Source organism: Citrobacter sp. MGH100, assembly GCF_001034465.1.
Lineage (GTDB): Bacteria > Pseudomonadota > Gammaproteobacteria > Enterobacterales > Enterobacteriaceae > Citrobacter > Citrobacter youngae.
The window spans coordinates 1,430,458-1,486,881 of the sequence record NZ_KQ089800.1 but is presented as its reverse complement, the minus strand read 5'-3'; the positions used below and the strand labels follow the sequence as shown (position 1 = coordinate 1,486,881).

Genomic DNA, 56,424 nt, shown 5'->3' with positions numbered 1-56,424 from the left:
ACTGAAGTTGTTAGATGAGGCATATCCGGCGCCAAAAGGTAAAACGGCGCTGGATATGGCCTGATTTGCCTGATGGCGCTGCGCTTATCAGGCCTACGGCTACGAGCGGTTTGTAGGCCGGATAAGGCGTTAGCCGCATCCGGCATGATGCGCAGAGTTGTCTTAGCGTTTAGCCACACGAATAGTCTGCGCGAGGCGAGATGGTTTTTCTTCGGTGGTTTTCTGCGAAGCGGTCGCGTAAGCCGTTTCTACACAAACAAACGTTTTGTAACCGTCATCCGGCATGTCGCCCATGCTAATGGACAGCGCCGGACCCGGGTTCCAGCCGACAACGTTCAGATGGTGGTGGTGCACGACATCGATATTGCGATTCAACGCATCATCATGAATCACGCTGCACGCTTCCGGATTCAGATAGACACGATCGGTGCGGTCCGGGAAGGTCTGAATGCCGTCAGCCAGCACATCTTCTTTCGCATCGTTCACTTTATCGATCAGGCGATCGCCAAGACCACTGACTTTCACTGCGGCAATATCACCCACGTTGAAGTAGGTATGCAGTGCGGAGGTGGTTTCAAACTCACCGTGGGCTTCCAGTTCGATTTCACAGGTAGCACCGACCTTAAAGCGGGCAAGCAGAGTAAAGTCGTGTGGCCATAGCTGACGCGTTTCAGCGTTGCTCTGCAGTTCAAACGTCAACACCACGCCATTGTCGTCTTCGTTATGCGCTTTCAGCGTCCAGGACAAGTTACGAGCAAAACCATGAGAAGGCAAACCCTGTTGAGCCGCCGGGCCAAACCACGGCCAGCAAATGGGGACGCCGCCACGCAGCGCTACGCCTGTTTTGAACGGGGTATTGTTACTGAGCCACAGGACTTCCTCTTCGCCGTTTGGTTTCCAGGAAAGAAGATGTGCGCCCTGCAGCGCGAAAGAAGCTTTAACCTGTGGGTGATCGACAACAAGAACCTCAAGTTCATCAAGCTGACGGCGGGAGAGGACAGGGGTAAGCTGTTCAATGACCGGGAGAGCGAAAATTTTGTTAATCATGATGCAATCCTTGGTATATAAATATTTTGGTCATAAAAAAAGGCGACCGAAGTCGCCTTTTTGGATCAGATACTCATCTCAACTTATTTGGAGATGTGAGCAATCAGGTCCAGAACTTTGTTAGAGTAGCCGGTTTCGTTGTCGTACCAGGATACCAGTTTCACGAAGTTGTCGTTCAGTGCGATACCAGCTTTAGCATCGAACACGGAAGTGCAAACTTCACCGTTGAAATCGGTAGATACGACGTCGTCTTCGGTGTAACCCAGAACGCCTTTCATCGGGCCTTCGGAAGCAGCTTTGATTGCTTTCTTAATTTCTTCATAAGAAGCAGCTTTTTCCAGACGAACGGTCAGGTCAACAACGGATACGTTCGGGGTAGGAACGCGGAACGCCATACCGGTCAGTTTGCCGTTCAGTTCTGGCAGTACTTTACCTACAGCTTTAGCAGCACCGGTAGAGGACGGGATGATGTTCTGGGATGCGCCGCGGCCGCCGCGCCAGTCTTTGTGAGACGGGCCATCAACGGTTTTCTGAGTAGCGGTGGTCGCGTGAACAGTCGTCATCAGACCTTCGATGATGCCGAAGTTGTCGTTGATAACTTTAGCCAGCGGAGCCAGGCAGTTAGTGGTGCAGGAAGCGTTAGAAACGATGTCCTGACCTTCATATTTGTCAAAGTTTGCGCCTTTAACAAACATCGGAGTGTTATCTTTGGACGGACCAGTCAGAACCACTTTTTTCGCGCCAGCAGTGATGTGCTTACGAGCAGTTTCGTCTGTCAGGAACAGGCCAGTAGCTTCAGCAACTACGTCAACACCAACTTCGTCCCATTTCAGGTTAGCCGGATCACGTTCAGCGGTAACACGGATTTTTTTACCGTTTACGATCAGATGACCGTCTTTCACTTCAACGGTACCGTTGAAACGGCCGTGAGTGGAGTCATATTTCAGCATGTAAGCCATGTAGTCAGCGTCTAACAGGTCGTTGATTGCAACGATCTCGATGTCAGAGCGTTCTTGAGCAGCACGAAAAACAATGCGACCGATACGGCCAAAACCGTTGATACCTACTTTGATAGTCATATATTCCACCAGCTATTTGTTAGTGAATAAAAGGTTGCCTGTAAAATTACAAAAACCTTACGCAGCGTCAAGCGGAATCGTGTCAATCATTGCGACAAATCAATCTGCTGCCTAAGCTTTGCGCAACTGACTCGCCTCACTCTTCCTTTGGGCTTGAAACCACATGGGGTCGGCGGCCCGAATTTTAAAGGGCAATTAAGATAAAAACGTGATTCTTATCACGAATTGCAGGCTGCCATTTCGCAAGGATCAAGTTTAGAACAAAAGTTCGCACTCCGGTGTTAATGTTTTGTTAGAATCTGTCTCGCAATGTGAGTTTAGATAAAGTGAGATGTGAGCAAATGGCTAATCAACCTTCTCCAGAAGAACTGAAAAAAAATTTAACCGAAATGCAGTTCTACGTGACGCAGAATCACGGGACAGAACCGCCATTTACCGGGCGTTTGCTGCATAACAAGCGTGACGGCATCTACCACTGTCTGATCTGCGACAAACCGCTATTTCGTTCCGAGACAAAATATGACTCTGGCTGCGGCTGGCCCAGCTTTTACGAGCCCGTCAGTGAAGAGGCTATCCGTTACATGAAAGATACTTCACATGGCATGCAGCGCATTGAAATTCGCTGTGGTAACTGTGATGCGCACCTCGGACACGTTTTTCCGGATGGTCCGAAACCTACCGGTGAACGTTACTGCGTTAACTCAGCGTCTTTGAACTTCACCGATGGTGAAAACGGCGAGCAAACCAAGGGCTAAAGAAACGATTCAGCAAATTATTCTACGGAGAGTGGATTTAACATGAATCTTGATGAGATGATCAACAGCATGACGCCGGAAGTTTATCAGCGCTTATCGACTGCCGTTGAACTCGGAAAATGGCCGGATGGCGTGGCGCTAACGGCAGAACAAAAAGAGAACAGCTTACAGCTGGTGATGTTATGGCAAGCGCGAAACAATATTGACGCACAGCATATGACGATCGATACCAACGGTGAGATGGTGATGAAGAGTAAGCAGCAGCTTAAAATGGAATTTGGGATTACGCCCGAACCGATTGCGACGTTTAAATCCTGATTAACCTGGCCCGGCAAACATCGGTGTCGGGCCCGCAGTTGATGTTATTTCTTGTTCATCATCGCCTTCAGATCGGCAAACGGATTGTATTTCGCCTCGCCGACGTCTTTCTGCGCATCTTCCCCCGCCACTACAGTGGAACCATACTGATCCACCTCAGTGTATTTCGAATGCTCATGATCGTGACAGTACAGGCACAACATCTCCCAGTTGCTGCCATCTTCTGGGTTATTGGAGTGATCGTGATCGATGTGATGTACCGTCAGCTCGCGCAAATTTGAATACACGAACTCACGGGAACAACGTCCACAAACCCAGGGGAAGAGCTTTAGCGCCTTTTCCCGGTATCCGACTTCCAGACGGGCGTAATTTTTAGGGATAAAAGCCATAAAAGCGCATGCCTCCAGTAGAAAATGAAGAGCTGCGCCAAAGGCTGGCGCAGCAGAATGGGCTAATCATAACCTATTGTGTCAGGCGTTGGGATCAGTGTTTGATGCCTAGCGAATCGGCTAACTGCTTCGCCAACTGGTTTTGGTCATCTGCACCGTATTCCCAGAACATGGCGCCTCCCAGTCCCTTGCTCTTGATGTAGTCAGCCTTGATCGCTACCGAGCGCGGGTTTTCATAAGAGAGGGCAAAAAGTGCTTTTCCATCTGCAGACTGCACCGATATCCACGGCACTTTTGCTTCATCATCCCAATGCTGGCTAAAGCGCTTCTGCGGATCGTTGATCAACTTCGCCACAATATCGTTGTACTTCACATAGGTATCTTTACTCAGATCGACGCCCAGTGATTTGAACAACTCAATTTGCGCAGGCTCGAAATAGGGCTGGGTAACAGGATTTTTCTGCGCGTCAGGTTTGCTCCAGTCAATACCTGGCTCAACGGCGCGTTTTGGTACGCGTCCATAAAAACCGATGCCCAGGTTCATCTGACTCGCTTTTAGACCGGCGGCAAGGTAGTTGTCGACGACAAAATTGGCGCTGTACCTATCCGCAGCGGCGACCGTTGGCCATTGTGTCGAATCGTACAGATTCGAGTTGAAATACTGAGTACCGTAGGCCATGTCATAGGTCATCAGGTTGATGTAATCGAGCGATGGCGCAATGGCTTTCACATCCACCCAGCTTTTCGGACTTTCCGCATTCGCACCCACGGCGATGGTTAGCAGTTTTTTATGACCCAACGCGGCACGCAGCTCTGTTAACAGCGCGGTAAAGTTCGCGCGGTCGGCTGGCTGGCTTTCAACCAGTCCCCAGGCGCCGTTGACCGGATATTCCCAGTCAAGGTCGATGCCATCCAGTCCATATTTCGCAATTATCTCCTGCGCAGACTGAATAAACACCGCGCGCGATTCTTTCGTTGCTGCAGCCCCAGAGAATCCGCGTGCGCCCCAGCCGCCGACGGAAAGCAGAACTTTCAGGTTCGGATTCTGTTTACGCAGCTGTGGAATTTTCAGCAAATCATCCTGCACTTTCTGTGAAAGCCAAATTTGATGGAGCTTGCTGGCATCTTTTAAGGCGTCATTGGTCTCGTCTTTTTCATTGTTATAGACAAGGCCAAACGAATAGTTGAGATGGGTTATCTGGCGAACATCCAGTTTATTGATATCGCCACCAGGACCCGCGGTGACGTCACCACCGCCATTGAAGTAGCCAACAGACATCAGCGAACTGGCGGAAACAACGCTCGCGCAGAGCAGGGGTAATGCTGCCAACAAAGGCAAAAGTTTCATCGGTGTTCCTCTTTGACATTTAAACAAGCAAACACGCCACGGAAATGGCGTGGCGAAAAAAACAGCACTTGCAGGTTAACAGTTTCATAACAGAAAAAATGCGAAGGGGTTCACGGCATTTTAGCCAAGCGGCTGCAATGTGCCGTTGGCTTTCGATTCAATCTGGCACTTATTTGTGATCTAAGTTGTGAAATGCAGATCATAATCTGTGTTTTAAAGATTTTGTGTTGACCTCAAAAATTATATGGATAAGTATGATGCCAGGTGATGCAAAACTAAACACAAAGGAAAATTCAATGAAAGCACTGGCAAGATTTGGCAAGGCCTTTGGCGGCTACAAAATGATTGATGTCCCGGAACCGGTATGCGGCCCGGATGACGTAGTGATTGAAATCAAAGCGGCGGCTATCTGCGGCGCGGACATGAAACACTACAATGTCGACAGTGGATCCGACCAGTTCAATTCGATTCGTGGTCACGAATTTGCCGGCCAAATTGTGCAGGTTGGCGATAAGGTTAAGGACTGGAAAATCGGTCAGCGAGTGGTTTCTGACAACAGCGGGCATGTCTGCGGTGTTTGTCCGGCTTGCGAACAAGGTGATTTTCTTTGTTGTACAGAAAAAGTGAATTTAGGTCTGGATAACAATACCTGGGGAGGTGGGTTTTCGAAATATTGTCTGGTTCCTGGGGAGATCCTCAAAATTCACCGTCATGCGCTGTGGGAAATCCCAACAGGCGTTGATTATGAAGAGGCGGCTGTACTCGACCCCATCTGCAATGCCTACAAATCTATCGCTCAGCAATCCAAATTTCTTCCGGGTCAGGATGTGGTGGTTTTTGGTACCGGCCCGCTGGGACTTTTTTCGGTACAAATGGCGCGCATTATGGGGGCCGTTAATATCGTGATGGTCGGGCTGGAAGACGATGCCGCAGTGCGTTTCCCGATAGCCAAAGAAATGGGGGCCACGGCTGTCGTCAACGGTTCGACCGAAGATGTGGTTGCACGTTGTCAGGAGATCTGCGGGAAAGATAATCTGGGACTGGTCATCGAATGTTCCGGTGCCAATATTGCCCTGAAACAATCTATCGAAATGCTGCGTCCTAACGGTGAAGTTGTCCGCGTGGGGATGGGCTTCAAACCTCTCGATTTTTCTATTAACGACATCACTGCGTGGAATAAAAGCATCATTGGTCATATGGCCTACGATTCCACTTCCTGGCGCAATGCTATTCGCCTGCTCGCTAGCGGTGCGATAAAAGTCAAACCGATGATCACTCACCGTATCGGCTTATCGCAATGGCGAGAAGGTTTTGACGCGATGGTCGATAAGACTGCGATTAAGGTCATCATGACCTACGACTTTGATGAATAACTCCATTTATTAAAGGAAGGTTCCCGGATGGAACAAATAGCAAAACCGCACTGCGGCGCGAGGTTGGACAGGCTGCCTGACTGTCGCTGGCATACGTCAATGTTTGCCATGGTTGCCTTCGGATTACTGGTTTGCTGGAGTAATGCCGTCGGCGGATTAATTCTCGCGCAGTTAAAAGAACTTGGCTGGACTGATAATTCCACCACCGCCACGTTCTCTGCCATTACGACGGCTGGAATGTTTCTCGGTGCGCTCGGCGGGGGAATTATTGGCGATAAAATCGGGCGTAAAAACGCATTTATTTTGTACGAAGCGATTCATATTATTTCTATGATCGTGGGCGCGTTTTCACCCAATATGACCTTCCTGATCGCCTGTCGTTTTGTGATGGGCGTTGGATTAGGCGCGCTGCTGGTCACCTTATTTGCTGGGTTTACCGAATATATGCCTGGCAGAAATCGTGGTACCTGGTCGAGTCGGGTCTCGTTTATCGGCAACTGGTCTTACCCGCTTTGTTCACTGATCGCGATGGGGCTGACGCCACTTATCAGCGCAGAATGGAACTGGCGCGTACAGCTGTTGATTCCAGCGGTGCTGTCGCTCATAGCTACTGTTATTGCCTGGCGCAGTTTCCCCGAGTCGCCTCGCTGGCTGGAGTCTCGCGGGCGCTACCAGGAAGCCGAAAAGGTGATGCAGGCAATTGAAGAAGGTGTCATTCGACAGACCGGTAAGCCACTGCCGCCAGTCGTGATAAAGGATGATGGCAAACAACCGCGTTCTGTACCGTACTCCGCCTTATTAACAGGTGTATTGCTGAAGCGGGTTATTTTGGGTTCTTTTGTTCTGATTGCCATGAACGTCGTTCAGTACACCTTAATTAACTGGCTACCGACAATATTTATGACTCAGGGTATTAATCTGAAAGACTCCATTGTCTTAAATACCATGAGCATGTTCGGTGCGCCGTTTGGGATTTTTATCGCCATGCTGGTCATGGATAAAATTCCGAGAAAAACAATGGGTGTGGGGTTATTAGTGTTAATTGCTGTACTGGGTTATATCTATTCGCTGCAAACCAGTATGCTGTTAATTACATTAATCGGTTTTTTCCTGATTACCTTTGTTTATATGTATGTTTGTTATGCCTCCGCTGTCTATGTTCCGGAAATATGGCCAACCGAAGCGAAACTTCGCGGTTCGGGACTGGCCAACGCGGTCGGGCGTGTCAGTGGTATCGCCGCACCTTATGCAGTCGCAGTATTACTTAATGGTTACGGCGTGACAGGGGTGTTTGTACTGCTAGGTGCGGTCTCCATTATTGTCGCCATTGCTATTGCTACCATCGGAATTGAAACCAAAGGCGTCTCTGTCGAAAGTCTCGGGATTGATGCAGTCACCAGCAAATAATATTGACGGGAAATAAAATGAAAAACTCGAAAGCGATATTAAAAACGCCGGGCTCGATGAAAATCATCGCCGCCGATATCCCGGTGCCAAAAGAGCATGAAGTGCTGATCAAAGTTGAATACGTTGGTATTTGCGGTTCAGATGTTCATGGATTTGAATCAGGTCCTTTTATTCCGCCAAAAGATCCTCATCAGGAAATTGGTCTGGGGCATGAATGCGCCGGTACGGTGGTGGCGGTAGGGAACCGTGTAACCAAATTTAAACCGGGTGATCGGGTGAATATTGAACCCGGTGTACCGTGTGGTCACTGCCGCTACTGCCTGGAAGGGAAATACAACATCTGCCCGGACGTCGATTTTATGGCTACGCAGCCCAACTACCGCGGTGCGCTAACCCACTATCTGTGCCATCCGGAGAGCTTCACTTACAAGTTGCCCGATAATATGGACACCCTGGAAGGTGCGTTGGTGGAACCTGCGGCGGTGGGTATGCATGCTGCAATGCTGGCAGACGTTAAACCGGGTAAGAAAATCGTCATTCTCGGGGCGGGGTGTATTGGTTTAATGACTCTGCAAGCGTGTAAATGTTTGGGAGCAACCGAGATCGCGGTGGTTGATGTGCTGGACAAACGTCTGGCTATGGCCGAACAACTCGGGGCGACAACCGTGATCAACGCTGCAAAAGAGGACACCATTGTCCGCTGCCAACAGTTCTCTGGCGATATGGGCGCGGACATTGTTTTCGAAACCGCCGGTTCAGCCATCACCGTTAAGCAGGCGCCGTATCTGGTGATGCGCGGCGGGAAAATAATGATCGTCGGTACAGTACCTGGTGATTCCGCAATTAATTTTCTCAAAATTAACCGTGAAGTGTCTATTCAGACCGTTTTCCGTTACGCCAACCGCTATCCGGTTACTATTGAAGCCATATCCTCCGGTCGGTTCGATGTGAAATCGATGGTGACGCATATTTACGATTATGCAGATGTTCAGCGCGCGTTTGATGAATCCGTTAATAACAAAAGCGAAATTATTAAAGGCGTAATTAAAGTAAATCATTAATTTATCGCAAAGGGAGAAATAACTATGCTGGCAGATATTAAATATTGGGAAAATGATGCCCAAAATAAACATTATGCGATTGCTCACTTTAACGTGTGGAATGCAGAAATGCTAATGGGGGTGATTGATGCGGCGGAAGAGTCGAAATCGCCGGTGATTATCTCCTTCGGTACTGGTTTTGTGGGGAATACCTCGTTTGAAGATTTTTCGCACATGATGGTTTCAATGGCTAAAAAGGCATCGGTTCCAGTTATTACCCACTGGGATCACGGACGCAGCATGGAGATTATCCATAACGCCTGGACTCATGGCATGAATTCGCTGATGCGTGATGCCTCTGCCTTTGATTTCGAAGAGAATATTCGCCTGACCAAAGAGGCGGTCGATTTCTTCCACCCGCTGGGTATTCCGGTCGAAGCTGAACTGGGCCATGTGGGCAATGAAACGGTGTACGAAGAGGCGCTGGCGGGTTATCACTACACGGACCCAAGCCAGGCGGCTGAGTTTGTCGAGCGTACCGGCTGTGACTCGCTGGCGGTAGCGATTGGTAACCAGCACGGCGTCTACACCTCCGAACCGAAACTGAATTTCGACGTGGTTAAACGCGTGCGCGAAGCCGTATCCGTTCCGCTGGTGCTGCACGGCGCGTCCGGCATTAGCGATGCGGATATCAAAAAAGCCATTTCATTAGGTATCTCTAAAATCAACATTCACACCGAACTGTGCCAGGCTGCGATGGTGGCAGTGCAGGAGAACCAGAATCAGCCCTTCCTGCACGTTGAACGTGAAGTTCGCAAAGCGGTAAAAGAGCGTGCGCTGGAGAAAATTAAACTGTTCGGTTCTGACGGTAAAGCGGAATGACAACATGGATAATATCGAGGTTATTTGTATAGGGGCTGCTATTGTTGATATTCCTTTACAGCCTGTGAGTAAAAATATCTTTGATGTTGACTCTTATCCGTTAGAACGAATAGCGATGACAACCGGCGGCGACGCAATTAACGAAGCGACAATTATTTCTCGTCTCGGTCATCGTACAGCGTTAATGAGTCGGGTAGGTGCAGATGCAGCAGGTCATTTTATTCTCGACCACTGTCGTCGGGAGAATATAGATATTCAGAGCCTGAAGCAGGATGCCGCAATTGATACATCTATTAACGTGGGATTAGTCACCGCCGATGGCGAGCGTACTTTTGTGACTAACCGTAACGGCAGCCTGTGGAAGCTGAATATCAGCGATGTTGATTTTGACCGCTTCTCTCAAGCAAAGCTGCTGTCGCTGGCGAGTATTTTTAATAGCCCGTTACTGGACGGCGATGCACTGACGGCAATTTTCACTCAGGCGAAAGCGCATCGGTTAATTATCTGCGCGGATATGATTAAACCACGACTGAATGAAACGCTGGACGATATCCGTGAAGCGCTGAGCTACGTGGATTATCTGTTTCCCAATTTTGAAGAGGCAAAACTGCTCACCGGGAAAGAGACGCTGGATGACATTGCCGACAGTTTCCTGAACTGTGGCGTGAAAACCGTCGTGATTAAGACCGGCAAGAGAGGCTGCTTTATCAAGCGTGTCGATATGAAAATCGAAGTTCCAGCCGTTTCGGGAATTACCGCCATCGACACTATCGGCGCGGGAGACAATTTCGCCTCGGGATTTATTTCCGCGCTGCTTGAAGGCAAAACACTGCGTGAGTGCGCGCTGTTTGCTAACGCAACGGCAGCCATATCGGTTTTGAGCGTAGGGGCCACGACGGGTGTGAAGAACAGAAAGCTGGTTGAACAACTTCTCGATGAATATGAAGGATAATAGCAGCAGATGAAAATGATTCCTTTAGGCAGTACGGATATTACGCTTTCCCGCATGGGATTAGGCACCTGGGCGATTGGTGGCGGTCCGGCGTGGAACGGCGATCTCGACCTGCAGGTCTGTATTGATACCATTGTTGAGGCGCATCGCTGCGGTATCAATCTGATTGATACCGCGCCAGGCTACAACTTTGGCAACAGTGAAGTGATTGTCGGACAGGCACTGAAAAAGCTACCGCGTAACGATATCGTTGTTGAAACCAAATGCGGCATCGTCTGGGAACGAACAGGCAGCCTGTTTAACAAAGTGGGCGACCGGCAGTTGTATAAAAACCTCACGCCCGAGTCGATTCGCGAAGAGGTGGATGCCAGCCTGCAAAGACTGGGTATTGAGAGCATTGATATCTACATGACCCACTGGCAGTCGGTCGAACCCTGTTTTACGCCGATTGCGGAAACAGTCGATACACTAAACGCACTCAAGAAAGAGGGGAAAATTCGTTCTATCGGTGCGGCGAACGTCGATGCGGAACATATCAGGGAGTATCTCAAACACGGTGAGCTGGATATCATCCAGGCCAAGTACAGCATCCTTGACCGGGCACTGGAGGCTGAACTGCTGCCGTTATGCCAGCAGCATGGCATCGTGGTGCAGGTCTATTCACCGCTCGAGCAGGGGTTGTTGACCGGTACTATCGCCAGAGATTATGTCCCGGGCGGCGCGAGGGCCAACAAAGTCTGGTTCCAACGGGACAATATGCTACGGGTGATTGACATGCTTGAGCAATGGCGGCCGTTGTGCGAAAAATACCGCTGCACAATCCCCGCGTTGGCACTAGCGTGGATTTTGAAGCAAAGCAATTTAATCACCTTGCTGAGCGGCGCAACCGCGCCTGAACAGGTTCGTGATAATGTTCAGGCGTTAACGATTTCCCTAACCGATGATGATTCTTCATTGATGAGGCGAATGGCTGAGGCGTTGGATACAAAATAAGCCAAATGGGAGTTACCTCTGTTTCTGTGTAAAATAGTATTAAAATCTGTGATTCAGACATGTTCTTTTGAAAATAAACATAGCCTGTGAGATACTTGGGTCTTATTATTACTTTGCAGGAAACAGAGGTGTCATCGTGGCGGCAAAAGACAGGATTCAGGCCATTAAGCAAATGGTGGCGAATGATAAGAAAGTAGCGGTATCTAATTTAAGTTCGATCTTTCAGGTGACTGAAGAAACGATTCGCCGCGATCTGGAAAAACTGGAAGATGAAGGTTTTTTGACCCGAACATATGGCGGTGCTGTACTCAATACCACCGCGTTGTCCGACAATATCCATTTTTATAAGCGTGCAAAATCTTTTTTTGAAGAAAAGCAGATCATTGCCCGTAATGCATTACCGTTTATTAAAAATAAGACCACCATGGCTGCCGACTCCAGCAGTACCGCGATGGAATTATTAAAACTGTTGAAGGAAAGAAACGATCTGACGCTACTGACCAACTCGGCTGAAGCTTTTCATGAGCTGGCACAGTCAGAGATTAACGTTGTTTCTACTGGCGGTGAATTAAATAAAAATACGCTGTCGCTTCAGGGAAGGATCACCAAGGAGATTATCAGCCGCTATCATGTTGATATCCTGGTGATGAGCTGCAAAGGTCTGGATATGCAGAGCGGGGCGCTTGATTCTAACGAAGCGGAAGCTGAAATCAAAAAGACGATGATCCGCCAGGCGACCGAAGTAGCTCTGTTAGTTGATCATTCGAAGTTCGATCGTAAAGCGTTCGTCCAGCTTGTGGACTTTAGCCATATTAATTACCTTATAACCAATAAGGCACCGGGTGCAGAGTGGATTGCATTTTGCAAAGAGAATAATATTCAACTCGTATATTAATTTTAACGTAGGGCGTGTCGATATTATTTTAGTTTGCACCTGGACAATGCCATAAGAACCTAATGATGATGGATGGCGCGGCGAAATTTATTCTGCCGCGATCGCCATACTTTCTATTTAGCTTAATTTGAGGCATCCAGATGGAACAATGTGACCCTATCGGTGCAAGATTAGATCGCTTACCTTTATCTCGATTTCATTTTCGTATTTTTGGCATTATCAGTTTTAGTTTATTAGTCACCGGTTTTCTCAGCTATTCCGGGAATGTGGTATTGGCAAAATTAGTCAGTACCGGTTGGTCAAATAATTACCTCAACGCCGTGTTTACCTCGGCTCTGATGTTTGGCTATTTTATTGGCTCACTAACCGGTGGCTTTATTGGTGATTATCTTGGCCGACGCAAGGCGTTTCGCTTCAATTTGCTGATCGTCGGGGTCTCTGCCTGTGCGGCAACGTTTGTGCCTAACATGTACTGGCTTATCTTTTTCCGCTTCCTGATGGGGAGCGGAATGGGAGCGCTAATTATGGTGGGCTATGCCTCATTTACTGAATTTATTCCGCCCGGGGTGCGTGGGAAGTGGTCTGCTCGCCTGTCGTTTGTCGGCAACTGGTCGCCGATGCTGTCGGCGGCAATTGGCGTTGTGATTATCGCCTTTCTAAGCTGGCGGATGATGTTTTTACTCGGTGGCATGGCAATGCTCTTAGCATGGTATCTGTCGGGAAAGTACTATATTGAATCTCCTCGCTGGTTGGCTGGCAAAGGACAGAGAAATGAAGCTGAAAAACATCTTCTACAGGTGGAACTGCAAATTGAGAAAGAAAAAAACATTACTTTACCTTCCTGTCATAGCGATTGCCTGACGGCGGATATAAGCACGGAAAGTGATTCATTTTGGCTCTTGTTCAAAGGACCGATGCTGCGTTGTACGCTGGTGGCAATCACTGTGCTTATTGCGATGAATATTTCGCTCTATACCATTACGGTATGGATCCCGACGATTTTTGTTAATTCGGGAATCGATGTGACGAAATCTATTTTTATGACCGCGATAATTATGATTGGCGCACCCGTTGGGATATTTATTGCCACACTGATTATCGACCGTTTTCCACGACGATTGTTTGGTTCATTCTTGTTGATTATTATCGCGCTGCTCGGCTATTTCTATTCGATTCAAACCGAAGAGTGGGCTATTTTGAGCTACGGGTTGGTGATGATCTTTTTTTTGTATATGTATGTGTGCTTTGCCTCTGCGGTATATGTCCCCGAACTATGGCCCACACACCTTAGATTGCGGGGATCGGGCTTTGTGAATGCCGTGGGAAGAATTGTCGCAGTATTTACTCCCTATGGCGTCGCTATCTTGTTGACCCGCTACGGCTCGATTACGGTCTTTATCGTGCTAGGCATAATGCTGGTGCTGTGCGCGCTGATTCTTTTTTGCTTTGGCATCGAAACACGCAAAGTTTCGCTGGAAGAGATTTCAACGCTGGCCTGAGATAACGTGCCGACAGGGGAGATCCTGTCGGCATCAATTAGCGCTGGGTTTCCAGCCAGTCGTCCAACGTATACAGCGTTGCGCCCGCCGCCGCCATGTCCATAAAGGCGTTTGCACTGTCCTGGGGTTGAATATTGACGCCACGGCAGCCATCGGTAATAACGCTGACGGTATAACCCAAATCGAGCGCATCCAGAACGGTAAATTTGACGCAATAATCAGTTGCCAGTCCCATAATGATGAGGTCGGTAACATGATGTTGCTGAAGCCACGCATTCAGTGCAGTAGCCTGGCGACGACCGTTATCAAAAAACGCACTGTAACTGTCGACCAGCGGGTTCTCGCCCTTGGTAAAGGTTTGAGATATCGCCCGCTGTTTCAGCAGTGGATGTAGGCTTGCTCCTTCACTGTGCTGTACGCAATGATCGGGCCAGAAGGTTTGCGCCAGGCCATCGAGTTGTCCCTGGCTGTAGGGGGCAACCTGATGCTGGCTGGCAAAGCTGCCGTGATTAGCCGGGTGCCAGTCCAGGCTGGCAACGACGGTATCACCGCGTACGGCACACCAGTCAATCAGACGGTTGGCAATATCGATTGTGCTGTCACCTTGCGGGACCGCGAGGGCACCACCGGCACAAAAGTCATTTTGTAAATCGACCAACAGTAAGGCTCGGGCCATGGGCATAGACTCCTTTAATCGTCAGGCGTGAGCTCACCACGCAGATTTTGCGTCATCGCTTCACGAATGGTCTGCGTATCCAGTTCCTGACTCAGTAAATAGTGCAATTTGGTGAGTGTGGCTTCGACCGTCATATCCGCGCCGCCAATCACGCCAGCATGCGCCAGTGCATTCCCCGTCGCATAGCCGCCCATATTTACCTTGCCGGACATGCACTGGGTCAGGTTTATCACCATGATGCCACGCGAGCTCGCATCTTCAAGTTCTTGCAGAAACTCTTTATTTTGCGGCGCATTACCCACGCCGTAGGAGCGCAAAATTAATGCTTTTACAGGTTGGCGCAGGAAGTTGCGTACTACATCAGCGGAGATCCCAGGATAAATGGTGACCACGCCAATTGGTTGCGGAGTGATAGGATGCACAATCAACTCACCTGTACCGTGAGGTGCGGGCGGTGTTCCCAGCCGACGAATGTGGATCCCCGCTTCCAGCAGCGGCGCAAGGTTAGGTGAGGCAAAGGCGTCAAAACCATCGGCGTGCGCTTTAGTGGTCCGGTTGCCGCGAAACAGTCGATTGTTGAAAAACAGGGTAACTTCATTGATCGGGTAATTTGCTGCAACATACAACGCATTCAGCAAATTGATTTGTCCGTCAGAACGTAGCTCTGCTAATGGGATTTGTGACCCTGTCACAATGACCGGCTTGCCCAGATTCTCCAGCATAAAAGAGAGCGCCGAAGCCGTAAACGCCATGGTATCGGTGCCGTGCAGAATGACAAAACCATCGTAATCGTCGTAGTGCGCTTTAATGTCTTCCGCAATATGCTGCCAGTCTTCCGGCGTCATATCGGAGGAATCCATCAGCGGGGCGTATTCGTGGATGGTGAAGTCTGGCATCTCCGGACGGTGGAATTCTGGCATCAATGCCAGCTGGCGCTGCAGGTGACCGGAAACGGGAATATAACCCTGTTCTGAGCGCTGCATACCAATGGTACCGCCGGTATAGGCAACGTAAATTGATTTTTTCTGCATGACTTTTCTTCTGTCTCAAAGAAAACCCCTCTTCATCCCGAAGAGGGGTCAATAGTTAGCGAACGTTGGCGCAGGTCAGGCAAAACGCATAGCGGTTTTGCGGATCGTTGAATGCGGCCAGCTTATCGCTTTCGGCTTTTACTGCACTGGCCGCAGAGGCCAGCGGTGGCGGGAGCATAGTCTGAATGGCGTCAGGCAGCATGGCACGAACGGAGCCAGACATGCTGTCCATCACCATATCAACGAATGTTGGTTCGTCCTGATAATACTCAATGTGCCACTGTTTCAGTTTGCCAAGCTCAGCCGCTTTCGCGACGGCGTCGTCAAAATCACCGAGGCTGTCTACCAGACCGTTGGCTTTCGCATCCTGACCGGTCCAGACGTGGCCCTGCGCGATTTTGTCAATCTGCTCAGGCGTTGTCTTACGCGCATCCGCAACTAGCGTGATAAAGCGTTTGTAGCCGTTCTCAATGCTCAGTTGCATCATCTGCTGCACTTCCGGCGGTAACGCTTTGGTGATGGAGATATCCGCCAGTGGGGACGTTGCAACACCGTCAGTATGCACGCCAATTGAATCCAGGCTGTTTTCTACCGTGTTGATAACACCAAAGATGCCGATGGAGCCGGTCAGGGTGCTGGGGTTTGCCACGATGTAGCTGGCAGGCGTAGAGATCCAGTACCCACCAGAGGCCGCCATGCCGCCCATGGAAACGACAACCGGTTTGCCCGCCGCTTTTGCCGCTGCCAGCTCAGAACGGATTACTTCCGAGGCGCTGACGCTGCCGCCAGGGCTGTTAACGCGCAGAACAATGGCTTTCACTTTCGGATCAAGACGCGCTTCGCGGATCTGTGCGGCAGTAGTGTCGCCGCCCACATTCCCAGGGGTTTCTTCACCGTCCATAATCGCGCCATTGGCGAAGATAACGCCAATGCTGTCGCCGGTATCAGCCGGGGTTTTCAGCGTGTAATCGTAGTAGCTGACAGAGCGGTAGTTTTTATCCGCTTTACTCCAGCCAAACTGTTTGGTCAGCATTTTTTCGACTTCGGCGCTGGAGGCCAGTGCATCCACCAGTTTGTTGTCGAGCGCATATTTCGCGGTATCACCATCGACTCTCGTCAATCCGTCAAGCATCGCCTGCGCGCCCGGGAACACCTGCTGCGCAGGGATTTGGCGGTTGGCGGCGACCGTGTCGAGATAGTTCTGCCACAGCTCGCCTATCCAGCGGCTGTCGGCTTCACGCGCGGCAGGAGACATATCATCGCGGATAAACGGTTCTACGGCAGACTTATAGGTACCGACGCGGAACACGTGCGTGGAAACTTTCAGCTTGTCGAGCAGGGATTTGTAGTACAGACCGTTAGTGGCAAAGCCGTGCAGATCAACGGAACCCTGTGGAGAGAGATAAATTTTATTGGCGAAACTGGCGAGGTAGTACTGCCCCTGGCTGAAGTTATCGCCTACGGCGAAGACCGGTTTGCCGCTGTCGCGGAATTCCCGCAGCGCTTTACCGATATACTGCATGGAAGGCTGGTCGGCCCCGGCAAAATTTTTCAGATCCATCACGATGCCGGTGATGTTGCGATCATCTTTTGCCTGGCGAATAGTATTCACGATATCGAACAGGGAGTTTTCCTGCAGGCGATCGGAACTGGCGCCAAACAGTTGACGACCAATAACGCTTAAGCGACTGGTGCTCGATGGCTTATCGACAATCACCCCCGAGATATCCAGCAACAGTGCGCCTCGCTCAGCATGTTCGCTGGTACTGCTGCTACTGACCTGCATCCAGATACCCACGCCAACCAGCACCAAAAAGATGAAGAACAGGTTAAGCACAAATTCACGGACGAAATTGAGTAATCGCCATGTCCATTTAAAAAATCCGGCAATAAATCGCCACAGGGTTCGCATGTATTCTCCCTACCGATTAACAACACGCCACCCGAAATTCCGGAGAAAGGCGTTAAGATGAGGCTATCGTAATGACCCGGCAGGCACTTGTCAGCAGGAATCGCCGCCTGTGCTGTAACAAAATCCGCCCACGTGTTAATTTTGTGAACAAATATCATTGTTGGAGTTAAGCAAATGGATGCACTCGAATTACTTATCACCCGTCGTAGCGCTTCTCGTCTTGTCGAGCCGGCCCCGGCCGGAGAACAGCTGCAAAATATTCTGCGGGCGGGAATGCGCGCACCGGACCACAAGTCGCTACAACCGTGGCAATTTTTTGTGATTGAAGGTGAAGGACGCGAACGCTTTAGTGCCGTGCTTGAAAAAGGCGCGATCGCCGCAGGTAGCGATGAGAAAGCCCAGGAAAAAGCGCGCAGCGCACCGTTTCGCGCGCCGCTGATTATTACCGTGGTGGCGAAATGTGAAGAAAACGACAAGGTTCCGCTCTGGGAACAGGAAATGTCTGCCGGTTGTGCAGTGATGGCTATGCAGATGGCCGCAATTGCCCAGGGCTTTGGCGGTATCTGGCGCAGCGGCGCATTAACCGAAAGTGCGGTCGTTCGTGAAGCATTCGACTGTCGCCCGCAAGATAAAATCGTCGGTTTCCTCTATCTGGGAACGCCGCAGCTAAAAGCATCCACGACGATCAACCTGGCCGATCCGAGCGCATTCGTCCGTTATTTCTGATATCAACGGCAAAACTGTCTGGATTCTGAGCAAAGACACCCGAATTCAGACAGTCACTCTTACCACATCATGGAATGAGCGCTACCATATCCGGATTGCAATGACAGGAGATGTCCATGAGCGAGCACGCTATTCGTTTAACGCAATACAGCCACGGAGCCGGTTGCGGTTGTAAGATTTCCCCCAAAGTACTGGAAACCATCCTGCACAGTGAGCAGGCGAAGTTTGTTGATCCGAACTTACTGGTGGGTAATGAAACTCGCGACGACGCGGCGGTATACGATCTGGGGAACGGCACCAGCGTTATCAGCACCACCGATTTCTTTATGCCGATTGTCGATAATCCGTTTGATTTTGGCCGCATCGCCGCGACTAACGCCATCAGCGATATATTCGCTATGGGCGGCAAACCGATTATGGCAATTGCTATTCTGGGCTGGCCGCTGGATAAGCTGGCGCCGGAAATCGCCCGCGAAGTCACCGAAGGTGGACGTTTTGCCTGCCGTCAGGCGGGTATCGCGCTGGCGGGTGGTCACTCTATTGATGCCCCTGAGCCTATCTTTGGCCTTGCGGTAACCGGCGTTGTGCCGACCGAACGCGTGAAGAAAAACAGCACCGCAGAGGCAGGGTGTAAGTTATTCCTGACCAAGCCTCTGGGGATTGGCGTTCTGACGACAGCAGAGAAAAAATCGCTGCTGAAGGACGAACACAAAGGACTGGCGACGGAAGTGATGTGCCAGATGAACATTGCCGGCGCGGCATTCGCCGAAATCGATGGCGTGAAAGCCATGACCGACGTCACCGGTTTTGGTCTGCTCGGACACCTGAGTGAGATGTGTCAGGGCGCAGGCGTTCAGGCGCAGATTGTCTACCAGGCTATTCCTAAGCTGCCTGGCGTTGAAGAGTACATCGCGCAGGGTGCGGTACCCGGCGGTACCCAGCGTAACTTTGCCAGCTACGGCCACCTGATGGGTGAAATGCCGCAGTCGGTACGCGATCTGCTCTGCGATCCGCAAACTTCCGGTGGCCTACTGCTGGCGGTAACGCCGGAAGCTGAAGCCGAAGTGAAAGCCGCAGCGGCGCAGTTTGGCATCGACCTCACCGCGATTGGTGAGTTAGTGGAAGCTCGTGGCGGTCGCGCCATGGTTGAGATCCGTTAACCCGATGCGGTTGTTTATTGCCGAAAAACCGAGTCTGGCGCGCGCCATCGCCGATGTGCTACCCAAGCCGCATCGCAAAGGTGACGGCTTTATTGAATGCGGAAATGGACAAGTGGTGACCTGGTGTATTGGTCACCTGCTTGAACAGGCGCAACCAGACGCCTACGACAGTCGTTATGCTCGCTGGAGTCTGGTCGATCTGCCGATTGTCCCGGAAAAGTGGCAACTGCAACCGCGCCCCTCGGTGACCAAACAACTTAACGTCATTAAGCGCTTTTTGCATGAGGCCAGCGAAGTTATTCACGCCGGTGACCCCGATCGTGAAGGGCAACTGCTGGTGGATGAAGTGCTGGATTACCTGCAACTGGCACCTGAAAAGCGCCAACAGGTGCAACGTTGCCTGATTAACGACCTCAACCCGCAGGCCGTGGAGCGGGCTATTGAGCGTCTGCGCGCCAACAGTGAGTTTATCCCGCTGTGCGTCTCGGCGCTGGCGCGAGCGCGTGCGGACTGGTTGTACGGTATCAATATGACGCGCGCTTACACCATTCTCGGACGTAACGCGGGCTATCAGGGCGTACTTTCGGTCGGGCGCGTACAAACGCCGGTGCTCGGGCTGGTTGTGCGTCGTGATGAAGAGATTGAAAACTTTGTCGCCAAAGACTTCTTTGAGGTAAAGGCGCATATCGTAACGCCCGCCGATGAGCGGTTTACCGCTATCTGGCAGCCGAGCGAAGCGTGTGAGCCTTATCAGGATGAAGAAGGGCGCTTGCTGAATCGCACGCTGGCTGAACACGTGGTGAACCGCATTAACGGTCAGCCGGCGATAGTCACCAGCTATAACGATAAACGGGAATCAGAATCCGCGCCGCTGCCTTTTTCGCTGTCGGCGTTGCAGATTGAGGCGGCGAAGCGCTTCGGTTTAAGTGCGCAAAACGTTCTGGATATCTGTCAGAAGTTGTATGAAACCCATAAGTTGATTACCTATCCGCGTTCGGATAGCCGTTATCTGCCGGAAGAGCACTTTGCCGGACGTCATGCGGTACTGAACGCGATTAGCGTCCATGCACCGGATCTGCTCCCGCAACCGGCGGTCAATCCCGATACGCGAAATCGCTGTTGGGACGACAAAAAAGTGGATGCGCACCATGCCATCATTCCTACCGCACGCAGTGCATCCATCAACCTGAATGACAATGAAGCGAAAATTTACAACCTGATTGCCCGTCAGTATCTGATGCAATTTTGCGCAGATGCGGTATTCAGGAAGTGCGTTATTGAGCTGGATATTGCCAAAGGCAAGTTTGTTGCCAAAGCGCGTTTTCTGGCGGAAGCCGGATGGCGCACGCTGCTCGGCAATAAAGAGCGCGACGAAGATAACGACGGAACGCCGTTGCCGGTGGTGGCAAAAGATGACGAGCTGTTGTGCGAAAAAGGCGAAGTGGTTGAACGTCAGACCCAACCGCCACGACACTTTACCGATGCCACGCTGCTGTCAGCGATGACCGGGATTGCGCGATTCGTGCAGGATAAAGAACTGAAAAAGATCCTGCGCGCGACAGACGGACTGGGAACGGAAGCGACGCGCGCCGGGATTATCGAGTTGCTGTTTAAGCGCGGGTTCCTGGTGAAAAAAGGACGGTATATCCATTCTACCGACGCGGGAAAAGCGCTGTTCCACTCGTTGCCAGAAATGGCGACACGCCCGGACATGACCGCGCACTGGGAATCTATCCTGACCCAAATCAGCGAAAAGCAATGTCGCTATCAGGATTTCATGCAGCCGCTGGTGGGGACGCTGTATCAGCTTATCGATCAGGCGCGCAGCACACCGGTACGACGCTTTCGTGGAATTGCTGCACCTGGCGGTAGTGGTGGCGATAAGAAAAAGAGTGTGCCGCGTAAACGTCCGGCGAAAAAAAGCCCGCCATCTGAAGATGCGGGCCTGTAAGTCTGTAGGCCTGGTAAGCGTAGCGCCATCAGGCTTTGCCGGATGCGGCAACCGTGCTTTATCCGGCCTACGGGTCTATAGAGACGATATTAAATCACACCCTGGCCCAGCATCGCGTCGGCAACTTTCACGAAGCCCGCGATGTTGGCGCCACGTACGTAGTTGGTCTGCTTGCTTTCGCCGCCGTATTCAACGCAGGCATGGTGAATATCCAGCATGATGTGGTGCAGGCGCGCATCCACTTTCTCCGCTTTCCAGCCCAGACGTGCGGCGTTCTGCGCCATTTCCAGACCGGATGTGGCGACGCCACCGGCGTTGGCGGCTTTACCCGGTGCGAACAGTACACCTGCCTCGAGGAACAGGTCGGTGGCTTCGATGGTGGTTGGCATGTTCGCACCTTCAGCCACGGCCTTGACGCCGTTGGCGATAAGCATTTGTGCGGCTTCCACATCGAGTTCGTTCTGCGTGGCACACGGTAGGGCGATGTCGACCGGAACTGACCACGGTTGTTTGCCTTCCAGGTAGGTCAGGCCAAACTCACGGGCATAATCTGCTACGCGACCGTCACGGCTGTCTTTGATTGCGCACAGACGCGCCAGTTTTTCTTTGGTAAATCCGCTTTCGTCAACTACGGTTCCGCTGGAATCGGAGGCGGTAACCACCCGCGCGCCAAACTCCATGGCTTTCTCAATGGCGAATTGCGCCACGTTACCGGAGCCAGAAACCGCCACGCGCATGCCTTCAAAGCCCAGACCATGGCGTTTGAGCATCGCTTCGGTGAAATACACCAGACCGTAGCCGGTCGCTTCCGGGCGGATCAGGCTGCCGCCGAAAGAAAGACCTTTACCGGTAAAGACGCAGGCGCTGTTGTTGGAGAGTTTTTTCATCATCCCGGCCATAAAGCCGACTTCACGGCCGCCCACACCGATATCGCCCGCCGGAACGTCGGTATCGGGACCTAAATGGCGGAACAGTTCGGTCATCAGCGCCTGGCAGAAACGCATGATTTCGCCTTCGCTTTTCCCTTTCGGATCGAAATCGCTCCCGCCTTTACCCCCGCCCATTGGCAGGGTGGTGAGGGCATTTTTAAACGTCTGCTCGAAGCCAAGGAATTTCAGGATCGACAGGTTCACGGAAGGGTGGAAACGCATACCGCCTTTGTATGGGCCAATGGCAGAGCTAAACTGCACGCGCCATGCGCGGTTGACTTGCACCTGATTGCGGTCGTCCAGCCAGACTACGCGGAACTGGATCACGCGCTCCGGTTCAACCAGACGTTCCAGCAATGACATCTGACGATAACGTGGGTTTTGCTCGAGGAAGGGCCACAGCGTCGTCATTACCTCACGAACGGCTTGCGCGAACTCGGTCTGATTCGGGTCGCGCTTTTGCACATGGTTAAGAAATGACTCCAGAGAACATGTCTGATCCATAGATATAAGAACCTCTTATGTATTGATATGGTTATATTTTTGATATTTGTGTTAAGTGTTTTGCAGTTTTTGACTATACCACCAGCACTGTGACGAGACGCAAGAAAAAATTAATCCCGCTAAGTAAATTAATATTGCGTCGTGGGTCATAACCAAAAACGATGATCGAAGAGGCTAAAGTTTCTGCCGGTTTATACCGTTATACTGAGCATAGATGTCAGTTAAAAAGGAAAGAATATGCGCCGTTTAATCATGGCAGGTGCGTTGGCACTGATGTCCAGCGCGACGCTGGCAAATCAGCTTTATCGCCCGGACGTGCAGGTGAATGTGCCGCCGGAAGTGTTTAGTTCCAGCGGCCAGCGCGCGCAGCCATGTAATCAGTGCTGCATTTATCAGGATCGAAACTATTCAGAAGGGGCGGTGATTAAAGCCGATGGCGTGCTGCTACAGTGCCAGCGCGATGAAAAAACCATCAGCACGAATCCGCTGGTCTGGCGTCGCGTAAAAGAATAAACGCTTCCAGTAGCGGGATATCGGCAGGCGCCAGCGGATAACGCAGCGCCTCTTCGGGTGAACACCAGACGATATCCTGATGCTCATACGCCTTCAGTTCTCCCTGATATGACGGTACATGCCAGGCATGTAAGTGAATCAGTCGGCCCGAAACCTCGCGTTGATGGCTGGCAATGTAGCGCCCCACGACTGCCTCAATGCCCAACTCTTCACGCAGTTCTCGGGCCAGCGCATCTGGCTGACTTTCGCCCAGCTCAACCTTACCGCCGGCAAACTCCCACATGCCTGACTGATCCGCATGCTGCGGACGCTGAGCCAGTAAAATTTTGCCATCACGTTCAATAATAGCGGCGACCACGTCGAGGGTTTTCATTATATTCATCAAGATCTAACGACAGAAAATGACATACTATCGTTATCTTTGTTTTATCTAAAGTATTCAGGAGCCACCGTTGAACGAACCTCAGTCGTGGGTAAAGCCGTTAACGCGTATCCCTTCCAGTCTAAAACCGCTCGCTGCTACGCAGAAAAAACATTATGGCGATGTGCTACATCCTACGCGCTGGTGGGGGCGGATGCCGTTTCTGTTCTGGCTGGTAGCGCTGTTTGTCGGATTTCTGGAGCGTAAAAAGGCGCGTTTAACGCCGGTGATGCGCGCGCTGTTGATGACCCGCGTATCTCAGGTGTGCCACTGCGCTTTTTGCGTTGATGCCAACAGTTTACGCCTGGCTGAACGCTGTGGCGCGCTGGATAAAGTCTTACAGGTTGCCAACTGGCAAGAATCGGCGCTATTTAGCGCAGAAGAGCGCGTAGCGCTGGCCTATGCCGATGCGATCACCGCCACGCCGCCACAGGTTGACGCTGCGCTGAAAGCGCAGATGAAGCAGCAGTTTACCGATGATGCCATTACGGAAATGACCGCGCTGATTGCGTTTCAAAATCTCTCGGCGCGTTTTAATGCCGCTCTCGATATTCCTTCGCAGGGACTGTGCGACACCTTCAAAGGACGCCCGCATGCTTGACCGTCATCTTCATCCGCGTTTAAAACCGCTTTTGCATCGCTGCGTGGGCATTATTGATAAGCCTGCGATTACCCCGGACGGGCTTACGCTGGTCGGTTTTGCCATTGGCGTGTTGGCCTTGCCATTTCTGGCGTTAGGCTGGTATCTGGCGGCGCTGGCGGCCATTGTGCTCAATCGGCTTTTTGATGGGCTGGATGGGGCACTGGCGCGGCGCAGAGGGCTAACCGATGCAGGCGGATTTCTTGATATCTCGCTCGATTTTCTGTTTTACGCCTTAGTGCCATTCGGTTTTATGCTCGCCGATCCGGCGGTCAACGCGCTGGCTGGTGGTTGGTTGCTGTTCGCCTTTATGGGGACCGGTAGCAGTTTTCTGGCCTTTGCCGCGTTGGCGGCGAAACATCAAATTGATAACCCAGGCTACGCGCATAAATCGTTTTATTATCTGGGGGGACTGACCGAAGGTACTGAGACGATTTTGCTGTTTGTGTTTGGGTGTCTGTTCCCGGAATATTTTGCCGTGATGGCGTGGGTTTTTGGCGCGCTGTGCTGGATGACGACGTTTACCCGGATCTGGAGCGGATACCTGACGCTAAAAGCGGTTCAGCGTCAGGCATAATCAGAGATTACTTGCTGCTGTCCGAACCCCGTTCACCGCTGGAGATCGGGTTTTTTGGATTGCTGCTCCACTCATACCAGCCGCCGTCGTAAACGGAGACGTTTTTCCAGCCCATCGCGCGGGCATACATAAACGTTTCCGAAGCACGCCAGCCGGTACCGCAATAGAACGAGACCTGCTGCTGTGGCAGAATATTCCATTGCTTCCACATGGCGGCGATGTCATCCGCGCTGCGCATGGTGCCATCCGGATTATGGAAATCTTCCATGTGGGTGGAATCACTGCCCGCGTGGCCCCAACGTGCGCCTGCAATCTCACCTTTTGGCTTAATGTAGCTATAGCCGCTGGTGGTACCGACAAATTCCGGCCATGAACGAATGCTCACCAAAGACGCATCCTGGCGATGCAGCAGACCGCGAGCCTGTTCCATATCGAGCATCAACTGCGGCTGGGCAGGGATTTTCACGCCGAAATCAGGTTCTGGTTTCACCGTTGGCGGAGTGCCGCGTTCGACCGGTAAGCCCGCGTCGGACCAGGTTTGCCAACCGCCGTCGAGCAGACGAACATCTTTCACGCCGGCGTACAGCATAATTTGCGCCACGCGCGCAGCGGCATAGACATCGCGGCCGTATAAAATCACCGTGGTGTCATGGCGGATACCGTGCTTCGCCAGCATCGTTTTGAGCTGTTCGTCGGACACTTTGTTCCACAGCGGTTCGCTTTCGACTTCGTTGGTATCAATGTAGCCCGCACCAGGGATGTGGCTCAGCAGATACAACTTCGGCGCGCCCCAGGCGGCCTCAATCACTTTCCAGTCGCCCGCCGGTTTAGCAGTTACGTTTTTACCCTGCTGCAGGTCGTGCAGCCACTGCGGGTACACCAGCTGTTCGAAGTGCGGCAGACGTTGCAGGCGGGCTGGGTCCGTAAGCGCATCGCTGAGGGTGGAGATATGGTTAAAGCCCACTTTTTGCAGGCGGGCTTTGACAGCCGGTATGTCGTTATCGCTGCCATACAGTGCCACCGGCGTGTCAGTGTTGAGTTGATGTGATTTAACCCAGGCGCTGAGTTGTTCATCATTCATCTTGTCGAGCCAGGCGGCAGACAGGTTCAGTGCGGAAGGTTCGTGTCCTGAAGGACCATTAAGCGACTGCGGCCAGCCGTTGTAAAAAGCGCTCTGACGGGTATCGATTGCCGCGCCTTGCTTTTGCTGTAACTGGTCGAGGGTGAGCGTCTGTGCTGTTTCAGCAGCCCAGGAAGAAGCGCAAGCGAGCCCTAAAGCCAGTGCCAGCGCGGTCATTTGAGAAACACGTTTCATCGAATAGCCCGACGTTGAAAAAAAGAGGACGACATTCTGTGCCGCCGGTTAAGTAAAAACCTTGCGTTAACGCAGCATATCGCCACATTCACGCCCAGTTTTCCATCTGAAATACACGGCCTGCTGGCGGGACATCCTGCGCGTCATGGGTAACCTGTACCACTGGAATACCCAGCTTACGTACCTCGGTAAAGACCCACCGGCGAAAGGTATCGCGCAGCGACGTGTCCAGCCTGCTAAAGGGTTCATCGAGTAACAGCGCCTGGGGCTGCGCCAGCAGTGCGCGGAGCAGAGCGACTCGCGAACGTTGTCCGCCGGAGAGCGAAGCCGGATCGCGCGAATAAAAACCGGCCAGGTCCGCACGCGCGAGAGCGCTTTCCACCGCATGTCGTCTGGTGGAACCCTGTAGAGTGGCGGGTAGGGCCAGCAGTAAATTCTGCCCAACGCTGAAATGGTCAAACAGCAGTGCATCCTGAAACAGAATGCCAATCTGGCGCTGCGCCGTAGGCAGAGCGTCAACGCGTCGTGCGTTGAGCCACAGCTCGCCTGATGCCTGAAATTGAGGTGACAACGCCCCGACCATCCACGAAAACAGCGAAGACTTTCCACTGCCGGAGGAACCCATAATCGTGACAATGTCACTTTTATTAACCTGAAAGGTAACGTTCTTCAGCAGCGCAGTCGCACCCTGGTACAACGAAAGGTTTTGCACAATGAGCATTAGCGGAGTCCTTGTCGAAAGCGGCCAATCCACGCAGCGAGAAACGCCGTGAGTGCGAAAACTAACAGCGGTAACAGAAGCTGCCATAGCGCCTGAGTTGCCAGAATCGCAGTGCTACCGCCGCTGCTTAATGCCACCGCTTCGGTGGTCAACGTTGGAAAGCGTCCTGCGCCTAACCATAGTGTTGGCATGAACTGGGCGATACTGACAGAGAATCCGACCGCGAAGGCAATCAGAGCCGGGCGAGCCAGTAGCGGGCATTTTACCTGCCAGAATATGCGGCCCCGCGTCCAGCCAAGCGTTTGCGCAATCAAAATCAATCGCGGGTCAATGCGCTGCCAGGCCGGTTTAAGCACAAACAACATCCAGGGCATCACCCATAGCAGGTGTCCCCAGACAATGGTCCTCATCAGTCCATCCTGCCCGGCATATAACGCCAGCAAATACTGGCCGGTTACCAGCGGCAGTGCAGGCAAAATCAGCGGTAGCCAGACCCAACGTTGTCCGGTTTGCGGTCCCCATTCCAGCCAGGCAAAAAGTATCAGTAGCGCCAGCAGGCTGGAGACGAGTCCCAGTTGCAGACTATTGCCGAGCGCCTCGCTATTTAGCGATGAATAGTTGGCGAGCAGCGCCAGAACCAGTGCGCATAGCACACCGTTAAGGGGCAAAAGTTGTACTAATGAACGTTCGATTGTACAGGATGGAAAACGCAGGCGTTCACCGGTTGCCGCAGGAATGGTGTGGCGCCAGGCGCGCCATAACAGGTACCCTGCCAGCGCGATGATGAAGAGCAACAGCACCAGCAACAGGCTGGCGAGCGCGCCTTTAGCCTGCTGCCCGGCATCGCCCTGACTGAGCCATTGCCAGCTCAACACGGCAAGCGTTGGCGGATTTCCGGGGCCAAGAACGATTGCCACATCCACAACGGAGAGTGACCAGGCAACAATCGCCAGCATAACTTTGCCTAATGCCGGGCCGATAGCGGGCAGTACCAGCCAGTTCAGGCATTGCAGTCGGCTGTAACCCAGCGAATCCAGCACGATAACCTGCTGCGAAAGGTGTTTTTCACTCAGTAGAGCCGAGAGGATCCATAACAAAAAAGCGCTCTCTTTCACCGCCAGCGTCACGCCAAGCCCAATGCCGTAACGGTCTGGCTGTGGGCTGAGGAACGGTAGCCATTGCCAGATTTTACCGCCTTCGGCAAAAACCAACAGCACGCTGGTGGCGAAGGCAACATGCGGGATCGCCAGCAGCCACGGAAGACGGGTGCTTAGTCGCGCCCAGCCTGCGCCGGGCCATAAAGCGAGAATTGCCAGCAGCGCGATGATCAGTGCGCCGCCGGCAGCCAGTCCTGTGGAAACCAGCGTCGCCAGTAACGCCTGCGGAAGTTGAGGGTCGGCAAAGAGAGCCAGCCAATGGGTTAGGCTAAGGGCTGGCGCTATCAGAGAGAAAGCCGCTGGCGCCAGCGGCAGATAAACTGCCGCCATGATGGCCCAGAGTAGCAAAATTAATGCGTACCGTAGCGGCGTAGCCATTCTTGTTCCAGAGCGTTTACCCAGGCAGCATGCGGTTCCGGCAGAACGGCAGGGAGTCCTTGTGGGATCCGCGCCAGCAGCGCATCACGCTGTTCGACAGGTAATTTTTGTGGATCAAGCACCGAAGGATCTCCCCAGACAGTTGAGTCGGCTTTACGCAGTTGTGCTTCGGGCGAAAGCAGGAAGTTTGCCACGACTTTTGCTCCGGCACTGGCGCGGGCATTCGCCGGAATAGCAACAAAGTGCACGTTGCCGAGCATGCCCTGTGAGAAACCAAAACTGTAGCTGCTTTTAGGCAATTCGCCGCTGGCCACTTTTTGCAATGCATGGGCCGGATTAAAGGTCAATGATAAACGCAGGGTACCGCTATTGAGCAGTGCATCCATTCGCGCAGGCGTGGGTGGAAAATCTTTGCCTTCACGCCAAAGTACAGGGTGCAAGGTATCAAGATAAAGCCACAATGGCGCGGTAACGTCGGCGAATGTCGCTGCATCTGGCGTAACTTTCAATGCTTGTGGTTTGGTGGTGAGCGATATTAACAACTGCTCCAGAAACGCCGTGCCGGTAAAGTCTGGCGGGCGCGGATAGGTCACCGTGCCAGGGTGCGCCTGCGCAAATTCAAGCAGTGCCTGCGGAGATTGCGGCGGCTGCGCGGTGAGATCGCGCCGGGCAATAAAGGTGAGTTGGGCGCCGCCCCACGGTGATTCAGCTCCCTCCGTCGGAACGGAGAAATCTTCGGTCACCGGTTTTTGGGTATCAACATAGCGCCAGTTAGGCAGCGTTTGCGCCCACTGAGTTTGCAGTAGCCCGGCTTCTTTCAGGGTGCGGAAGTTTTCGCCGTTAACCCACAATAAATCGACAGAACCTCCGGTTTTTCGCCCGGATGCCGCTTCCGTCTGGATGCGTTTTACTGCGTCGGCGGCATCTGCCAGGCGTACGATTTTCAGGTTAATGGCGTAGTGCGTTTTCATCTCACCGCTAACCCAGTCGAGATACTGGTTAACTGCATTGTCGCCACCCCAGGCGTTGAACCACACAGTCTGACCGCGGGCATCGTTTTTGATTTGTTGCCAGCCGTCGTTCTGGGCAAACGTCGCCAGCGGACAGAGCATTAAACTCAGGCACAATAAGCAGTAACGCATAGTATCTCCATGGCTAAAAATGGGGGAAGTCTCAGGTTTTTTTTCGTTGATGTTCAAGATAAAGGCTTCTCGCCACTGAAATTATTACGCTCAGAGCGAACAGGATGAACAGGCCGGTTACAAACCAAAATGTACCGCCGGTTAACAGGCTACCCGCCCATGAATAGACGATAGTAGCGGGTAACTGTCCGATGCCGGTGGCGATGAAAAAATGGCGAAACCGAATTGAGGTCAGGCCTGCTGCGTAGCTTACCGGGTCGAACGGTACAAAAGGTAACAGGCGACAGACCAGAATGGTGTGCTTGCCATAGCGCTCGAAAAAAGCGTCCATATTGTTCAGCACCGTTTTTCCGGTCAGCTTTTCTACCGCACCGCGACCTAAAATACGGGCAATAAAAAAGCACAGCGCCGCACCTGCCATCGCACTGCTCCAGGACAGTATGCCGCCCCAAAATGCGCCAAACAGCGAGGCGTTGGCAAAGGTGATCACAAAAGCGGGAAGCGGGGCGACGATGGCCTGCAAGATCATCAGGAAGAATGAAACGACCGCCGCCTGAGTTCCGTAAGAACGAATAAAATTCTCAAGAGCATGCTGATCGAGCGTGGTAAACGCAGTCAGGCTCTGCGTAAGAAAGTCTCTCACGTCGGGCAGCCATGCCCACGCTATCAACGCGACTACCAACAGGGCAATGAACCCAGCCCGGCAATACTTTCTGGTCTGCGTTTTATTCAGCGTTCTCATTTACCGGCAAGCTCTCGATTTGCAGAGGGGTCGACATGTTTGTATCGGGCCCAGGCTTTTGCCGCCTGCACGAGGGCAAACAAGGCAATGCCTGCAATACTGAGCTTACCGATAAATACCAGGGTAATGCCTTCACTGGCCAGTTCGTGTGACATCAGCGTATAGATAAAGATACCTGGTAACGTGGTGATAGCTGAAATCAGAGTAAATGACCAGAACGGAATGGCCGTCAGCCCATAGGCGTAATTTTGAATATTATAGGGGAACAGCGGCACGAGCCGGGTCAGGATCAGAAAGTCTATTCCGCTTTGGGCAATGCCTTTTTCGATAGCCTGAAACATTGTCGTGTGCCCAACGTATTTCAGGAGCAGATCCCGTCCAAGCCAGCGAGCCAGCAAAAACGACAGCGCCGAGGCCACGGTTGCTGCCACTAACGAGATAAGCGTCCCTGCCACGGGGCCAAACAGCACACCGCCGACAATCACCAGTATGCTGCCGGGTATCAGGCACAGCGCCGCAACGATAAATAGCAGAATATAAAGTGCGTAGCCGAACAGCCCGCTTTGGTGGATGACATCTTGCAAATGATGGAGATTGGTTATCAGGTCAGACAGACCAAAATAGTGGAAAACCCCAGCCAGGGCGCAGAACAGCACTGCCACAATAAGCAGTCGGTATTCTGCCTTATGCGAACTTCTTTTTCATGGGGGGTCTCCTGTAAATCCGTGGGCAATGATGCGTTTTCACCAGCGAAAAGTGCGCGCGAAGATATAGTAAAATCCCGCTCGCAACAATGTATTACCGCCGCTTTTTTGATTTTGCACAGAATATACTGACTCTCCAGGCGAGGCCCGGAGAGCGAAAAAATGCAGATAATTAGACGCGGAATTTTGCCCACACTGGCGCGTGGTCGGACGGTTTTTCCATGCTCCGGATCTCATAGTCGATACCCGTTTCTTCGCAACGTTCCGCCAGCGGATTGCTTGCCAGCAGCAGATCAATTCGCAGACCACGGTTATCGTCGAAGCCTTTCGAGCGGTAATCAAACCACGAGAACTGGTCGTTTTTATCAGGATGCGCGTGACGATAGGTGTCCACCAGCCCCCAACCTAACAGACGTTCCATCCACTCACGTTCTTCTGGCAGGAAGGAACATTTCCCGGTACGCAGCCAGCGTTTACGGTTCTCTTCGCCAATGCCGATATCGAGATCGGTTGGGCTGATATTCATATCACCCATGATCAGCACCGGATTATCGCGTTTCAGTTCAGTCTCCAGATAGTTTTGTAAGTTCTGATAGAACGCCGCTTTCGCCGGGAATTTAGTTTCATGGTCACGACTTTCGCCCTGCGGGAAATAGCCGTTGATCACAGTGATGCTGCCCAGAGGGGACGGAATTTCTGCCATGATGATACGACGCTGCGCTTCTTCGTCATCGCCCGGGAAGCCACGACGTACCGCAATTGGCGTTTCTTTCGTTAACAACGCGACGCCGTAATGGCCTTTCTGGCCGTGATAAAAGACGTTGTAACCGAGCTTTGCTACCTCTTCGAGAGGGAACATATCGTCGTGAACTTTTGTCTCCTGTAAGCCAATCACATCCGGTTGGTGTTTTTCGACAATGGCTGCCAGTTGATGAGGACGGGCACGCAGGCCGTTGATATTAAAAGAGACAAATTTCATAGTCGCTGCCACTTTGTAAGATGAATAGTGCAAGGATGGTAGCAGAATTTCCACGAACTGACTGCTTCTTGTCACCTGATTCCAACAATGATTGCTAATGGTGTTAACGATGGAGCAAAAACTGCACCGTTTTGGCGCGAAGCGCGTCGCTATGGGGCAATAATTTCCGATAAATTTCGTATACGATCACAATTCCAGAATTATATTTGGCGACTGAATAAAATTTCGGTTTTTCCTCTAATTAGTCCCCTGTTACGCAAACATATTCACTTTATATGCACATGTAGTGAATATTGCCGTGTTGTAACCTGTTGATATTCCGTCCTCGACCTCCGTTTATGCACTTTTTTCGCTGGCTGGCACGAACCCTGCAATCTACATTTACACCGCAAATACTATATTTATTAACATATAAATAACCTTTTATTTACCGTTGAGGTCGCTATGTCTCTGTCAATTACGCGTGAAAATTTTGATGAATGGATGATGCCTGTATACGCTCCGGCCCCTTTTATTCCGGTGCGGGGTGAAGGTTCACGTCTGTGGGATCAGCAGGGTAAAGAGTATATCGATTTCGCGGGAGGCATTGCGGTTAACGCGCTGGGTCACGCCCATCCGGCATTGCGCGAGGTATTAAACGACCAGGCGAGTAAATTCTGGCATACAGGAAATGGCTACACCAACGAGCCGGTATTGCGTCTGGCGAAAAAGCTGATTGACGCCACCTTTGCCGAGCGCATTTTCTTCTGTAACTCAGGGGCAGAGGCCAACGAAGCGGCGTTAAAACTGGCGCGTAAATATGCTCACGATCGTTTTGGTAGCCAGAAGAGCGGGATTGTGGCGTTTAAAAATGCATTCCATGGCCGCACGCTGTTTACCGTCAGCGCCGGTGGTCAGCCCGCCTATTCACAGGATTTCGCGCCGCTGCCGCCGGATATCCGCCATGCCGTGTATAACGATCTCGATTCTGCCAGCCAGTTGATTGATGACACGACCTGTGCGGTCATCGTCGAGCCTGTCCAGGGCGAAGGCGGCGTGGTGCCGGCAACAAACGCGTTTTTGCAGGGGTTGCGTGAATTATGCGATCGCCATAATGCGCTGCTGATTTTTGATGAGGTTCAGACCGGGGTTGGCCGTACCGGCGAACTGTATGCCTATATGCACTATGGTGTGACGCCAGACCTGCTGACGACGGCCAAAGCGCTTGGCGGTGGTTTTCCTATTGGGGCGTTATTGACCACAGAACGTTGCAGCAGCGTGATGACCGTGGGCACGCACGGTACAACTTACGGCGGAAACCCATTAGCCACTGCCGTAGCGGGTAAGCTGCTGGAAATTGTTAACACGCCGGAAGTCCTCAATGGTGTGAAACAGCGTCATGACTGGTTTGTGGAACGTATTAACGCCATTAACGAACGTTTTGGACTGTTTAGCGAAATTCGTGGGCTTGGACTGCTGATCGGCTGCGTACTGAATGCGGAATATGCCGGGAAAGCAAAACTCATCTCGCAAGAAGCGGCCAATGCAGGGGTGATGGTACTGATTGCCGGCGCTAACGTGGTGCGTTTCGCGCCAGCGTTAAACGTCAGCCAGGAAGAGGTGGCAACCGGGCTGGATCGTTTTGCGCTGGCATGCGAACGCATTAAAGCAGGAGGTTCATCATGATGGTGATTCGCCCCATTGAACGTGCTGATATTACCGCGTTGATGCAGCTTGCCGGTAAGACCGGCGGCGGATTGACCTCGCTACCGGCGAATGAAGCGACGCTAATGGCGCGTATCGAACGTTCGCTACAAACCTGGCGCGGTGAGTTGCCCAAAAGTGAGCAGGGATATGTGTTTGTGCTGGAAGACAGCGCCAGCGGAACTGTGGCGGGGATTTGCGCCATTGAGGTGGCGGTAGGACTTAACGATCCCTGGTACAACTATCGGGTCGGTACTCTGGTGCATGCCTCGAAAGAGTTGAATGTCTATAACGCATTGCCGACGCTGTTTCTCAGTAACGATCACACCGGAAGCAGTGAGCTTTGCACGCTGTTTCTCGATCCGGACTGGCGTAAAGAAGGTAACGGCTATTTGTTGTCGAAGTCGCGCTTTATGTTCATGGCCGCGTTTCGTGACCGTTTTAACGAAAAAGTCGTTGCAGAGATGCGGGGTGTCATTGATGAACACGGTTATTCACCGTTCTGGCAAAGCCTCGGAAAACGTTTTTTTTCAATGGAATTCAGCCGCGCAGATTTTCTCTGTGGCACCGGACAAAAAGCCTTTATTGCTGAGCTGATGCCTAAACACCCTATTTACACCCACTTCCTGTCGGAAGAAGCACAAAGCGTGATTGGCGAAGTGCATCCGCAAACGGCGCCCGCGCGGGCGGTGCTGGAGAAAGAGGGCTTTCGCTATCGCAACTATGTCGATATTTTCGACGGCGGGCCGACGCTGGAATGCGATATTGACCGGGTGCGGGCAATACGTAAAAGCAGGCTGGTGGAAGTGGCGGAAGGTCAGCCAGCAACCGGCGATTATCCGGCTTGTCTGGTTGCCAATGAAAACTATCAAAACTTCCGCGTCATGCTGGTTCGCGCAGACCCGGATACCCAACGTCTGGTACTGACGGCGGCACAACTGGATGCCCTGAAATGCCACGCGGGCGACCATGTACGTTTTGTGCGTCTTTGTGCAGAGGAGAAAACAGCATGACACTATGGATAAACGGTGACTGGGTGACGGGGCTGGGCGAGCGTCGGGTGAAAACCAACCCAGTAGGTGGTGATGTGCTGTGGCACGGCAATGATGCCGATGCTACGCAGGTGGCGCAAGCGTGCCAGGCTGCGCGTGCAGCTTTTCCGGGCTGGGCAAGACAGTCTTTTGCCGCGCGTCAGGACATTGTCGAGAAATTCGCGACGCTGCTGGAGAGTAATAAAGCAGAACTGACGGCGATCATTGCACGGGAAACCGGCAAGCCGCGCTGGGAAGCAGCAACCGAGCTGACGGCGATGATCAATAAAATTGCCATCTCAGTGAAGGCGTATCACACCCGTACCGGGGAACAGCATAACGCGCTGCCAGATGGCGCTGCGACGTTACGTCATCGCCCACACGGTGTTCTGGCCGTGTTTGGCCCGTATAACTTCCCCGGTCATTTACCTAATGGTCATATCGTTCCGGCGTTGTTGGCTGGCAATACGTTGATTTTCAAACCCAGCGAGCTGACGCCGTGGACCGGTGAAGCCGTGGCAAAGCTGTGGGCGCAGGCGGGATTACCGCCGGGCGTGCTGAACCTGGTACAGGGCGGGCGTGAAACGGGGCAGGCCCTGAGCGCGCTGGAAGACCTTGATGGTCTGCTGTTTACCGGCAGCGCCAATACCGGTTATCACCTGCATCGACAGTTATCTGGCCAGCCAGAAAAAATCCTCGCTCTCGAGATGGGAGGGAACAACCCGCTGATTATCGAGAACCCGGAAGATATTGATGCCGCCGTGCATCTGACCATTCAATCTGCGTTTGTAACCGCCGGACAGCGCTGTACCTGTGCCCGCCGCCTGTTAGTTAAAAAAGGCGCGCAGGGTGATGCGTTCCTGATGCGTCTGGTGGAAGTTAGTCAGCGTTTAATGCCCGGCAACTGGGATGCGGAACCGCAGCCGTTTATGGGCGGACTGATTTCCGAACAGGCCGCGCAGCATGTCTATGATGCCTGGCAGCGTCTGGCATCGTTAGGTGGCCGTACGCTGTTAGCACCGCGTCTGGTGAAAGCCGGAACGTCACTGCTGACTCCCGGCATCATCGAACTGACCGGGGCGGCGAACGTACCTGATGAAGAGGTTTTTGGCCCTCTGCTTGGCGTCTGGCGCTATGACAGCTTTGATGACGCGATTCGCATGGCGAACAACACCCGTTTTGGACTGTCGTGTGGGTTAGTTTCACCCGATCGCAGCCAATTTGATCAATTGCTGCTGGAGGCGCGGGCAGGGATCGTCAACTGGAATAAGCCGTTAACCGGCGCGGCGAGTACAGCGCCGTTTGGCGGGGTTGGCGCGTCCGGGAACCATCGTGCGAGTGCGTGGTATGCCGCAGATTATTGCGCCTGGCCGATGGCAAGTCTGGAATCACCAGCCTTAACGCTGCCAACGGCGCTTAGCCCAGGACTCGATTTTTCTCGTGAGGATAAGCGATGAAAGCCCGTGAGATTAATTTTGATGGTCTGGTGGGACTGACCCACCACTATGCTGGATTGTCATTTGGTAATGAGGCCTCAACCAAACACCGTTTTCAGGTGTCGAACCCTCGTCTGGCGGCGAAACAGGGTTTGCTAAAGATGAAAGCGCTGGCGGATGCGGGATTTCCCCAGGCGGTGATCCCGCCCCATGAGCGGCCTTATATTCCGGTGCTACGGCAGTTGGGATTTAGCGGCAGTGACGAGCAGGTACTGGAAAAGGTGGCACGGCAGGCACCTCACTGGCTCTCCAGTGCCAGTTCCGCTTCGCCGATGTGGGTGGCGAATGCGGCAACGGTCTGTCCTTCGGCAGATTCGCTGGACGGAAAAGTGCATCTGACGGTCGCGAATCTGAATAACAAGTTCCACCGTTCACTGGAAGCGCCAACCACAGAAGCGTTGCTAAGCGCGATCTTCCGCGATGAGAGCCGCTTTACGGTCCATAGTGCATTGCCCCAGGTTGCGTTACTGGGTGATGAAGGCGCGGCAAACCATAACCGTCTCGGTGGTGATTACGGCGACCCCGGCATACAGGTGTTTGTCTATGGTCGTGAAGAGGGCAACGGCGCGCATCCGAAGCGTTATCCGGCGAGGCAATCCAGAGAAGCCAGCGAGGCTGTTGCGCGCCTGAATCAGGTGAACCCTAATCAGATTATCTTTGCTCAGCAAAACCCGGATGTTATCGATCTTGGTGTGTTTCATAACGATGTTATTGCGGTATCAAATCGTCAGGTGCTGTTTTGCCATGAATTGGCGTTTGCCAACCAGCAGGCTTTGTTACAGCAGTTGCATAGCCAGGTGGCGGGATTTACGGCGCTGGAAGTTCCCCTGGCTGAAGTGTCAGTGCAGGATGCCGTGGCAACATATCTGTTTAACAGCCAGCTACTCAGTCGTGATGACGGTTCAATGATGTTGGTCTTGCCGCAGGAATGCCGGGAGCATGCAGGGGTATGGCATTATTTAAACCGTCTGCTTGAAGATGACAACCCGATTGACGATCTACGGGTATTCGATCTGCGCGAAAGCATGTCCAACGGTGGTGGCCCGGCATGTCTGCGCCTTCGGGTCGTGTTAACCCCACAGGAGCAACAGGCGGTGAACCCGGCGGTTCTCATGAATGATGTGCTGTTTAACACGCTGAATAACTGGGTTGATCGTTACTATCGCGATCGTCTTACCGCCGCAGACCTTGCTGACCCGCAGTTGCTGCGCGAAGGGCGTGAAGCGCTGGATACGTTGACGCAATTACTCAACCTCGGTTCGGTGTATCCCTTCCAGCAGGAGCGTACATGCCATGGATAATTTCCTTGCGCTGACGCTTGCGGGGGGGGCGCCAGATGCCACCCGGGGGAAAGCTCACGGTTTTGACTGGCAATGGATCGGGCATGGCATGCTGGAGCTGACGCCGGTTGTTCCGGTTGAGCGTTCGCTGGTTTTGTCTGCGGGCATTCATGGTAATGAAACCGCACCAGTAGAAATACTGGATACATTGTTGGCCGGGTTGTTTAGCGGCAAGCTGCCGCTGACATGGCGGCTATTGCTGATCCTGGGCAATCCGCAGGCGTTAGCTGCGGGCAAACGCTACTGTCATAGCGATCTGAACCGTATGTTTGGCGGCCGCTGGCAGCTCTTCGATGAGAGCGGTGAAACACGGCGTGCCCGCGAGCTTGAACTGTGTCTGGACGTTTTTTACGCGCGGGCGCAAGAGTCAGTACGCTGGCATCTGGATCTGCATACCGCGATTCGCGGCTCACAGCATCTGCGTTTTGGCGTGCTGCCACAACGTAATGTTGCCTGGGACGAAGATTTTCTGGGATGGCTGGGAGGTGCAGGACTTGAGGCGCTGGTGTTCCATCAGACGCCTGGCGGTACGTTCACCCATTTTAGCGCTGAACATTTTGGCGCGCTGGCCTGTACGCTGGAACTGGGTAAAGCGCTGCCGTTTGGACAAAACGATCTGTCCCAGTTTGCGCAGACGGCGGATGCGCTGGCGAAACTGCTGCAAGGCGAGCGAATCCCTACGGGAGAAACATCTCCGCTGCGCTACCGCGTAGTGTCGCAAATCACGCGGCGCAGCGACGATTTCATTCTCTACATGGACAACCAGACGCTGAACTTTACCGCGTTTAAAGAGGGAACCGTGCTGGCGCAGGATGGTGATGAACGTTTTATCGTCACCCATAACGTTGAATACGTTCTCTTTCCTAATCCAAATGTGGCCTGTGGTTTACGCGCGGGACTTATGCTGGAAAGGTTGTAAAAGATATATCCGCCCTCGGGTTAATCTCTGAGGGCTTATTATTGCGTGCTGTTTGTATTTATTACGGATTATTCCTGGTGAATTGCTTTCTTAATAAGCAGGGTTCAGGTATAGTTCTTCATAATCCTTTCAAAATCATCCTGTTGTAATTTTTTATTTCAACTCTCCGCAATTTATTCTTTTTTTCTTCATAATTGATGAAAGTTTGTTTTTTACACTTTCATTGTTTTACCGTTGCTCTGATTAATTGACGCTTAAGTCGGTAAAGTTAATCCCGTCAACACGACATCACATTGCATAAGCTTCGCATGAATGTCGTAAGAATAACTGAAAGGAAGGATAGAAATTATGCGTAAATTGACTGCTCTGTTTGTTGCCTCTACCCTGGCGCTGGGCGCTGCAAACCTGGCTCATGCCGCTGACGCTACCACAGCAGCTCCGGCAGATGCCAAACCGATGATGCACCACAACGGTAAATTCGCCCCGCATCACGACATGATGTTTAAAGACCTGAACCTGACCGATGCACAGAAACAGCAGATCCGCGACATCATGAAAGGTCAGCGCGATCAGATGAAACGTCCTCCGCTGGAAGAACGCCGTGCAATGCACGATATCATCGCCAGCGATAGCTTCGATAAAGCGAAAGCTGAAGCGCAGATTGCGAAGATGGAAGAGCAGCGCAAAGCTAACATGCTGGCGCATATGGAAACGCAGAACAAAATTTACAACATTCTGACCCCGGAACAGAAAAAACAGTTTAATGCCAATTTTGAGAAGCGTCTGACAGAACGAGCAGCGCAGAAAGGTAAAATGCCACAAGCTGCCGAATAATCGGTAGGCGTCTATACTCAATCATTCATGCTGTGTCGGAGCAGATTGCCCCGGACAGCGTGAAAAAAAACTCAAGACCGCCGGCCTTGTCCACAACACGTTTAACGATGTGGGCAGGATCGGCGGTTTTTTCTTTCCTACCTATTGCACAGCGCTTGGGACAGGTTATGCTCCTGAGGCCCGCGAAAATGCTACTTGGATCAGCGCGTTAAACTTTTTTGCAAAACGCCATGGTCATCGCTAAGGCAAATCAACTCTGCTGCCGATAACAACGAGCAGGGTGAATGATAACAATGATGATTTGGCTGCCTGATGACGGCATGTCGGCGCACAGTGCCTTTCTGGAGGGATGATGGAGTACTTTGATATCCGCAAAATGCCGGTTAATCTCTGGCGTAATGGTGCGGGAGAAACGCGTGAAATATGTTGTTTTCCGCCAGCAACGCGCGACTTTCACTGGCGGGCGAGTATTGCCTCCATTGCTGCGAACGGCGAATTTTCACTCTTTCCCGGAGTTGAGCGCGTTATTACACTGCTCGAAGGGGGAGAAGTCACGTTGGAAGGTGCTAACACGCTACCGCATACGCTAAAACAGCATCAGCCTTTTACGTTCGCCGGTGACCGCGTGGTAAAAGCGAAGCTGACGGAAGGACAGATGTCGATGGATTTTAATATCATGACCCGTCGGGATGTTTGCCAGGCTAAAGTTCGTGTGGCTGACCGGACGTTTACGACCTTTGGTTCGCGTGGCGGCGTGGTATTTGTTATTAGCGGAGCCTGGCAACTGGGGGATAAGTTGCTGACGGCTGACCAGGGGGCGTGCTGGCATGACGGTAAGCATACGTTGCGACTGTTGGAACGCGAGGGGAAGTTGTTGTTTAGTGAGATTAACTGGAAGCCAGGTTTTTCGCCTGATTCGGTGCAATGACGTCGTTTGGGCCGGATAAACCATTTTGTGGTTATCCGGCACGGGTAAATCAGCGAATTACGATTTTTTCCAGAAGTCGTCAAACACCGTAATCGGTGGGCGACGTTTGTGTTCTGTTTTCACGTACCAGCCTTCAATTTTCTTCGCAACGTCGGCATTCAACGTTTTTCCTTCCAGATAATCGTCAATGTTGTCGTAGGTAACGCCTAATGCGGCTTCATCTGGCAGAGAGGGACGATCGTCTTCGAGGTCGGCGGTTGGCGCTTTCTTGTATAAATGCTCAGGGCAACCCAATGTCGCAAGAAGCTGCTTACCCTGACGCTTGTTGAGGCGGAATATTGGGTTAATGTCAGTGCCGCCATCGCCATATTTGGTAAAGAATCCGGTAATGGCCTCTGCGGCGTGATCGGTACCCACGACAACACCGCTGGTCATTCCGGCGATACTGTATTGTGCCTTCATACGCTCGCGGGCTTTTTCATTGCCGCGCACAAAATCACTCAGTTCAATACCTGCTTCGCGCAATGCCTGCTCGCTGGCCAATACCGCACCTTTGATGTTGACGGTGAGTACACGGTCAGGTTGTATAAACGCTATCGCGTCCTGACAGTCCTGTTCATCGGCCTGCACACCATAAGGCAGTCGCACGGCAATAAACTGCAAAGCATCGTTACCCGTTTCCTCACGTAACTCGGAAATCGCCATTTGGCATAACTTTCCGGCCAGGGTTGAGTCCTGTCCGCCGCTAATCCCTAACACCAGCGATTTAAGGAAAGGGTAGGTTTTGAGGTACGATTTCAGAAAATCCACGCTGCGGCGAATTTCCTCTTCTGCATTAATATGTGGTTTGGCACCAAGTGCCCGGATTATCTCTTGCTGCAGAGTCATTTAACCCCCTATGGAAAATAAAATGATCAAAAATAACGATGTGTTAAAGCTAACGCGTTGACGTCCAAACGACAAGGGATGCAGCCGGATATAACATCATTTTGTTTTGATAGAATTTTCTGAAATGACCCGAGTATCAACAGACAGCTTGAAAAATGCGTTGTTGTGCTCCAGGCTTATATAACACGCTGAAAAACAAGAGGACGGAATATGAACAAGAATCTAACAGGAATTCTGAGTGCAGCGGCGGTATTGACTATGCTGGCAGGCTGTACGGCTTACGATCGTACTAAAGACCAATTTGTGCAGCCCGTGGTGAAAGATGTGAAGAAAGGGATGAGCCGGGCGCAAGTGGCGCAGATTGCCGGTAAACCTTCTTCTGAAGTCAGCATGATCCATGCGCGTGGTACATGTCAGACCTACATCCTGGGTCAACGAGATGGTAAAGCAGAGACCTATTTTGTTGCATTAGATGATACTGGGCACGTGATTAATTCCGGCTACCAGACCTGTGCGGAGTACGACACCGACCCGCAGGCAGCGAAGAAGTAACAACTGTTTATTGCCTGAGCACTCTGACGAACCGGCCGCTGTGCCGGTTTTTTTGTGTCACGCGATCTTATTTATTGTCGCGAATTATTTGCCCGAAGTGTGAGGGGTGTCATAACCACAGGTCAAGGAGAGACAATTTAGTTGGTCAATGAAATACCATCCGCGGGTGCAATCCCGTATACTCATTTCAGCCACCTAAAAAAGTAATTTAGCTGACGCAAGTTACCCAGAGCATGGATGCAGGTTATGGCTTGCGGAGTGTCTGGTACACAGATAATCGCACATGAGGATCGTTTTAATGGAAAAGAAACACATTTATCTGTTTTGTTCTGCGGGCATGTCGACTTCTTTGTTGGTCTCGAAGATGCGTGCTCAGGCTGAAAAATACGAAGTGCCGGTTATCATTGAAGCGTTTCCCGAAACGCTGGCCGGAGAAAAAGGCCCAGTAGCCGATGTCGTGTTATTAGGTCCACAGATTGCTTATATGTTGCCCGAAATTCAGCGTTTGTTACCCAACAAACCTGTAGAAGTGATTGACTCGCTGTTGTATGGCAAAGTCGATGGTTTAGGCGTGCTTAAGGCTGCAGTTGCAGCAATTAAAAAAGCCGCAGCAAATTAATTATTTTAAATTTTCCCGTCAAAGAGTTATTTCATTAACATTCACCGCAATTGTTAATTGCGGTATTTAAGGGTATTTTTCTATGAGTAACGCTATTGCTTCACTTGAAAAGGTACTCCTTCCTTTTGCTGTAAAAATTGGAAAGCAGCCACACGTTAATGCAATCAAAAACGGTTTTATTCGTTTAATGCCGTTAACCCTCGCAGGGGCTATGTTTGTATTAATCAATAACGTTTTCCTGAGCTTTGGGGAGGGGTCGTTTTTTTATTCCATGGGCATTCGACTTGATGCTTCAACTATTGAAACACTAAATAGTTTAAAAGGCATCGGTGGGAACGTCTATAACGGTACGCTGGGTATTATGTCATTGATGGCGCCATTCTTTATCGGTATGGCGTTGGCGGAAGAACGCAAGGTCGATGCGCTGGCTGCTGGTTTATTATCTGTCGCCGCATTTATGACAGTCACACCTTACAGTGTGGGTGAAGCCTATGCCGTGGGTGCTAACTGGCTGGGCGGTGCGAACATTATTTCCGGTATTATTATCGGCCTGGTGGTCGCGGAAATGTTCACCTTCGTCGTGCATCGTAATTGGGTTATTAAATTACCTGATAGCGTTCCGGCTTCTGTTTCTCGCTCCTTCTCTGCACTGATTCCTGGCTTCATTATCCTCTCTATTATGGGGATCATCGCCTGGGCGTTGAACACCTGGGGAACGAACTTCCACCAGATCATCATGGATTCCATTTCAACTCCGCTGGCGTCACTGGGTAGTGTGGTGGGTTGGGCATACGTGATTTTTGTTCCGCTGTTGTGGTTCTTTGGTATTCACGGTTCTTTGGCACTGACTGCACTGGACAGCGGTATCATGACCCCCTGGGCGCTGGAAAACATCTCTATCTACCAACAGTTTGGTTCCGTAGACGCGGCACTGGAAGCGGGTAAGACGTTCCACGTCTGGGCGAAGCCGATGCTGGACTCCTATATTTTCCTGGGAGGGAGTGGGGCAACGCTGGGTCTGATTATTGCTATCTTCCTGGCATCTCGTCGCGCTGATTATCGTCAGGTAGCAAAACTGGCACTGCCATCAGGTCTGTTCCAGATTAACGAACCCATTCTGTTCGGTCTGCCGATTATCATGAACCCGGTTATGTTTATTCCATTCATTCTGGTTCAGCCGATTCTGGCAGCGATTACCCTGGCCGCTTATTACACAGGCATTATTCCACCAATTACCAACATTGCACCGTGGACTATGCCAACCGGTTTGGGCGCATTCTTTAACACCAACGGTAGCGTCGCTGCTCTGCTGGTCGCGTTGTTTAACCTTGGCATCGCAACGCTGGTGTACCTGCCATTTGTGGTCGTCGCCAACAAAGCTCAGAACGTCATTGATAAAGAAGAAAGCGAAGAAGATATCGCTAACGCATTGAAATTCTAAATTTAATCCGGCATGGCTATGCGGCCATGCCGGACTGAACCAGAGGAAAAAAGTATGTTGGATATCGAGAACATCGTCGACACGCAGTCAGAAGCAGAAGAGCTTGAAGAAGTGGTGATGGGGCTCATCATCAACTCGGGTCAGGCGCGTAGCCTGGCGTATGGCGCGCTCAAAATGGCCAAACAGGGTGATTTTGAGTCAGCGAAGACCATGATGGAACAGTCTCGCATAGCGCTGAACGAAGCACACCTTGTCCAGACTAAACTGATTGAAGGCGATCAGGGTGAAGGTAAAATGAAAGTCAGCCTGGTGCTGGTCCATGCACAGGACCACCTGATGACGTCGATGCTGGCACGTGAACTGGTGACAGAACTGATTGAGCTTCACGAGAAGCTGAAATAGCGAGGAGTGCAGAATGCAGCTACAGATTAACGCACCGGAAATCAAAACCGTCTATGAGCAGCAGCTTTTTAATGGCAAAAATTTTCATGTGTTCATCTATAACAAAACTGAGAGCATCAGTGGGCTGCATCAGCATGATTACTACGAATTTACCCTTGTATTAACTGGACGTTACTATCAGGAAATCAACGGTAAGCGTGTACTGCTTGAGCGCGGAGACTTTGTCTTTATCCCGTTGGGATCGCATCACCAAAGTTTCTATGATTTCGGCGCGACGCGAATTCTTAACGTTGGTATCAGTAAACGTTTTTTTGAACAGCACTACCACCCGTTGCTGCCATTTTGTTTTGTCGCATCGCAGGTGTATCGGGCGAACAGCTCGTTTCTTACCTACATCGAAACGGTTATAGCATCACTGAACTTTCGTGAAAGCGGACTGGATGAATTTGTAGAAGTGGTCACCTTCTATATTATTAATCGGTTACGCCATCATCGGGAAGAGCAGGTGCTGGATGATATTCCACAATGGCTTAAAACTACCGTGGAAAGCATGCATGACAAAAGGCAGTTTAGCGAAAATGCGCTGGAAAATATGGTACACCTGTCCGCAAAATCCCAGGAGTATCTGACCCGTGCAACCCAGCGTTATTACAGTAAAACGCCAATGCAGATTATTAATGAAATCCGCATTAATTTTGCTAAAAAACAGCTGGAAATGACTAACTATTCTGTAACTGATATTGCCTATGAGTCTGGTTACAGTAGTCCGAGCTTGTTTATTAAAACGTTTAAAAAGCTGACGTCGTTTACACCAAATAGCTATCGTAAGAAATTAACGGAATTTAATCAGTAAATTTTATTTACCAATAACCAATTTTTATAGCTTGCCCAAAATAGCGCTGGGACTGCCACGCTATACCTGACGAATGGGTTGAGCATAATACGTGTCAGTGTTTTTACACTGAAGGGAGAAATTATGAGCCAGAAATTAAAAGTCGTCACTATCGGTGGCGGGAGCAGCTACACCCCTGAATTACTTGAAGGCTTTATTAAGCGTTATCATGAATTACCGGTCTCTGAATTGTGGCTGGTGGATGTCGACGGTGGTAAAGAGAAGCTGGACATTATTTTTGACCTCTGCCAGCGCATGATTGATAAAGCTGGCGTCCCGATGAAAGTGTATAAAACGCTGGATCGCCGCGAAGCGCTGAAAGATGCTGATTTCGTTACTACCCAGTTGCGGGTTGGGCAACTGCAAGCCCGTGAAAAGGATGAACGCATTCCGCTGAGCCACGGGTATCTGGGGCAGGAAACCAACGGCGCTGGCGGGCTGTTCAAAGGCCTGCGTACCATTCCGGTTATCTTTGATATTGTGAAAGATGTGGAAGAACTGTGCCCGAATGCGTGGGTGATCAACTTCACTAACCCAGCCGGGATGGTGACTGAGGCGGTTTATCGCCATACGAATTTCAAGAAATTCATCGGGGTATGTAATATTCCGATCGGCATGAAAATGTTCATCAGCGACGTGCTGGCGCTGAAAGAGAGCGATGACTTATCCATCGATCTGTTTGGTCTGAACCATATGGTCTTCATTAAGGATGTTCTGGTCAACGGTGTGTCACGCTTTGATGAACTGCTGGACGGCGTTGCGTCGGGTCAGTTGAAAGCCTCTGGCGTGAAGAACATCTTCGATCTGCCGTTCAGTGAAGGGCTGATTCGTTCACTGAGGCTGCTGCCGTGCTCGTATTTGCTGTACTACTTCAAGCCAAAAGAGATGCTGGCGATTGAAATGGGCGAATATTACAAAGGTGGTGCACGCGCACAGGTGGTACAGAAAGTAGAAAAGCAACTGTTTGATCTGTATAAAAATCCTGAGTTGAATGTTAAGCCGAAAGAGCTGGAACAGCGTGGCGGGGCTTATTACTCTGATGCCGCGTGTGAAGTCATCAATGCTATCTACAACGACAAACAGACCGAACATTACGTCAACATTCCTCATCATGGCCATGTTGATAATATTCCTGCGGACTGGGCCGTTGAGATGACCTGCACGCTGGGGCGCAATGGTGCAACTCCGCACCCACGTATCACCCATTTCGATGAAAAGGTTCTGGGGCTTATCTATACCATTAAAGGTTTTGAAGTGGCGGCGAGCAACGCAGCACTGAGCGGCGAGTTGAATGATGTGCTGCTGGCGTTGAACCTGAGCCCGCTGGTGCATTCCGACACTGATGCTGAAATTCTTGCCCGTGAGCTGATTCTGGCGCATGAAAAATGGCTGCCAAATTTCGCCGGATGCATCGAGAAACTTAAAAGCGAACAACACTAACTGAGGTTGGCTATGGAACGCGTACTGATTGTGAATGCGGATGATTTTGGCCTGAGCAAAGGACAAAACTACGGCATTGTTGAAGCCTGTCGCAATGGCATTGTCACCTCAACCACGGCCCTGGTGAATGGCGAGGCGATAGAGCATGCGGTACAGCTTAGTCGCGATATACCGGAGCTTGCCGTTGGGATGCACTTTGTCCTGACGCTCGGCAAACCGTTAACGGCTATGCCGGGTCTGACGCGTGACGGTGTGTTAGGGAAATGGATCTGGCAGATGGCAGAGGAAGAAACGTTGCCGCTGGAAGAGATTTCTCGGGAGCTGGCTGCACAGTATCAGCGTTTTATTGACCTGTTCGGGCGGGGGCCGACGCATCTGGATAGTCATCACCACGTGCATATGTTCCCGCAGATTTTCCCAATTGTCGCCAGTTTTGCCGCGGAGAGAGGCGTTGCGTTGCGGATCGATCGGCAGACGGTGTTCCAGGCGTCCGATTTACCGGAAACGTTGCGTACCTCCCAGGGATTTAGCAGTGAGTTTTATGGCGACGCGATTTCTGAGGCCCTGTTTTTGCAGACGCTGGACGCGTCCGCAGACCGGGGAGAGTCCTCGCTGGAAGTGATGTGTCATCCGGCGTTTATCGATGACATCATTCGACAAAGTGCCTACTGTTACCCCCGCTTAACTGAGCTTGACGTACTGACGTCTTCGTCATTGAAATACGCTATTGCGGAGCGCGGTTATCGTCTTGGCAGTTTTCTGAACGTTTAATTCCTGAGTTGGCGGCGCGTCGGTGCGCCGCATTTTTTTGTCTGCGTCATTGATGTTTGCTGCAACTTATCTGTTCCCCCCATTATCGCCACCCACTTCACGAATTCACTGTTTTTGCACCGTCCAGGGGTAAAATCAGCTAAGATAGCGTTTTTCAGATTTTTAGAATTTGTCTTTAGTGAAGCAACTGATTATGAAACCTCTTCGCCAACAAAATCGTCCGGTCATCAGCTATGTTCCTCGCGTGGAGCCCGCTCCGCCAGAGCATGCGGTGAAAATGGATGCGTTTCGTGACGTATGGATACTGCGCGGAAAATATGTCGCTTTTGTCTTAATGGGGGAGGCGTTTCAGCGTTCGCCTGCATTTACGGTTCCGGAGTCGGCCCAGCGCTGGGCTAACCAGATTCGCCAGGAAAACGAACTGAGCGATTAATCGGATATAAAAAAACCGCCGGAGCATAACTCACTGGCGGTTTTTTGTTTTGCGCAGACAGGCTTTTAGCGATGCGCCAGTTCGGCGTGATCGTCGCTGTCCAGAATCGATTTATCGGTCTGTTTCAGCCATTGGCTGGTCAGCGTACCAGCGGTCATGGAACCGCTAACGTTCAATGCAGTACGCCCCATATCGATCAGCGGTTCAACGGAGATCAACAGAGCAACCAGTGTGACCGGCAGACCCATGGCAGGCAGTACGATCAGTGCCGCGAAGGTCGCGCCGCCGCCCACACCCGCAACTCCTGCAGAACTGACGGTCACGATACCCACCAGTGTGGCAATCCACATTGGGTCCAGCGGGTTAATGCCGACAGTTGGTGCCACCATTACGGCCAGCATCGCCGGATACAGACCCGCACAACCGTTTTGACCAATCGTTGCACCAAAAGAGGCGGCAAAGCTGGCGATGGACTCAGGGACGCCCAGACGGCGGGTTTGCGCTTCAACGTTCAGTGGAATAGAAGCGGCACTGGAACGGCTGGTGAAGGCGAAAGTCAGTACTGGCCAGACTTTGCGGAAGTATTTCAGTGGGCTAACGCCGTTAATACCCAGCAGGATGCCGTGTACGACGAACATAATGCCCAGGCCGAGATACGAGGCAACGACGAAGCTACCCAGCTTAATGATGTCCTGCAGGTTGGAACCGGCAACCACTTTGGTCATGAGCGCCAGAACACCATACGGCGTCAACTGCATCACCAGACGAACCAGCTTCATCACCCAGCTTTGCAGGGTATCGATAGCCGTTAATACGCGCTCGCCTTTTGGCGCATCATCTTTCAACAGCTTCAGTGCGGCAACACCGAGGAATGCAGCAAAGATGACCACGCTGATAATCGACGTCGGGTTAGCACCGGTCAGATCGGCAAACGGGTTTTTCGGGATAAACGACAGTACCAGCTGCGGAACGCTGAGGTCAGCCACTTTGCCGACATAGTTGGTTTCAATAGCGTTCAGACGTGCAGTCTCGGCACCACCTTGCACCAGGCCTTCGGCGGTCAGGCCGAACAGGTTGGTTACCAGAACCCCGACCAGTGCGGCAATCAGCGTTGTAAACAGCAGCGTGCCGATGGTCAGGAAGCTGATTTTACCTAACTGAGAGGCGTTGTGCAGACGCGCAACGGCGCTGAGAATAGACGCAAATACCAGCGGCATGACAATCATCTGCAGCAACTGGACATAACCGTTGCCGACAATGTTGAACCACTGTACGGAATCTTTAAGAACCTGGCTGTCGGAGCCATAAATGGTATGCAGGGCGAGACCAAACACCACGCCCATGACCAGACCGACCAGTACTTTTTTGGCCAGACTCCACTGTTTGTGGCGGGCTTGCGCCAGCACGAACAGCAGTACTACGAACACGATAATGTTCGCGATTAATGGAAAGTTCATCCCCGTTCTCCTGATCTTATTATGCGTATCACCATGCAATGGTGATTCTGTTGGCGCAAGATTAGCAGAACTGTGACTTGCCTCTTATATTCAAATGGAATTGTTTATACCTAAAATGACATTTTGGCCGATTTATTAGTCAACCTGGTGCGTTATAAAACGATTAAACTGCATTTGCAGCGTATTAATCATCTGTGATGACCAGCGTACCGCGCTGTTCTCTTGTACGGTCTGCGGCATCCAGATAGCCCAGGCAAACAGCGCCATGCACAGGAACCGTTCCAGTTGGTTGCCTTTTTGCGGCACGAGGATGGGCAGACGAAAACGCCAGCGGCAGGGCCAAAGCAGGGGAACGCCTGCCGGAGTCAGCATGTCAGCCAGAATGTGACTGAGATAACCGAGAACCATACCTTGTAAGGCATCGGCCGGGATTATCCAGCTATCCGGAACTTTCAGGTAAAACGTGGCCAGCAGGGCAAAGACGGCCAGCAGGCTGTGAGTAAACCCGCGATGGCCAAATGCCCGGGCAATAGGCTTTGATATCCACTTCAGCCGCTGCCCGAGCAGGGATTTCGGGTGATCGATATCGGGTAGCAGGCAGGTTAAAATGGCCGAAGGTACAATATGCCACCAATCACCCTGAGCAAGAACGGGCGTCAGCTCGGCATTTTTGGCAAATACCGCACAGGCAATAGAAAAAAGGAGATGGCCTTCCGCCGTCATGATAAAACCCAATGAACTGTCAATTCATACAGTATAGGGGTTTTATACAGTAGGCGGAAGAGGTGACGTTGTAACCCTTTGTCACAAATGCACGATTAACGCGCCAACCAACCTCCGTCCACGGCAAGCGTGTAACCGTTGATATAGTCAGAAGCCTGGCTGGCGAGAAAAACGACCGGGCCTTGCAAGTCATCCGGTGTTCCCCAGCGCCCTGCGGGAATGCGATCGACAATTTGCTGGTTACGCGTACTGTCTTCGCGCAGCTGCTGGGTATTATTGGTCGCCATATAACCGGGTGCGATGGCATTGACATTAATTCCCTGAGCCGCCCACTCATTAGCCAGTAAGCGGGTGATTCCAGGCACGCCACTTTTTGATGCGGTGTAGGAAGGAACGCGGATCCCGCCCTGAAAAGAGAGCATTGAGGCAATGTTAATGATTTTTCCGCCGTTGCCCTGAACCAGAAACTGGCGCGCCACTGCCTGTGACAGGAAAAAAACGGATTTGAGATTCAGATTCATCACGTCATCCCAGTCTTTTTCACTAAAATCCAGTGCATCCTGACGACGTATGGTTCCCGCATTGTTGACCAGAATATCGACCCGGCCAAACGCGGCCACAGTTTGGGTCACTATGCCAGACAGCGCCTCTTGTTGGCTGAGGTCGGCCTGAATGGCCATAAAACGCCGACCGACTGCGGTGATTTTCTCTGCGGTTTCATGTGGTATTTTACGATTCACGCCGACTACATCGCAGCCCGCTTCAGCCAGCGCCACTGCCATACCCTGCCCAAGCCCGGTATCACAACCAGTGACGATTGCGACTTTACCCTCAAGACGAAACGCGTCCAGAACCATGTACACCTCAGCTAATTTTACTGTTAATGCCTTGCAATAGGAGAAGAATAGAAGAGGTTGAACAAAAATACAATTAAAATGAAACTGCGTTTCAAAAATATTGATGGGCGAAAAATGGGCAATGAAAATTGGGCAATATGGTCATTGCCCGGCGGGAGATCAACCGCGAAGATGCCCGGTAGTGAGCTCAGTCAACGAGGCCAGTTTGACGTCGGCAAGCACAAAACGGGGATCATCCTGATTTTCATGAGCGGGGACAACAATTGAGCGCATTCGCGCTGCTTTCGACGCAATCATCCCGTTCACGGAATCTTCCAGCGCGACACAAGATAACGGGGATACGCCCAGCTTCTGGGCACAATCGAGGTAAACCTGCGGGTGCGGTTTGCTGTATGGTAATTTTTCTGCCGAGGCCAGCGCGTCAAAGCTATCGCGCAGATCAAACATGGTCAGCACTTTTTCCAGCATATGCAGCGGTGATGCAGAGGCCAGTCCTACCCGTATTCCCTGGGATTTGCACAGTGCCACAGCTTCACGAACGCCCGGCAACAGGGGGCGTGTTTCTTCTACCAGCGCAATAGCCCGTGTAATGATGCGTTCCGTCACTTCCTGACGAGAAGGACCTTTCCACGGTTGCTGTGCGAACCAAAGATCAACAACCATATCGATACGTAAACCAAGCGTGTCGGGAAGTTCATGGCGGCGGGTGATATCTACGCCTAAACTTGCAATCACATCCAGTTCGGCCTGATCCCAAAGCGGTTCTGAATCGACCAGTAATCCATCCATATCGAAAATTGCAGCAAGAATTTGACGCGGGGTTGGCATCACAACCTCTCCTTTAGGGTGATAACAGGGATTAAGAGCCAGTCATAACAGGCTCTGAGCGTTCATTATGGCTAATTCAGCAGTATACCGCCTTTAAAGATCAGGCGAAAACGGTTATCAACGGGTAAACTTAGGCCAAAATGACACGTCTTTATCAAGGGGAACTCATGACGTATCAACAAGCTGGACGCATTGCTGTCTTGAAAAGGTTGCTGGGATGGGTGATTTTCATCCCGGCGCTGATTTCAACACTGGTTTCAGTACTGAAGTTTATGTACGCGCACAGCGAAAAGCAGGAAGGGATTAATGCGGTAATGCTCGATTTTGCCCACGTGATGATCGACATGATGCGGGTGAATACGCCGTTTCTTAATCTGTTTTGGTATAACTCGCCGACACCGGATTTTCAGACCGGACTTAATCTTGTTTTTTGGTTGATTTTCATTCTGATATTCATCGGTCTGGCATTGCAGGACTCTGGCGCCAGAATGAGTCGTCAGGCGCGTTTTTTACGCGAGGGCGTTGAAGATCAGTTGATTCTGGAACAGGCAAAAGGCAGTGAAGGGTTATCGCGTGAGCAAATTGAGTCGCGTATTGTCGTGCCACATCATACGATCTTTTTACAAATCTTCCCGCTCTATATTTTGCCGGTGATTGTTATCGTGATCGGCTATTTCTTCTTTTCATTACTGGGATTTTTGTAAGTCCGATATTATCAGGCCTGGACTACGTGAAGCGTCAGGCCTGATAAGCAAAGCCGCCTTCGGGCTATTTATACGTTAAGCCGCCAGTAACCTTTCCATCGCTTTTTGCGCCACCACCAGGTGCTGCCCGCCAAATAGAATTGCCCGATTCAGCAACGTATACAACTGATAGATAGGCTGCCTGTCGAGAAAATCTAACGGTAGCGGCGAGACAGACTGGTAACCGTCATAAATCTGCGGCGGTTGATCGGTATGTAACGGCAACATTGCCAGATCGCACTCTCTGTCACCCCAGTAACAGGCGGGGTCAAAGATGTAGGGGCCATTCGGCCCGAGCGCACAGTTTGCCGACCACAAATCGCCGTGCAGGAGAGAAGGTTGTGGCTGATGGGAGGAGAGTCGTTGTTGAACATGATCGACAATGGCGTCAATATTGCCAAACGCAATGCCTTTTTCCGCCGCAAGTTCCAGTTGCCAGCCGATGCGTTGCTCGGCGAAGAAGGTTGACCAGCGACGCTGCCAGGCATTGGGTTGTGGCGTAGTGGAGAGTGCATTATCGAAGTCGAGGCCGAACTGCGGTTGATCGCTCCATTCGTGCAAATGCGCAAGCTGTTGACCGAGAATAAACGCGTTATGCGCATCAAGCGGACGGGGAGGGAGGAAATCCATCACCAGAAAGCTGTAATCTCTGTCTGCGCCTACTGCCCAGACTTTCGGTACAGATACAGTTTGACTGCGGGAAAGTAGCCCCAGCTGATCGGCTTCTGCCGTAAAGCCGGTTAACAGCTCTCTTTCATCGCATTTGACGAAAAAATCTCTCCCCGCATAGCGTAAATGCCATGCGGCGTGAATCTCTCCGCCGGGCAGTTCATTACGCAGTTCGATTTCGCCTTCACCTAATTGCTCGCTTAAAAGACGACTGATAGCCTGCCACATGATGTCTCTCCCCATGTTGTCTGCCAGATCATAAGGTTAGCGCAAGAATGCGGTTAAAAAACACGAACTGACGCACACCACGGACGCGTCATCGCTGGAAAGGCACTTAATGTTTGTCGCTCTTCTTCACCCCGTACCGTTGTGGAGACGTCTGACTGCACATGATTCACTTCTTTGTAATCACGTGATTTTTTATCATAGTCGCATAACACCCATGCTGACAGTTTTACGCGAGAATCCCCCTTTCTCTTCAAAAGAGGGACGGTGTTATTACTGAGTGAGATACGAATAAATTTTTTGCGTGTCGTCCAAAGAGCACAGGCGCGTACCCTGATTGAGCGTTGCTGCGCTACCTGCGGCGACGCCGTAACGGACAATATCCTCAAAAGGTGCATTCTCAGCCAGTTTAAGCGTCATGGCCCCGACCATGCTGTCGCCCGCGCCTACGGTGCTTTGACTTTTCACCGGCGGAGGGACGACCTGGACGCACGTTTCTTGATTGACGCCCAACGCCCCTTGTGGCCCAAGAGAGACCACAACGCGAAGCGCTTTCCCACTATGTACGATTTCCTGCGCGGCCTTGCGCACATCATCGGGCTGTGTCAGTTCGCGGTTTACCAGCGCACTCAGTTCTTTGAGGTTGGGTTTGACCAGTTCGATATTGCCGATGGCTAACGCCGCCGTCAGTGCTTCGCCTGAGCTGTCGACAATACAGCGGATCCCCTGTTTTTGTGCGGTAGTGATGAGCCGGGTCATTTTTTCTATTTGTACACCGGGCGGCAAACTGCCGCTAATGACCAGTATCGCACCCGATTCAATTTCCAGTACCTGATCCTGCAATTGGTAGAATTCGTCATCAGTCAGCGCTGCACCGGGCATGACAAAACGATACTGCTCGCCGCTGGATTCGACGTGGACATGGAGATTTTGTCGGGTCCAGTCTTTAGCCTCGATAGTCGAGACGGGAACATTTTCGTCGGCAAGTAAAGAAACTAAGTGCTCGCCGGTTGCCCCCCCCGCGGGGAAAATCGCCGTTGCAGTTCCGCCAAGATGTGCAATGGCGCGGGCGACGTTGATGCCCCCGCCGCCAGGTTCAAAAACTGGTGAGGTACAGCGAAGTTTACCTTCGGGGTAGATTTGTGGAGTGGTTGTTGCGCTATCGAGAGAGGGCGCAAGTGTTAACGTATAGATACGTACCATCTTTACCTCCTGTTAGGCTGACCCCAGTCTGGCACTTAACGCCACGAAAGTGAAGTAATTAACAACATGATTTCTCGCAGCTTTATTTAAAATTCTCGTGCCAAAGATATATAAATAAAATAAAGGATTAGGAACGCTCTTATTCAAAAAATGAAATAAGAATTTATTGCTATGTTATTCGAGTCTTTTTATAATTTGTTACCTTTCAAGGGTCTTTTGTCATTGATCCACATGAAAGTTTCCGAGACCGTTATGGTCTCTTTTTTTGTTGTACGGACTCTTTATAAATGAAGCTTTTGAAGACAGTGCCCGCAGCAGTATTGCTGACGGGGTGCGTGTTTGCGTCAATGCATGCCGCCGCCGATGATTCCGTTTTTACTGTCATGGATGACCCTTCCAGCGCGAAAAAACCCTTTGAAGGTAACCTGAACGCGGGATATCTTGCCCAGTCAGGCAACACAAAAAGTTCTTCTTTAACCGCCGACACCACCATGACCTGGTATGGTCAATCTACGGCGTGGTCTCTGTGGGGAAATGCCAGCAACACCTCCTCAAATGATGAGCGTTCATCTGAGAAATATGCTGTAGGTGGTCGTAGTCGTTACAACATGACTGACTATGACTATCTCTTTGGTCAGGCCAGTTGGTTAACAGACCGTTATAACGGATACCGTGAGCGTGACGTGCTAACGGCCGGTTATGGTCGCCAGTTTCTTAATGGACCGGTACACAGTTTCCGCTTTGAATTCGGTCCTGGTGTACGTTATGACGAGCACACTGATGGCACCACTGAAACGCAACCGTTAGGTTATGCGTCCGGGGCTTATGCGTGGCAGATGACGGACAACACCAAGTTTACGCAGGGTGTGTCGGTATTTGGTGCAGATGATACAACGCTTAACTCTGAAACGGCCTTAAACGTTGCCATCAACGAACACTTTGGATTGAAGGTCGCGTACAACGTCACCTGGAACTCCGAACCGCCGGCAACCGCGCCGGAACATACCGATCGCCGCACGACGCTTTCGCTCGGCTATCGTATGTAATGACAAACCGGGCCAAATAATTGGCCCGGCTTTTATCTATTAACGTTAAGTTTATTTAAAAGTTAATCTGTGTTTTATTTTTAATGCTTATCGATAACTCGCTATTTTTCAGATGAATTCGATTTAATTGATAAATACAACGGAACCAGAAAAGCGGCCAGTATTTTAACCCCAGATCATTGCTGCCCAACGCAGCATCAGCATTGCCGCACAAATAACCAGCAGGATCACCACCATCTTCCAGTGTTTCTTCGCAAAGCGGTTTGTTGGCATTGTTTTTTCCTGCTCCGGTGAAATGACTTTCTACAAGTGTAACAAAGACGTCAGGGTGTCAGTGAATTGATTTACATCATAGAGTGCACGTTGATTGTTGCTTTGATCGCATCCTAATGCCGTGTACACTGTCAAACGGTGTTTTCAAAAAAACGGGCGTAGGTCCAGTGTTACCAGTCAGGTGACCTGTGACATATTTCGCAGAGTGAAGCGGGAATCAGCCCAGACCTTTTTGATAATTTTAAATATTGAATCTTTGTATGTGCTCTTACGTGTGGGGCACCACTGCAAATAAGGATATAACATGCCTGTTATTACTCTTCCTGATGGCAGCCAACGCCATTACGACCACGCTGTAAGCCCCATGGATGTTGCGCTGGACATCGGTCCAGGTCTGGCTAAAGCGACTATTGCTGGCCGTGTTAACGGTGAGCTGGTAGATGCTTCCGATCTGATTGAACATGATGCGAAACTCTCCATCATCACCGCGAAAGATGAAGAAGGTCTGGAGATCATTCGTCACTCTTGTGCGCACCTGTTAGGGCATGCGATCAAACAACTTTGGCCGAACACCAA

General features: G+C 51.4%; 59 protein-coding genes (2 of these 59 cut by a window edge). 35 read left to right on the top strand and 24 right to left on the bottom strand.

The annotated features are described in order from the left end of the window. Positions 1-64, top strand: the final stretch of a protein-coding gene (locus SK32_RS07080; RefSeq protein ID WP_048211922.1) for an aldo/keto reductase. Its footprint begins 791 nt before the window's first position; only the last 64 of its 855 coding nucleotides appear in the window; its start codon lies off the left edge, out of view; it ends in the stop codon at positions 62-64. A gap of 98 nt (positions 65-162) precedes the next feature. Here the strand turns inward: SK32_RS07080 and SK32_RS07075 are convergent, their stop codons facing one another. Both SK32_RS07075 and gapA read right to left on the bottom strand, forming a co-directional pair. Continuing rightward, positions 163-1,047, bottom strand: coding sequence for a D-hexose-6-phosphate mutarotase (locus tag SK32_RS07075; protein ID WP_048211921.1), 885 nt, complete (start codon positions 1,045-1,047; stop codon positions 163-165). An 83-nt stretch (positions 1,048-1,130) separates the two neighbouring features. After that, entirely contained in the window at positions 1,131-2,126 is a 996-nt protein-coding gene (gene gapA / locus SK32_RS07070; RefSeq protein ID WP_003030697.1) for a glyceraldehyde-3-phosphate dehydrogenase, read from the bottom strand. Between the two features lie 341 nt (positions 2,127-2,467). Here gapA and msrB point away from each other — a divergent pair, with 341 nt between their 5' ends. Together msrB and SK32_RS07060 are read left to right on the top strand one after the other, a co-directional pair. Further along, the gene (gene msrB, locus SK32_RS07065) at positions 2,468-2,881 is read left to right on the top strand and encodes a peptide-methionine (R)-S-oxide reductase MsrB (protein ID WP_048211920.1); all 414 of its coding nucleotides are present in this window, start codon (positions 2,468-2,470) and stop codon (positions 2,879-2,881) included. Positions 2,882-2,923: 42 nt separating this feature from the next. Beyond that, entirely contained in the window at positions 2,924-3,199 is a 276-nt protein-coding gene (locus tag SK32_RS07060) for a YeaC family protein (RefSeq protein WP_048211919.1), read from the top strand. Between the two features lie 44 nt (positions 3,200-3,243). On the opposite strand, the gene yajD is transcribed toward SK32_RS07060, so the two are convergent. Further along, positions 3,244-3,588, bottom strand: coding sequence for an HNH nuclease YajD (gene yajD, locus SK32_RS07055; protein ID WP_003030690.1), 345 nt, complete (start codon positions 3,586-3,588; stop codon positions 3,244-3,246). A 94-nt stretch (positions 3,589-3,682) separates the two neighbouring features. Next, on the bottom strand, positions 3,683-4,936 hold the full coding sequence (locus SK32_RS07050) for a chitinase ChiD (protein ID WP_048211918.1): 1,254 nt from the start codon (positions 4,934-4,936) through the stop codon (positions 3,683-3,685). A gap of 296 nt (positions 4,937-5,232) precedes the next feature. Between SK32_RS07050 and SK32_RS07045 the strand changes: the two genes are divergently transcribed. From SK32_RS07045 to SK32_RS07010, 8 genes are all read left to right on the top strand, one after another. Next, entirely contained in the window at positions 5,233-6,309 is a 1,077-nt protein-coding gene (locus SK32_RS07045) for a zinc-binding dehydrogenase (protein ID WP_048211917.1), read from the top strand. A 27-nt stretch (positions 6,310-6,336) separates the two neighbouring features. Beyond that, positions 6,337-7,716, top strand: a complete 1,380-nt coding sequence (locus SK32_RS07040) for an MFS transporter (protein ID WP_048211916.1) — start codon at positions 6,337-6,339, stop codon at positions 7,714-7,716. 17 nt (positions 7,717-7,733) lie between these two features. After that, entirely contained in the window at positions 7,734-8,777 is a 1,044-nt protein-coding gene (locus SK32_RS07035) for an NAD(P)-dependent alcohol dehydrogenase (RefSeq protein ID WP_048211915.1), read from the top strand. 24 nt (positions 8,778-8,801) lie between these two features. Continuing rightward, entirely contained in the window at positions 8,802-9,638 is an 837-nt protein-coding gene (locus SK32_RS07030) for a ketose-bisphosphate aldolase (RefSeq protein ID WP_048211914.1), read from the top strand. A gap of 4 nt (positions 9,639-9,642) precedes the next feature. Next, on the top strand, positions 9,643-10,590 hold the full coding sequence (locus tag SK32_RS07025; RefSeq protein WP_048211913.1) for a carbohydrate kinase family protein: 948 nt from the start codon (positions 9,643-9,645) through the stop codon (positions 10,588-10,590). 9 nt (positions 10,591-10,599) lie between these two features. Continuing rightward, a complete protein-coding gene (gene ydjG / locus SK32_RS07020; RefSeq protein WP_048211912.1) occupies positions 10,600-11,583 on the top strand; it encodes an NADH-dependent methylglyoxal reductase in 984 nt (327 codons plus the stop codon). A gap of 136 nt (positions 11,584-11,719) precedes the next feature. Next, on the top strand, positions 11,720-12,478 hold the full coding sequence (locus SK32_RS07015; protein WP_048211911.1) for a DeoR/GlpR family DNA-binding transcription regulator: 759 nt from the start codon (positions 11,720-11,722) through the stop codon (positions 12,476-12,478). Positions 12,479-12,618: 140 nt separating this feature from the next. Beyond that, complete coding sequence (locus SK32_RS07010; RefSeq protein ID WP_048211910.1) at positions 12,619-13,977, top strand: MFS transporter; 1,359 nt, start codon at positions 12,619-12,621, stop codon at positions 13,975-13,977. A 37-nt stretch (positions 13,978-14,014) separates the two neighbouring features. Here the strand turns inward: SK32_RS07010 and pncA are convergent, their stop codons facing one another. The 3 genes from pncA to sppA are packed head-to-tail and all read right to left on the bottom strand — an operon-like array spanning position 14,015 to position 17,596. Beyond that, a complete protein-coding gene (gene pncA, locus SK32_RS07005) occupies positions 14,015-14,653 on the bottom strand; it encodes a bifunctional nicotinamidase/pyrazinamidase (RefSeq protein ID WP_048211909.1) in 639 nt (212 codons plus the stop codon). A gap of 14 nt (positions 14,654-14,667) precedes the next feature. Continuing rightward, on the bottom strand, positions 14,668-15,684 hold the full coding sequence (gene ansA, locus SK32_RS07000) for an asparaginase (RefSeq protein WP_048211908.1): 1,017 nt from the start codon (positions 15,682-15,684) through the stop codon (positions 14,668-14,670). Positions 15,685-15,739: 55 nt separating this feature from the next. Beyond that, positions 15,740-17,596, bottom strand: coding sequence for a signal peptide peptidase SppA (gene sppA / locus SK32_RS06995; RefSeq protein ID WP_048211907.1), 1,857 nt, complete (start codon positions 17,594-17,596; stop codon positions 15,740-15,742). 174 nt (positions 17,597-17,770) lie between these two features. Between sppA and SK32_RS06990 the strand changes: the two genes are divergently transcribed. From SK32_RS06990 to SK32_RS06980, 3 genes are all read left to right on the top strand, one after another. Then, complete coding sequence (locus SK32_RS06990; protein WP_048211906.1) at positions 17,771-18,322, top strand: NAD(P)H nitroreductase; 552 nt, start codon at positions 17,771-17,773, stop codon at positions 18,320-18,322. Between the two features lie 116 nt (positions 18,323-18,438). After that, the gene (gene selD / locus SK32_RS06985; protein WP_048211905.1) at positions 18,439-19,482 is read left to right on the top strand and encodes a selenide, water dikinase SelD; all 1,044 of its coding nucleotides are present in this window, start codon (positions 18,439-18,441) and stop codon (positions 19,480-19,482) included. A 4-nt stretch (positions 19,483-19,486) separates the two neighbouring features. After that, positions 19,487-21,433 carry a DNA topoisomerase III gene (locus tag SK32_RS06980; RefSeq protein ID WP_048211904.1) on the top strand — a complete coding sequence of 649 codons (1,947 nt, stop codon included), beginning with the start codon at positions 19,487-19,489 and terminating at the stop codon, positions 21,431-21,433. An 89-nt stretch (positions 21,434-21,522) separates the two neighbouring features. On the opposite strand, the gene gdhA is transcribed toward SK32_RS06980, so the two are convergent. After that, on the bottom strand, positions 21,523-22,866 hold the full coding sequence (gdhA, locus tag SK32_RS06975) for an NADP-specific glutamate dehydrogenase (RefSeq protein WP_040233659.1): 1,344 nt from the start codon (positions 22,864-22,866) through the stop codon (positions 21,523-21,525). Positions 22,867-23,103: 237 nt separating this feature from the next. Between gdhA and SK32_RS06970 the strand changes: the two genes are divergently transcribed. Further along, a complete protein-coding gene (locus SK32_RS06970; RefSeq protein ID WP_048211903.1) occupies positions 23,104-23,379 on the top strand; it encodes a YnjH family protein in 276 nt (91 codons plus the stop codon). Here SK32_RS06970 and SK32_RS06965 read toward each other — a convergent pair. Next, the gene (locus SK32_RS06965; protein WP_048211902.1) at positions 23,339-23,752 is read right to left on the bottom strand and encodes a pyrimidine (deoxy)nucleoside triphosphate diphosphatase; all 414 of its coding nucleotides are present in this window, start codon (positions 23,750-23,752) and stop codon (positions 23,339-23,341) included. The two genes, SK32_RS06970 and SK32_RS06965, sit on opposite strands and share 41 nt — an antisense overlap. Positions 23,753-23,831: 79 nt before the next feature. Between SK32_RS06965 and SK32_RS06960 the strand changes: the two genes are divergently transcribed. Further along, complete coding sequence (locus tag SK32_RS06960; protein ID WP_048211901.1) at positions 23,832-24,401, top strand: carboxymuconolactone decarboxylase family protein; 570 nt, start codon at positions 23,832-23,834, stop codon at positions 24,399-24,401. Beyond that, positions 24,394-25,017 carry a CDP-alcohol phosphatidyltransferase family protein gene (locus SK32_RS06955; protein WP_048211900.1) on the top strand — a complete coding sequence of 208 codons (624 nt, stop codon included), beginning with the start codon at positions 24,394-24,396 and terminating at the stop codon, positions 25,015-25,017. Before SK32_RS06960 ends, SK32_RS06955 begins: the two co-directional genes overlap by 8 nt. A 7-nt stretch (positions 25,018-25,024) precedes the next feature. On the opposite strand, the gene SK32_RS06950 is transcribed toward SK32_RS06955, so the two are convergent. From SK32_RS06950 to xthA, 7 genes are all read right to left on the bottom strand, one after another. Further along, positions 25,025-26,332 carry a rhodanese-like domain-containing protein gene (locus SK32_RS06950; protein ID WP_048211899.1) on the bottom strand — a complete coding sequence of 436 codons (1,308 nt, stop codon included), beginning with the start codon at positions 26,330-26,332 and terminating at the stop codon, positions 25,025-25,027. Between the two features lie 88 nt (positions 26,333-26,420). Beyond that, complete coding sequence (locus SK32_RS06945) at positions 26,421-27,053, bottom strand: ATP-binding cassette domain-containing protein (protein WP_048211898.1); 633 nt, start codon at positions 27,051-27,053, stop codon at positions 26,421-26,423. Continuing rightward, on the bottom strand, positions 27,053-28,588 hold the full coding sequence (locus tag SK32_RS06940) for an ABC transporter permease family protein (RefSeq protein WP_048211897.1): 1,536 nt from the start codon (positions 28,586-28,588) through the stop codon (positions 27,053-27,055). The genes SK32_RS06945 and SK32_RS06940 overlap by 1 nt, the downstream gene beginning before the upstream one ends. Continuing rightward, positions 28,561-29,730, bottom strand: coding sequence for an ABC transporter substrate-binding protein (locus SK32_RS06935; RefSeq protein WP_048211896.1), 1,170 nt, complete (start codon positions 29,728-29,730; stop codon positions 28,561-28,563). Before SK32_RS06935 ends, SK32_RS06940 begins: the two co-directional genes overlap by 28 nt. A gap of 31 nt (positions 29,731-29,761) precedes the next feature. Then, positions 29,762-30,472, bottom strand: coding sequence for a TVP38/TMEM64 family protein (locus SK32_RS06930; protein ID WP_048211895.1), 711 nt, complete (start codon positions 30,470-30,472; stop codon positions 29,762-29,764). After that, on the bottom strand, positions 30,469-31,125 hold the full coding sequence (locus SK32_RS06925) for a TVP38/TMEM64 family protein (RefSeq protein ID WP_170927368.1): 657 nt from the start codon (positions 31,123-31,125) through the stop codon (positions 30,469-30,471). The genes SK32_RS06930 and SK32_RS06925 overlap by 4 nt, the downstream gene beginning before the upstream one ends. A gap of 223 nt (positions 31,126-31,348) precedes the next feature. Then, on the bottom strand, positions 31,349-32,155 hold the full coding sequence (xthA, locus tag SK32_RS06920; protein WP_048211894.1) for an exodeoxyribonuclease III: 807 nt from the start codon (positions 32,153-32,155) through the stop codon (positions 31,349-31,351). A gap of 444 nt (positions 32,156-32,599) precedes the next feature. Between xthA and astC the strand changes: the two genes are divergently transcribed. The 7 genes from astC (at position 32,600) to ves (ending at position 40,386) form a co-directional block, all read left to right on the top strand. After that, positions 32,600-33,820, top strand: a complete 1,221-nt coding sequence (gene astC, locus SK32_RS06915; RefSeq protein ID WP_048211893.1) for a succinylornithine/acetylornithine transaminase — start codon at positions 32,600-32,602, stop codon at positions 33,818-33,820. Further along, positions 33,817-34,851, top strand: a complete 1,035-nt coding sequence (gene astA / locus SK32_RS06910) for an arginine N-succinyltransferase (protein ID WP_048211892.1) — start codon at positions 33,817-33,819, stop codon at positions 34,849-34,851. Before astC ends, astA begins: the two co-directional genes overlap by 4 nt. After that, entirely contained in the window at positions 34,848-36,326 is a 1,479-nt protein-coding gene (gene astD / locus SK32_RS06905) for a succinylglutamate-semialdehyde dehydrogenase (protein ID WP_048211891.1), read from the top strand. Before astA ends, astD begins: the two co-directional genes overlap by 4 nt. Beyond that, positions 36,323-37,666, top strand: coding sequence for an N-succinylarginine dihydrolase (gene astB / locus SK32_RS06900; protein ID WP_048211890.1), 1,344 nt, complete (start codon positions 36,323-36,325; stop codon positions 37,664-37,666). The genes astD and astB overlap by 4 nt, the downstream gene beginning before the upstream one ends. After that, a complete protein-coding gene (gene astE / locus SK32_RS06895; RefSeq protein ID WP_048211889.1) occupies positions 37,659-38,624 on the top strand; it encodes a succinylglutamate desuccinylase in 966 nt (321 codons plus the stop codon). The genes astB and astE overlap by 8 nt, the downstream gene beginning before the upstream one ends. A 348-nt stretch (positions 38,625-38,972) precedes the next feature. Further along, positions 38,973-39,458, top strand: a complete 486-nt coding sequence (spy, locus tag SK32_RS06890) for an ATP-independent periplasmic protein-refolding chaperone Spy (RefSeq protein ID WP_048211888.1) — start codon at positions 38,973-38,975, stop codon at positions 39,456-39,458. A gap of 352 nt (positions 39,459-39,810) precedes the next feature. Further along, on the top strand, positions 39,811-40,386 hold the full coding sequence (gene ves / locus SK32_RS06885; RefSeq protein WP_048211887.1) for an environmental stress-induced protein Ves: 576 nt from the start codon (positions 39,811-39,813) through the stop codon (positions 40,384-40,386). 57 nt (positions 40,387-40,443) lie between these two features. Here ves and nadE read toward each other — a convergent pair whose 3' ends face one another. Further along, on the bottom strand, positions 40,444-41,274 hold the full coding sequence (gene nadE, locus SK32_RS06880) for an ammonia-dependent NAD(+) synthetase (protein ID WP_048211886.1): 831 nt from the start codon (positions 41,272-41,274) through the stop codon (positions 40,444-40,446). A gap of 210 nt (positions 41,275-41,484) precedes the next feature. Here nadE and osmE point away from each other — a divergent pair, with 210 nt between their 5' ends. From osmE to cedA, 8 genes are all read left to right on the top strand, one after another. Then, positions 41,485-41,826, top strand: coding sequence for an osmotically-inducible lipoprotein OsmE (gene osmE / locus SK32_RS06875; protein ID WP_003030621.1), 342 nt, complete (start codon positions 41,485-41,487; stop codon positions 41,824-41,826). A gap of 298 nt (positions 41,827-42,124) precedes the next feature. Then, a complete protein-coding gene (gene chbB / locus SK32_RS06870; protein WP_003832547.1) occupies positions 42,125-42,445 on the top strand; it encodes a PTS N,N'-diacetylchitobiose transporter subunit IIB in 321 nt (106 codons plus the stop codon). 82 nt (positions 42,446-42,527) lie between these two features. Next, on the top strand, positions 42,528-43,886 hold the full coding sequence (gene chbC, locus SK32_RS06865) for a PTS N,N'-diacetylchitobiose transporter subunit IIC (RefSeq protein WP_040233680.1): 1,359 nt from the start codon (positions 42,528-42,530) through the stop codon (positions 43,884-43,886). A gap of 54 nt (positions 43,887-43,940) precedes the next feature. Further along, positions 43,941-44,288, top strand: coding sequence for a PTS N,N'-diacetylchitobiose transporter subunit IIA (gene chbA, locus SK32_RS06860; RefSeq protein WP_048211885.1), 348 nt, complete (start codon positions 43,941-43,943; stop codon positions 44,286-44,288). Between the two features lie 13 nt (positions 44,289-44,301). Further along, positions 44,302-45,141, top strand: coding sequence for a transcriptional regulator ChbR (chbR, locus tag SK32_RS06855; protein ID WP_005120798.1), 840 nt, complete (start codon positions 44,302-44,304; stop codon positions 45,139-45,141). 123 nt (positions 45,142-45,264) lie between these two features. Beyond that, entirely contained in the window at positions 45,265-46,620 is a 1,356-nt protein-coding gene (locus SK32_RS06850) for a 6-phospho-beta-glucosidase (protein ID WP_048211884.1), read from the top strand. A gap of 12 nt (positions 46,621-46,632) precedes the next feature. Further along, a complete protein-coding gene (gene chbG, locus SK32_RS06845) occupies positions 46,633-47,391 on the top strand; it encodes a chitin disaccharide deacetylase (RefSeq protein WP_048211883.1) in 759 nt (252 codons plus the stop codon). Between the two features lie 169 nt (positions 47,392-47,560). Then, on the top strand, positions 47,561-47,824 hold the full coding sequence (gene cedA / locus SK32_RS06840; RefSeq protein ID WP_071887334.1) for a cell division activator CedA: 264 nt from the start codon (positions 47,561-47,563) through the stop codon (positions 47,822-47,824). A 65-nt stretch (positions 47,825-47,889) separates the two neighbouring features. Here cedA and tcyP read toward each other — a convergent pair whose 3' ends face one another. The 4 genes from tcyP to hxpB form a co-directional block, all read right to left on the bottom strand. Beyond that, a complete protein-coding gene (gene tcyP / locus SK32_RS06835) occupies positions 47,890-49,281 on the bottom strand; it encodes a cystine/sulfocysteine:cation symporter (protein ID WP_048211881.1) in 1,392 nt (463 codons plus the stop codon). Positions 49,282-49,416: 135 nt separating this feature from the next. Beyond that, positions 49,417-50,016 (bottom strand): metal-dependent hydrolase, encoded by a 600-nt coding sequence (locus SK32_RS06830; RefSeq protein ID WP_086523651.1) that lies wholly within the window; start codon positions 50,014-50,016, stop codon positions 49,417-49,419. 83 nt (positions 50,017-50,099) lie between these two features. Beyond that, positions 50,100-50,861 (bottom strand): 2-dehydro-3-deoxy-D-gluconate 5-dehydrogenase KduD, encoded by a 762-nt coding sequence (gene kduD / locus SK32_RS06825; RefSeq protein WP_048211879.1) that lies wholly within the window; start codon positions 50,859-50,861, stop codon positions 50,100-50,102. A 159-nt stretch (positions 50,862-51,020) separates the two neighbouring features. Then, a complete protein-coding gene (gene hxpB, locus SK32_RS06820) occupies positions 51,021-51,689 on the bottom strand; it encodes a hexitol phosphatase HxpB (RefSeq protein ID WP_048211878.1) in 669 nt (222 codons plus the stop codon). 167 nt (positions 51,690-51,856) lie between these two features. Here hxpB and SK32_RS06815 point away from each other — a divergent pair, with 167 nt between their 5' ends. Further along, positions 51,857-52,393 (top strand): YniB family protein, encoded by a 537-nt coding sequence (locus SK32_RS06815; RefSeq protein ID WP_048211877.1) that lies wholly within the window; start codon positions 51,857-51,859, stop codon positions 52,391-52,393. Positions 52,394-52,468: 75 nt separating this feature from the next. Here SK32_RS06815 and SK32_RS06810 read toward each other — a convergent pair whose 3' ends face one another. Continuing rightward, on the bottom strand, positions 52,469-53,329 hold the full coding sequence (locus SK32_RS06810) for a fructosamine kinase family protein (RefSeq protein WP_048211876.1): 861 nt from the start codon (positions 53,327-53,329) through the stop codon (positions 52,469-52,471). 270 nt (positions 53,330-53,599) lie between these two features. Continuing rightward, positions 53,600-54,529: a 6-phosphofructokinase II gene (gene pfkB / locus SK32_RS06805; protein WP_048211875.1), complete on the bottom strand. Its 930-nt coding sequence runs from the start codon at positions 54,527-54,529 to the stop codon at positions 53,600-53,602. A gap of 287 nt (positions 54,530-54,816) precedes the next feature. Here pfkB and SK32_RS06800 point away from each other — a divergent pair, with 287 nt between their 5' ends. Further along, on the top strand, positions 54,817-55,575 hold the full coding sequence (locus SK32_RS06800; protein ID WP_048211874.1) for a DUF481 domain-containing protein: 759 nt from the start codon (positions 54,817-54,819) through the stop codon (positions 55,573-55,575). Positions 55,576-55,740: 165 nt separating this feature from the next. Here SK32_RS06800 and yniD read toward each other — a convergent pair whose 3' ends face one another. Next, positions 55,741-55,848: a small membrane protein YniD gene (gene yniD / locus SK32_RS25985; RefSeq protein ID WP_003030590.1), complete on the bottom strand. Its 108-nt coding sequence runs from the start codon at positions 55,846-55,848 to the stop codon at positions 55,741-55,743. Positions 55,849-56,152: 304 nt separating this feature from the next. On the opposite strand from yniD, the gene thrS reads away from it, so the two are divergent. Continuing rightward, a protein-coding gene (gene thrS / locus SK32_RS06795) for a threonine--tRNA ligase (RefSeq protein ID WP_040233697.1) crosses the window boundary here: on the top strand, positions 56,153-56,424 show its 5' end (the start). 1,657 nt of this gene lie beyond the right edge of the window; the window shows 272 of its 1,929 coding nt (coding positions 1-272); it begins with the start codon at positions 56,153-56,155; its stop codon lies off the right edge, out of view.

What these genes read in the sequence shown, in the direction of transcription:
- SK32_RS07075 (WP_048211921.1), bottom strand. Translation starts at nt 1,047, where the DNA reads ATGATTAACAAAATTTTCGCTCTCCCGGTCATTGAACAGCTTACCCCT.
- gapA (WP_003030697.1), bottom strand. Translation starts at nt 2,126, where the DNA reads ATGACTATCAAAGTAGGTATCAACGGTTTTGGCCGTATCGGTCGCATT.
- msrB (WP_048211920.1), top strand. Translation starts at nt 2,468, where the DNA reads ATGGCTAATCAACCTTCTCCAGAAGAACTGAAAAAAAATTTAACCGAA.
- SK32_RS07060 (WP_048211919.1), top strand. Translation starts at nt 2,924, where the DNA reads ATGAATCTTGATGAGATGATCAACAGCATGACGCCGGAAGTTTATCAG.
- yajD (WP_003030690.1), bottom strand. Translation starts at nt 3,588, where the DNA reads ATGGCTTTTATCCCTAAAAATTACGCCCGTCTGGAAGTCGGATACCGG.
- SK32_RS07050 (WP_048211918.1), bottom strand. Translation starts at nt 4,936, where the DNA reads ATGAAACTTTTGCCTTTGTTGGCAGCATTACCCCTGCTCTGCGCGAGC.
- SK32_RS07045 (WP_048211917.1), top strand. Translation starts at nt 5,233, where the DNA reads ATGAAAGCACTGGCAAGATTTGGCAAGGCCTTTGGCGGCTACAAAATG.
- SK32_RS07040 (WP_048211916.1), top strand. Translation starts at nt 6,337, where the DNA reads ATGGAACAAATAGCAAAACCGCACTGCGGCGCGAGGTTGGACAGGCTG.
- SK32_RS07035 (WP_048211915.1), top strand. Translation starts at nt 7,734, where the DNA reads ATGAAAAACTCGAAAGCGATATTAAAAACGCCGGGCTCGATGAAAATC.
- SK32_RS07030 (WP_048211914.1), top strand. Translation starts at nt 8,802, where the DNA reads ATGCTGGCAGATATTAAATATTGGGAAAATGATGCCCAAAATAAACAT.
- SK32_RS07025 (WP_048211913.1), top strand. Translation starts at nt 9,643, where the DNA reads ATGGATAATATCGAGGTTATTTGTATAGGGGCTGCTATTGTTGATATT.
- ydjG (WP_048211912.1), top strand. Translation starts at nt 10,600, where the DNA reads ATGAAAATGATTCCTTTAGGCAGTACGGATATTACGCTTTCCCGCATG.
- SK32_RS07010 (WP_048211910.1), top strand. Translation starts at nt 12,619, where the DNA reads ATGGAACAATGTGACCCTATCGGTGCAAGATTAGATCGCTTACCTTTA.
- pncA (WP_048211909.1), bottom strand. Translation starts at nt 14,653, where the DNA reads ATGGCCCGAGCCTTACTGTTGGTCGATTTACAAAATGACTTTTGTGCC.
- ansA (WP_048211908.1), bottom strand. Translation starts at nt 15,684, where the DNA reads ATGCAGAAAAAATCAATTTACGTTGCCTATACCGGCGGTACCATTGGT.
- sppA (WP_048211907.1), bottom strand. Translation starts at nt 17,596, where the DNA reads ATGCGAACCCTGTGGCGATTTATTGCCGGATTTTTTAAATGGACATGG.
- SK32_RS06990 (WP_048211906.1), top strand. Translation starts at nt 17,771, where the DNA reads ATGGATGCACTCGAATTACTTATCACCCGTCGTAGCGCTTCTCGTCTT.
- selD (WP_048211905.1), top strand. Translation starts at nt 18,439, where the DNA reads ATGAGCGAGCACGCTATTCGTTTAACGCAATACAGCCACGGAGCCGGT.
- SK32_RS06980 (WP_048211904.1), top strand. Translation starts at nt 19,487, where the DNA reads ATGCGGTTGTTTATTGCCGAAAAACCGAGTCTGGCGCGCGCCATCGCC.
- gdhA (WP_040233659.1), bottom strand. Translation starts at nt 22,866, where the DNA reads ATGGATCAGACATGTTCTCTGGAGTCATTTCTTAACCATGTGCAAAAG.
- SK32_RS06970 (WP_048211903.1), top strand. Translation starts at nt 23,104, where the DNA reads ATGCGCCGTTTAATCATGGCAGGTGCGTTGGCACTGATGTCCAGCGCG.
- SK32_RS06965 (WP_048211902.1), bottom strand. Translation starts at nt 23,752, where the DNA reads ATGAAAACCCTCGACGTGGTCGCCGCTATTATTGAACGTGATGGCAAA.
- SK32_RS06955 (WP_048211900.1), top strand. Translation starts at nt 24,394, where the DNA reads ATGCTTGACCGTCATCTTCATCCGCGTTTAAAACCGCTTTTGCATCGC.
- SK32_RS06950 (WP_048211899.1), bottom strand. Translation starts at nt 26,332, where the DNA reads ATGAAACGTGTTTCTCAAATGACCGCGCTGGCACTGGCTTTAGGGCTC.
- SK32_RS06945 (WP_048211898.1), bottom strand. Translation starts at nt 27,053, where the DNA reads ATGCTCATTGTGCAAAACCTTTCGTTGTACCAGGGTGCGACTGCGCTG.
- SK32_RS06940 (WP_048211897.1), bottom strand. Translation starts at nt 28,588, where the DNA reads ATGGCTACGCCGCTACGGTACGCATTAATTTTGCTACTCTGGGCCATC.
- SK32_RS06935 (WP_048211896.1), bottom strand. Translation starts at nt 29,730, where the DNA reads ATGCGTTACTGCTTATTGTGCCTGAGTTTAATGCTCTGTCCGCTGGCG.
- SK32_RS06930 (WP_048211895.1), bottom strand. Translation starts at nt 30,472, where the DNA reads ATGAGAACGCTGAATAAAACGCAGACCAGAAAGTATTGCCGGGCTGGG.
- xthA (WP_048211894.1), bottom strand. Translation starts at nt 32,155, where the DNA reads ATGAAATTTGTCTCTTTTAATATCAACGGCCTGCGTGCCCGTCCTCAT.
- astC (WP_048211893.1), top strand. Translation starts at nt 32,600, where the DNA reads ATGTCTCTGTCAATTACGCGTGAAAATTTTGATGAATGGATGATGCCT.
- astA (WP_048211892.1), top strand. Translation starts at nt 33,817, where the DNA reads ATGATGGTGATTCGCCCCATTGAACGTGCTGATATTACCGCGTTGATG.
- astD (WP_048211891.1), top strand. Translation starts at nt 34,848, where the DNA reads ATGACACTATGGATAAACGGTGACTGGGTGACGGGGCTGGGCGAGCGT.
- astB (WP_048211890.1), top strand. Translation starts at nt 36,323, where the DNA reads ATGAAAGCCCGTGAGATTAATTTTGATGGTCTGGTGGGACTGACCCAC.
- astE (WP_048211889.1), top strand. Translation starts at nt 37,659, where the DNA reads ATGGATAATTTCCTTGCGCTGACGCTTGCGGGGGGGGCGCCAGATGCC.
- spy (WP_048211888.1), top strand. Translation starts at nt 38,973, where the DNA reads ATGCGTAAATTGACTGCTCTGTTTGTTGCCTCTACCCTGGCGCTGGGC.
- ves (WP_048211887.1), top strand. Translation starts at nt 39,811, where the DNA reads ATGGAGTACTTTGATATCCGCAAAATGCCGGTTAATCTCTGGCGTAAT.
- nadE (WP_048211886.1), bottom strand. Translation starts at nt 41,274, where the DNA reads ATGACTCTGCAGCAAGAGATAATCCGGGCACTTGGTGCCAAACCACAT.
- osmE (WP_003030621.1), top strand. Translation starts at nt 41,485, where the DNA reads ATGAACAAGAATCTAACAGGAATTCTGAGTGCAGCGGCGGTATTGACT.
- chbB (WP_003832547.1), top strand. Translation starts at nt 42,125, where the DNA reads ATGGAAAAGAAACACATTTATCTGTTTTGTTCTGCGGGCATGTCGACT.
- chbC (WP_040233680.1), top strand. Translation starts at nt 42,528, where the DNA reads ATGAGTAACGCTATTGCTTCACTTGAAAAGGTACTCCTTCCTTTTGCT.
- chbA (WP_048211885.1), top strand. Translation starts at nt 43,941, where the DNA reads ATGTTGGATATCGAGAACATCGTCGACACGCAGTCAGAAGCAGAAGAG.
- chbR (WP_005120798.1), top strand. Translation starts at nt 44,302, where the DNA reads ATGCAGCTACAGATTAACGCACCGGAAATCAAAACCGTCTATGAGCAG.
- SK32_RS06850 (WP_048211884.1), top strand. Translation starts at nt 45,265, where the DNA reads ATGAGCCAGAAATTAAAAGTCGTCACTATCGGTGGCGGGAGCAGCTAC.
- chbG (WP_048211883.1), top strand. Translation starts at nt 46,633, where the DNA reads ATGGAACGCGTACTGATTGTGAATGCGGATGATTTTGGCCTGAGCAAA.
- tcyP (WP_048211881.1), bottom strand. Translation starts at nt 49,281, where the DNA reads ATGAACTTTCCATTAATCGCGAACATTATCGTGTTCGTAGTACTGCTG.
- kduD (WP_048211879.1), bottom strand. Translation starts at nt 50,861, where the DNA reads ATGGTTCTGGACGCGTTTCGTCTTGAGGGTAAAGTCGCAATCGTCACT.
- hxpB (WP_048211878.1), bottom strand. Translation starts at nt 51,689, where the DNA reads ATGCCAACCCCGCGTCAAATTCTTGCTGCAATTTTCGATATGGATGGA.
- SK32_RS06815 (WP_048211877.1), top strand. Translation starts at nt 51,857, where the DNA reads ATGACGTATCAACAAGCTGGACGCATTGCTGTCTTGAAAAGGTTGCTG.
- SK32_RS06810 (WP_048211876.1), bottom strand. Translation starts at nt 53,329, where the DNA reads ATGTGGCAGGCTATCAGTCGTCTTTTAAGCGAGCAATTAGGTGAAGGC.
- pfkB (WP_048211875.1), bottom strand. Translation starts at nt 54,529, where the DNA reads ATGGTACGTATCTATACGTTAACACTTGCGCCCTCTCTCGATAGCGCA.
- SK32_RS06800 (WP_048211874.1), top strand. Translation starts at nt 54,817, where the DNA reads ATGAAGCTTTTGAAGACAGTGCCCGCAGCAGTATTGCTGACGGGGTGC.
- yniD (WP_003030590.1), bottom strand. Translation starts at nt 55,848, where the DNA reads ATGCCAACAAACCGCTTTGCGAAGAAACACTGGAAGATGGTGGTGATC.